The organism is Pedobacter psychrodurus, assembly GCF_004331735.1.
In the GTDB taxonomy this organism is placed as follows: Bacteria; Bacteroidota; Bacteroidia; order Sphingobacteriales; family Sphingobacteriaceae; genus Pedobacter; species Pedobacter psychrodurus.
Genome location: NZ_SJSO01000005.1, coordinates 115,344 through 173,014, shown reverse-complemented (window position 1 = coordinate 173,014; position 57,671 = coordinate 115,344). Strand labels below are relative to the sequence as shown.

At 36.5% G+C, this 57,671-nt stretch carries 49 protein-coding genes, 2 tRNA genes and 1 pseudogene (2 of these 52 cut by a window edge); 15 read left to right on the top strand and 37 right to left on the bottom strand.

Annotated elements, in window-relative coordinates:
* The 4 genes from EZ456_RS25860 to EZ456_RS07545 all read left to right on the top strand — a co-directional run.
* Nucleotides 1-233 carry the 3' portion of a CBU_0592 family membrane protein gene (locus EZ456_RS25860; protein WP_131528833.1) on the top strand. Its footprint begins 22 nt before the window's first position, so 233 of the gene's 255 nt are visible here — the last part of the coding sequence; its start codon lies off the left edge, out of view; its stop codon occupies nt 231-233.
* A 31-nt stretch (nt 234-264) separates the two neighbouring features.
* On the top strand, nt 265-1,182 hold the full coding sequence (locus EZ456_RS07555; protein ID WP_131528831.1) for a choline kinase family protein: 918 nt from the start codon (nt 265-267) through the stop codon (nt 1,180-1,182).
* Between the two features lie 92 nt (nt 1,183-1,274).
* Nucleotides 1,275-2,024 carry an NTP transferase domain-containing protein gene (locus EZ456_RS07550; RefSeq protein ID WP_131528829.1) on the top strand — a complete coding sequence of 250 codons (750 nt, stop codon included), beginning with the start codon at nt 1,275-1,277 and terminating at the stop codon, nt 2,022-2,024.
* A gap of 129 nt (nt 2,025-2,153) precedes the next feature.
* Entirely contained in the window at nt 2,154-3,386 is a 1,233-nt protein-coding gene (locus EZ456_RS07545; protein ID WP_131528827.1) for a LicD family protein, read from the top strand.
* Nucleotides 3,387-3,707: 321 nt separating this feature from the next.
* Here EZ456_RS07545 and EZ456_RS07540 read toward each other — a convergent pair whose 3' ends face one another.
* Nucleotides 3,708-4,928: a TlpA family protein disulfide reductase gene (locus EZ456_RS07540; RefSeq protein WP_131528825.1), complete on the bottom strand. Its 1,221-nt coding sequence runs from the start codon at nt 4,926-4,928 to the stop codon at nt 3,708-3,710.
* A 278-nt stretch (nt 4,929-5,206) separates the two neighbouring features.
* Nucleotides 5,207-5,458, bottom strand: a complete 252-nt coding sequence (locus EZ456_RS07535) for a hypothetical protein (protein ID WP_131528823.1) — start codon at nt 5,456-5,458, stop codon at nt 5,207-5,209.
* Nucleotides 5,459-5,604: 146 nt separating this feature from the next.
* Between EZ456_RS07535 and EZ456_RS07530 the strand changes: the two genes are divergently transcribed.
* Nucleotides 5,605-6,045 (top strand): helix-turn-helix domain-containing protein, encoded by a 441-nt coding sequence (locus tag EZ456_RS07530; protein ID WP_131528821.1) that lies wholly within the window; start codon nt 5,605-5,607, stop codon nt 6,043-6,045.
* 1,100 nt (nt 6,046-7,145) lie between these two features.
* Here EZ456_RS07530 and EZ456_RS07525 read toward each other — a convergent pair.
* From EZ456_RS07525 to EZ456_RS07500, 7 genes are all read right to left on the bottom strand, one after another.
* Entirely contained in the window at nt 7,146-7,406 is a 261-nt protein-coding gene (locus tag EZ456_RS07525) for a helix-turn-helix domain-containing protein (RefSeq protein WP_131528819.1), read from the bottom strand.
* A 501-nt stretch (nt 7,407-7,907) separates the two neighbouring features.
* Entirely contained in the window at nt 7,908-8,078 is a 171-nt protein-coding gene (locus EZ456_RS25300) for a hypothetical protein (RefSeq protein ID WP_205945048.1), read from the bottom strand.
* Between the two features lie 941 nt (nt 8,079-9,019).
* Nucleotides 9,020-10,546: a hypothetical protein gene (locus EZ456_RS07520; protein ID WP_131528817.1), complete on the bottom strand. Its 1,527-nt coding sequence runs from the start codon at nt 10,544-10,546 to the stop codon at nt 9,020-9,022.
* Between the two features lie 4 nt (nt 10,547-10,550).
* Entirely contained in the window at nt 10,551-10,898 is a 348-nt protein-coding gene (locus EZ456_RS07515) for a hypothetical protein (protein ID WP_131528815.1), read from the bottom strand.
* A 6-nt stretch (nt 10,899-10,904) separates the two neighbouring features.
* Nucleotides 10,905-12,350 (bottom strand): O-antigen ligase family protein, encoded by a 1,446-nt coding sequence (locus tag EZ456_RS07510; protein WP_165501273.1) that lies wholly within the window; start codon nt 12,348-12,350, stop codon nt 10,905-10,907.
* A 332-nt stretch (nt 12,351-12,682) separates the two neighbouring features.
* Entirely contained in the window at nt 12,683-13,405 is a 723-nt protein-coding gene (locus EZ456_RS07505) for an AAA family ATPase (protein ID WP_131528811.1), read from the bottom strand.
* 5 nt (nt 13,406-13,410) lie between these two features.
* Nucleotides 13,411-14,682 (bottom strand): hypothetical protein, encoded by a 1,272-nt coding sequence (locus EZ456_RS07500; RefSeq protein ID WP_131528809.1) that lies wholly within the window; start codon nt 14,680-14,682, stop codon nt 13,411-13,413.
* Between the two features lie 401 nt (nt 14,683-15,083).
* Between EZ456_RS07500 and EZ456_RS07495 the strand changes: the two genes are divergently transcribed.
* The 4 genes and pseudogenes from EZ456_RS07495 to EZ456_RS07480 all read left to right on the top strand — a co-directional run bounded on the left by EZ456_RS07495 (nt 15,084) and on the right by EZ456_RS07480 (nt 18,175).
* The gene (locus EZ456_RS07495) at nt 15,084-15,842 is read left to right on the top strand and encodes a hypothetical protein (RefSeq protein ID WP_131528807.1); all 759 of its coding nucleotides are present in this window, start codon (nt 15,084-15,086) and stop codon (nt 15,840-15,842) included.
* 273 nt (nt 15,843-16,115) lie between these two features.
* Nucleotides 16,116-16,376, top strand: coding sequence for a helix-turn-helix domain-containing protein (locus EZ456_RS07490; protein WP_131528805.1), 261 nt, complete (start codon nt 16,116-16,118; stop codon nt 16,374-16,376).
* 25 nt (nt 16,377-16,401) lie between these two features.
* The gene (locus EZ456_RS25295) at nt 16,402-16,557 is read left to right on the top strand and encodes a hypothetical protein (protein WP_205945047.1); all 156 of its coding nucleotides are present in this window, start codon (nt 16,402-16,404) and stop codon (nt 16,555-16,557) included.
* Between the two features lie 1,160 nt (nt 16,558-17,717).
* Nucleotides 17,718-18,175: pseudogene (locus tag EZ456_RS07480) on the top strand (JAB domain-containing protein).
* A 301-nt stretch (nt 18,176-18,476) separates the two neighbouring features.
* Here the strand turns inward: EZ456_RS07480 and EZ456_RS07475 are convergent.
* Both EZ456_RS07475 and EZ456_RS07470 read right to left on the bottom strand, forming a co-directional pair.
* Entirely contained in the window at nt 18,477-19,055 is a 579-nt protein-coding gene (locus EZ456_RS07475) for a hypothetical protein (RefSeq protein WP_131528801.1), read from the bottom strand.
* A gap of 30 nt (nt 19,056-19,085) precedes the next feature.
* A complete protein-coding gene (locus tag EZ456_RS07470; RefSeq protein ID WP_131528799.1) occupies nt 19,086-19,997 on the bottom strand; it encodes a HEPN domain-containing protein in 912 nt (303 codons plus the stop codon).
* 359 nt (nt 19,998-20,356) lie between these two features.
* On the opposite strand from EZ456_RS07470, the gene EZ456_RS07465 reads away from it, so the two are divergent.
* A complete protein-coding gene (locus EZ456_RS07465) occupies nt 20,357-20,602 on the top strand; it encodes a helix-turn-helix domain-containing protein (protein ID WP_131528797.1) in 246 nt (81 codons plus the stop codon).
* 106 nt (nt 20,603-20,708) lie between these two features.
* On the opposite strand, the gene EZ456_RS07460 is transcribed toward EZ456_RS07465, so the two are convergent.
* From EZ456_RS07460 to EZ456_RS07370, 20 genes are all read right to left on the bottom strand, one after another.
* Complete coding sequence (locus EZ456_RS07460; RefSeq protein ID WP_131528795.1) at nt 20,709-21,731, bottom strand: hypothetical protein; 1,023 nt, start codon at nt 21,729-21,731, stop codon at nt 20,709-20,711.
* A gap of 265 nt (nt 21,732-21,996) precedes the next feature.
* Nucleotides 21,997-22,164: a hypothetical protein gene (locus EZ456_RS25055; protein ID WP_165501272.1), complete on the bottom strand. Its 168-nt coding sequence runs from the start codon at nt 22,162-22,164 to the stop codon at nt 21,997-21,999.
* 110 nt (nt 22,165-22,274) lie between these two features.
* On the bottom strand, nt 22,275-22,613 hold the full coding sequence (locus EZ456_RS07455; protein WP_131528793.1) for a hypothetical protein: 339 nt from the start codon (nt 22,611-22,613) through the stop codon (nt 22,275-22,277).
* A gap of 25 nt (nt 22,614-22,638) precedes the next feature.
* Nucleotides 22,639-22,941, bottom strand: a complete 303-nt coding sequence (locus EZ456_RS07450; RefSeq protein WP_131528791.1) for a hypothetical protein — start codon at nt 22,939-22,941, stop codon at nt 22,639-22,641.
* A gap of 74 nt (nt 22,942-23,015) precedes the next feature.
* Nucleotides 23,016-23,126, bottom strand: coding sequence for a helix-turn-helix domain-containing protein (locus EZ456_RS25800; protein WP_225876499.1), 111 nt, complete (start codon nt 23,124-23,126; stop codon nt 23,016-23,018).
* Nucleotides 23,127-23,372: 246 nt separating this feature from the next.
* Complete coding sequence (locus EZ456_RS07440; protein WP_131528789.1) at nt 23,373-24,881, bottom strand: P-loop ATPase, Sll1717 family; 1,509 nt, start codon at nt 24,879-24,881, stop codon at nt 23,373-23,375.
* Nucleotides 24,882-24,960: 79 nt separating this feature from the next.
* Nucleotides 24,961-26,796 (bottom strand): AAA family ATPase, encoded by a 1,836-nt coding sequence (locus EZ456_RS07435; protein ID WP_131528787.1) that lies wholly within the window; start codon nt 26,794-26,796, stop codon nt 24,961-24,963.
* A gap of 833 nt (nt 26,797-27,629) precedes the next feature.
* A complete protein-coding gene (locus tag EZ456_RS07430) occupies nt 27,630-30,047 on the bottom strand; it encodes a hypothetical protein (protein ID WP_131528785.1) in 2,418 nt (805 codons plus the stop codon).
* 285 nt (nt 30,048-30,332) lie between these two features.
* Complete coding sequence (locus EZ456_RS07425) at nt 30,333-32,213, bottom strand: PIN-like domain-containing protein (RefSeq protein WP_131528783.1); 1,881 nt, start codon at nt 32,211-32,213, stop codon at nt 30,333-30,335.
* Between the two features lie 73 nt (nt 32,214-32,286).
* Nucleotides 32,287-33,723 carry an ImmA/IrrE family metallo-endopeptidase gene (locus EZ456_RS07420; RefSeq protein ID WP_131528781.1) on the bottom strand — a complete coding sequence of 479 codons (1,437 nt, stop codon included), beginning with the start codon at nt 33,721-33,723 and terminating at the stop codon, nt 32,287-32,289.
* 507 nt (nt 33,724-34,230) lie between these two features.
* The gene (locus tag EZ456_RS07415) at nt 34,231-34,920 is read right to left on the bottom strand and encodes a hypothetical protein (protein WP_131528779.1); all 690 of its coding nucleotides are present in this window, start codon (nt 34,918-34,920) and stop codon (nt 34,231-34,233) included.
* Between the two features lie 146 nt (nt 34,921-35,066).
* Nucleotides 35,067-35,486 carry a hypothetical protein gene (locus EZ456_RS07410; RefSeq protein ID WP_131528777.1) on the bottom strand — a complete coding sequence of 140 codons (420 nt, stop codon included), beginning with the start codon at nt 35,484-35,486 and terminating at the stop codon, nt 35,067-35,069.
* 95 nt (nt 35,487-35,581) lie between these two features.
* Nucleotides 35,582-36,256 (bottom strand): hypothetical protein, encoded by a 675-nt coding sequence (locus tag EZ456_RS07405; protein ID WP_131528775.1) that lies wholly within the window; start codon nt 36,254-36,256, stop codon nt 35,582-35,584.
* A 58-nt stretch (nt 36,257-36,314) separates the two neighbouring features.
* Entirely contained in the window at nt 36,315-37,076 is a 762-nt protein-coding gene (locus EZ456_RS07400; protein ID WP_131528773.1) for a hypothetical protein, read from the bottom strand.
* A gap of 49 nt (nt 37,077-37,125) precedes the next feature.
* Nucleotides 37,126-37,719: a recombinase family protein gene (locus EZ456_RS07395; RefSeq protein WP_131528771.1), complete on the bottom strand. Its 594-nt coding sequence runs from the start codon at nt 37,717-37,719 to the stop codon at nt 37,126-37,128.
* A 378-nt stretch (nt 37,720-38,097) separates the two neighbouring features.
* Nucleotides 38,098-39,297 carry a site-specific integrase gene (locus tag EZ456_RS07390; protein ID WP_131528769.1) on the bottom strand — a complete coding sequence of 400 codons (1,200 nt, stop codon included), beginning with the start codon at nt 39,295-39,297 and terminating at the stop codon, nt 38,098-38,100.
* A gap of 257 nt (nt 39,298-39,554) precedes the next feature.
* A tRNA-Asp gene (locus EZ456_RS07385) sits at nt 39,555-39,628 on the bottom strand.
* A 194-nt stretch (nt 39,629-39,822) separates the two neighbouring features.
* Nucleotides 39,823-39,896 (bottom strand) — tRNA-Asp (locus tag EZ456_RS07380).
* Between the two features lie 103 nt (nt 39,897-39,999).
* Nucleotides 40,000-41,073 carry a peptide chain release factor 1 gene (prfA, locus tag EZ456_RS07375; RefSeq protein WP_116250528.1) on the bottom strand — a complete coding sequence of 358 codons (1,074 nt, stop codon included), beginning with the start codon at nt 41,071-41,073 and terminating at the stop codon, nt 40,000-40,002.
* A 743-nt stretch (nt 41,074-41,816) separates the two neighbouring features.
* Nucleotides 41,817-42,566, bottom strand: a complete 750-nt coding sequence (locus EZ456_RS07370) for a UDP-2,3-diacylglucosamine diphosphatase (protein ID WP_131528767.1) — start codon at nt 42,564-42,566, stop codon at nt 41,817-41,819.
* A gap of 384 nt (nt 42,567-42,950) precedes the next feature.
* Between EZ456_RS07370 and EZ456_RS07365 the strand changes: the two genes are divergently transcribed.
* The 4 genes from EZ456_RS07365 (at nt 42,951) to EZ456_RS07350 (ending at nt 47,160) form a co-directional block, all read left to right on the top strand.
* Entirely contained in the window at nt 42,951-45,077 is a 2,127-nt protein-coding gene (locus tag EZ456_RS07365; protein WP_131528765.1) for a prolyl oligopeptidase family serine peptidase, read from the top strand.
* A gap of 11 nt (nt 45,078-45,088) precedes the next feature.
* Nucleotides 45,089-45,583 carry a hypothetical protein gene (locus EZ456_RS07360; protein WP_131528763.1) on the top strand — a complete coding sequence of 165 codons (495 nt, stop codon included), beginning with the start codon at nt 45,089-45,091 and terminating at the stop codon, nt 45,581-45,583.
* A 197-nt stretch (nt 45,584-45,780) separates the two neighbouring features.
* The gene (locus EZ456_RS07355) at nt 45,781-46,791 is read left to right on the top strand and encodes an NAD(P)/FAD-dependent oxidoreductase (protein WP_131528761.1); all 1,011 of its coding nucleotides are present in this window, start codon (nt 45,781-45,783) and stop codon (nt 46,789-46,791) included.
* 42 nt (nt 46,792-46,833) lie between these two features.
* Nucleotides 46,834-47,160 carry a 2Fe-2S iron-sulfur cluster-binding protein gene (locus EZ456_RS07350; protein WP_025141835.1) on the top strand — a complete coding sequence of 109 codons (327 nt, stop codon included), beginning with the start codon at nt 46,834-46,836 and terminating at the stop codon, nt 47,158-47,160.
* A gap of 505 nt (nt 47,161-47,665) precedes the next feature.
* Here the strand turns inward: EZ456_RS07350 and EZ456_RS07345 are convergent.
* From EZ456_RS07345 to EZ456_RS07325, 5 genes are all read right to left on the bottom strand, one after another.
* Entirely contained in the window at nt 47,666-50,272 is a 2,607-nt protein-coding gene (locus EZ456_RS07345) for a glycoside hydrolase family 2 protein (protein WP_131528759.1), read from the bottom strand.
* A gap of 96 nt (nt 50,273-50,368) precedes the next feature.
* Nucleotides 50,369-52,627: a GH92 family glycosyl hydrolase gene (locus EZ456_RS07340; protein WP_131528757.1), complete on the bottom strand. Its 2,259-nt coding sequence runs from the start codon at nt 52,625-52,627 to the stop codon at nt 50,369-50,371.
* 277 nt (nt 52,628-52,904) lie between these two features.
* On the bottom strand, nt 52,905-54,230 hold the full coding sequence (locus EZ456_RS07335; protein ID WP_131528755.1) for an alpha-L-fucosidase: 1,326 nt from the start codon (nt 54,228-54,230) through the stop codon (nt 52,905-52,907).
* Between the two features lie 28 nt (nt 54,231-54,258).
* Nucleotides 54,259-55,950: a S41 family peptidase gene (locus EZ456_RS07330; protein ID WP_131528753.1), complete on the bottom strand. Its 1,692-nt coding sequence runs from the start codon at nt 55,948-55,950 to the stop codon at nt 54,259-54,261.
* 183 nt (nt 55,951-56,133) lie between these two features.
* Complete coding sequence (locus EZ456_RS07325) at nt 56,134-56,349, bottom strand: hypothetical protein (protein ID WP_025141830.1); 216 nt, start codon at nt 56,347-56,349, stop codon at nt 56,134-56,136.
* 237 nt (nt 56,350-56,586) lie between these two features.
* Here EZ456_RS07325 and EZ456_RS07320 point away from each other — a divergent pair, with 237 nt between their 5' ends.
* A complete protein-coding gene (locus EZ456_RS07320; protein WP_131528752.1) occupies nt 56,587-57,189 on the top strand; it encodes a porin family protein in 603 nt (200 codons plus the stop codon).
* 66 nt (nt 57,190-57,255) lie between these two features.
* Here the strand turns inward: EZ456_RS07320 and EZ456_RS07315 are convergent, their stop codons facing one another.
* On the bottom strand, nt 57,256-57,671 hold the 3' portion of the coding sequence (locus EZ456_RS07315; RefSeq protein WP_131528751.1) for a hypothetical protein. It continues 28 nt past the right edge of the window; 416 of the gene's 444 nt are visible here — the last part of the coding sequence; its start codon lies beyond the right edge, outside the window; the stop codon is at nt 57,256-57,258.

Genomic DNA, 57,671 nt, shown 5'->3' with positions numbered 1-57,671 from the left:
GATGGCTGGGTGCCATACTGTACATAATAGCATATTTTCTATTGACAATCCATGCCATTTCATCATCGTCTTTTGCATATCATTTTTTGAATGTTCTTGGGGCAATCGGCCTTACAATCAATGCCTGCTACTTAAAAGACTCGCCAAATATTATCGTCAATCTTGTATGGCTCTTAATTGCAATAAGCGCAATTAGTAATCTATATAGGAATAGACCTGAGCAAAAACATTAGGATCTAATACTACTCATTGCAAATTTAGAGTATGATGCTAGTAGCAAAAAAGATCAAGAAAGTATTGTGTAAGGCCAAATTACTAAAAAAGGAAAATAGTGATCCCATAAAGATCAAAAAAACCTCAACTGGAATGACAAATGAGAACTACATATGTGTCCTCTCTAATGGCGAACAGCTTGTAGTAAGATTTCCTGGAAATGGTACCAGCGATATGATCAGCAGAAAAGACGAATGCCAAAACCAGAACTTGATTGCAGGTCTTGGGCTAAATGCTGATGTTCTATTTTTCGATGATGAATCAGGCATAAAAGTCAGTAGATATATTGAGGACATATTCGCTCAGAATCAATCAACCTATAATAAAATCCCAGAAGTATGCAAAGGTTTAAAAAAGCTGCATAATTCAGGTACTCATTTCAAAAATAGGTTTTGTTTTTTTGAAAAAATAGAATCGTATGAAACAATATTATACAACCGTGGCCATTTTTTATGTAGGGACTATCTGGAAATAAAAAACAAAATATTGAAACACCAGCAAAAGCTCTACAGCAATGTAACTTGGAAATCATGCCATAATGATCCTGTGCTAGAAAATTTTTTGATGGACGGGTGTTCTCGCATTTACTTGATTGACTGGGAGTATTCTGGCATGAACGATCCCTTATGGGATATTGCCTCATTTGCGCTAGAGAACGGTTTAAATGAAGAAGAAGAAGCTTACTTATGGAATTGTTATTGGGACGGTCAATATCCAACACCCGCTATGCTTGAGAAAATAAAACTATTTAAGGTCTGTCAGGACCTTCTCTGGCATGTTTGGGCAAAAATAAAAGAATCACAAGGCGAGGATTTGTTTAGTTATGCGGAAATGAGATTAAAGAGGGCGATCCATTCATTGGCCCTCAATCCTAGCCTTGGACTGGGTGACAAATTGTTAAATATTTAGAAACAACTGAGCACTACAGGTTTCTTAATCAGCAAACTAAGGTTTGTTAGAAAAACATGCTCAACATATGATATTATTAAATTGAAGGCACGATGAATGCAATTATACTTGCGGCAGGAACAGGAACAAGGCTTATGCCTTACACGGAAGCCTGCCCAAAGCCGCTTATAAAAATTAATGGGGTTCCAATAATTGAACGACAAATAGATTTTATAAGAGCGATTGGAATCCGAGATATTTATGTTGTTACTGGGCATTTACATCAACAGTTCGAATATCTCAAAGAAAAATATGGTGTACAATTGGTCTACAACCCCGAATATTACAGTTATAATAATATTTACTCTTTTTATTTATGCCGGGAATACTTTGGAGACACCTGGATATTTGAAGGAGATGTATTTTTATATAAAAACTTCCTTCAGCCTGACATCTCAGATTCCACTTATTTTTCTGGAAAAAAGCAGATTCTGCAACCTGAATGGGAACTTATATTCAATGATAGCAATATTTTGGTGGATATACTTATTCATGCAGACCCTTCCCTGGCCAAAAAAGATGAAGTGCCGGTAAACGTAATGTGCGGGGTTTCATTTTGGAATAAAGCTTCTGCAAAGGTCATCCTCAAAGCACTGGATAAAAAAGTTTCGTTGTTTCTACAAGGGCAAAAAAGTAACCTTGGCAGTCAGTATTGGGACCAGCTCGTAGCAGAGAACCTTGACAGGCTAAAAATCAAAATCAAAACTATCAGGTCAGGTGATTGGACAGAAATAGATTGCGAGCATGATTTTCCAAAACAGGAAGAGTTAAGTCAAACTATGAAAATATCGGAGGGCTGTTAAGGAATCTAAACCCCCGATTATTTTTACACGCTTAAATCAGCCAACCGGTTGCCCTCCCAGACTTAATAATTCCTTTTCCAAATTCCCATATTTCGGTATTGGAATCCTTATGATATTTAGACAGCCTTTATGTTAACCTACATCGTTAATTCTGAATTTAAAAAACCAAAACACTTAAAACCAGACACAGCATTACTGGAAAAGTTATGGGTAGACCGTGTACCCCACGATAAAAGTTCATCCCTTTCTTTAGACAGTAATTATATGTTCAAAAAATATGGTTTTTCACTGTCCGATTATGAATGTGATCTTTTCAATACCCATTTTGAAATATGGAAAATATTTAAGGATTCTGATGCTCCATTTTGCTTAATAATCAATGAAAACGTCAATTTTAAATATCCTTCAGATCTTTATATAAGGATTTTGAATGAGCTTTTGATCAACGATAATAAATGGGATGTCTATCTACCCTTTGAAAAGGAGGAAGTAAAGGATGAAGACTTTGAGTTCGGTTACCTGCTTGGTTGCTACTGGGGCATTGATGCATATTTTATCAGCCGTAATGGGATTGATAAACTCTTAAACATAGACACAATACAACAGCCATTAGATGAAGAAATTTTAACAAGATCTATTTCAGGAGAACTGGAGGTATATTATGAAAACAGTAATTGCTTCGATTTTCAAGAAAATATCATTCAGAAAAAAGAAAGGAAATTAGCTATAAAAAAAGCCATTTTTCAATCCAAAGCGTGGTCTTCTGAAAACAAACAAAGGGTTCGGGTTTTAATTAAAACAATTAGTGATCTGGCCATTAAAAACAGTGTTGAACTGATTCTTTGCGATGGCTCGCTGCTAGGGCAGATCAGGCATGGTTCTATTATGCCCTGGGATGACGACGTAGATCTGGCAATCAATAAAATCCAATATCGATTTTTTAGTTCTCTTTTGGAAAACCACCCAACATTGAAGCACTGCATCTGTAATTGGGGCCAGCATAAAATCCCCTACCTTAAAGTTTGGGATGAAAGTGGTAGTTCAATACAAGGATACTCTTATACTTTTCCCTTTGTCGACCTTTGGTTTTTTACTGAAACCAAAGAGAGTGTAATTTTTGATGCTGGTACAATATATGCAAGGGAAATATATTTTCCTTTCTCCGAAATATCTTTTGAAGGATCCATTTTTAAATTGCCTGCACAACCTCAGAAATGCCTAGATGTATTATATCAAGACTGGAGAAATAAGATTCAGGTATATCCCTGGTCCCATCAGCTTGAACAAAACTCGGTGGTTCCTTTAAGTTATGACATAAATGTTGATCTTGATGGGAGGATTGTTAATGAAATCTATGAATAAATCGTGGAGTAAGAGGAATGAATGAAAAATAAGTTTTCTAGGTACTATTTTAACTGATTACTACCTGACTATTCTTACAGATCTGTTTCAAAACGGACTATCATCAGCCAAAGACGATATGTAGAATTCAGTAACACTCAATAACAAAATGTGTTCTGAGCACATCATTAAGTACATGATACCTCAGTATGATCAGCTGATCTATGCTATTAGTTTAGCTTATTGAAAGATATCCAATTTTTACGCAAAGAGGTTATTCTTTGGCATCTGTTCTGGATTTTCCTCTACAGAAAACTCAATTCCAGTTATAACATTATGCTTTCATTTTTCTAGGAAGAACTTTTTGAAAGATCGTTTTTCTTTAGAGACTGACAATCCATAATAATTGAGCGATTTTTTTAGTTCTTCAAAATTGTCTAGTCTTAATGTGATATCATACAATTTATTGCTATCGAAGTCGAGAAGGATATTCAAACCAAGTAAATTTTCTACTTGATTCATTAAGTCCTTTAGATTTGCATTGTGTATGGAAATCAACTTCTTATCGTCAGATACACTTAAGTTACTCTGGCTTTCTTTTTCGCTGGCCTCACTTTTTTTTAATTTAGATGAATCAGCAACTCTTATTATGTATGCCTTACTTAATTGAGTATCTGTTTTTATTTTTAGTTTTAAACGTTCTAAAGATCGATTTAATAATTCTCTCCGCCCATCATCCACTGAGCTAAGACTGTCGCGCTTAAAGCAGTAACTTACATATAGATTTTTAATATCATCCGGCAAACTGATATTAACTAAACTCGTTTCCAACAAGTCGGCGAACAGGTTTTGGATTTTCACACCAATCTGCAATCTGTTGTAAACATTTTTAAATATTTTCTGAGCAGATTTCTTAGACTCAAAAAGATTTAGATCGGTCATTCCGAAGAAATCATTAGTCTTTTCGTCGTAAAAGACAGAAGTGTATTTTATTCTTAATGAATCATTAGGCGTTTTTATTATAGATGAAATAGACTTATCAATAACATTTTCATTTCCAACAACTAATTTATCGGTTATGAAGTCGTTCAGTAGAGATTCAGATAAATCGTTTGGCATTCCTATCCATTTTACAATACCCTTATCATTTATTAGAATGGTAGTGGGAAGGTAGTTTATTTTGAAATTATTCAAAGTTGCTTTGGTTGTATCAGATAAGATTATTGATGAAAAATGAAATCTTCCTGTTATAGAGCTGATTTTTCTTAGGCTTTCATCTGTAATCGAAAGAAACTTGAGATTACTTTGCCCGGCAAAAGAATTTTGCAGCCTGTTTAGGTGGGGAAGAGCCTCGATACAGGGAACACACCAAGTTGCCCAGAATTCTAGCACAATGAATTTATTCTTTAGTTCTAATGGTGATTTATTTTTTGTTAGCCAGCTAGTAACGATAATTTCAGGTGCCTTTGAGTTGATTTTCACTTGGGAAAACAAACTAATGGGTGCTATTAAAATCAAAAAAATGGTTAAACGGCTTGAGATTTTGCGAGGTGAAAGTATCATAATTTACTTTATAAGTTTATGGCTTCAATAGATTTAACAACAAATGTCAACAAAATTAAAAGTATTTATTATTTCGGAACCTTATTTTAATTTAAATCCTCTAAATCTCATTCTTGCTTAGCAAGGTATCGAAATCTTGCCAAAAGGCTTTATAAGACCATACCTCAAATAACGCTTATTTTAGTGAATTCGACTACCCAAATTGCAGTCAGAACAAAAGGCCTATTATAGATCCGAAATCAGTCTATTTCGGGATCTATATTAGGCCTGGTTAACACTTAACAATATGTTTTTGGATCATCATCACACTGTACATAAGCATTTTCTGTTTTTGTGGCTGGTTCGCGCTTACAAATTCCATTGGCAGACGTGCATGAAATTGTTCCACTAGTACCGCAAACAAAAGTAACCGTACATGATCCAGGGGTACCACTTTCACTTCCCAAACCACCCATCACTTTTTTTAATTGTGCTCTCGTCAATACTTCACCTTGGTTGAAGCTACTTGGATTTAAAATTAATTTTTTCATTTTTTTTTAAAATTGAGATTCTTTGAAAATATTATTCCAAATTATAGGATAATAAAAGGAGGAAAGAATCTAACCAGAATGAATTTAATTTGCCTTGGAATAAATTTATTCCTTATTTAAATAAAAAAGCTATTTAACTTGTATCCATGTTTAAAAAAAATAGAACATTAGCCCCCAATAATAATGTTAATACATTAACCCGTTCAGAACTAAAATTGGTTAGCGCAGAAAATATACGCAAGTTTAGAGATGAGAAATGTTATACGCAAAGTTACATTGCTAGCCAATTAGGTATCGGACAAAGTGCTTATCAAAAAATAGAATCTGGAGATGTAAAAATTTCAATGGAGCGTTTAATTCAAATTGCGAATATTTTAGGCAAACCAATTGACGCTTTTATTCCAGAAAACAACAACCAATCCGAGAATGTTAAAACTGTGCAGAAGATTCAGATTGCAAAAACAGAATATGATTTAATTCATAAGATTATTATACAACAAGAAAAACGGATTGAAGAATTGGAAATCAAATTAGCTAAAAGAGATGACGAGATAGAAAAATTAAAAAAACCAATTGAAATAAGCTAGCTGGAGTACAACCTCTTCCTAAAGGAAATTCCGACTGACAAAAAACTTCAATTCAATACCCTCAAAATAAGTCAGCACCACCAAGCAAATGTGCTTAATTATTAGCTCTTTGTTGTAGCTAAGCAAGTTTGTCGATATATTTTAAAAGAAAAGTTATTTTTTTAAATAAGTAAAAGTGAATATTGATTTCAAAATCTAATTCATTTTTGCAATTATTTACACAGAACAATATTCAAGTCCGATCTCCAAATCTTTTATATCCCATCTTTTTGTATTGCCGTTGCTATATTTTATTTGTGATAATTCGTCGAAGTTGTGATGATTCGTTTGTATAATATTTTTTCCATATATAGCCTTATAACCACTGGATTAATCTTTGACGTGGTATGGATCATGCAAAAAAGTCCTTTTTTATTTCCAAAAAAAGGAGCAAGCGGAAGTTGGGCAGCGCCCTACTTTATGCCCTCAAAGCCAGCTTTGAGGGCACTGATAGAATTCTCCGGGAATTCTTTGGCGGATTTTTCATCTAAAGGAATAAGAAAATGGAATTCCCTTGAGGGATCGGAAGAACAGATATAGTATAGATGGCCAGAAAAGATTTTACTGTTGTTTTTGAGAAACGATTGGCCGCTTTAGGTTCAGATAATGAAACTTAACATGAATAATAGTAGGAAGGGAAGAGAAATGCAAGTTGATCAGGTGACAACGCTGTGATTATGAAGTAGCATAGCCATTAGTTACCCAGGGCATGAAATGCGTCAAGGATCTATGGCCGCTTATATTTTCAGCATCTGCAATCATTAAAAATGAGCCGAACCTCACTGCCCAGTTTTGGATGTGTTGAGGGATTGTAACTGATAAAGCCGTACCGGACAAGATCTCTGATATTTTTGTGGTATGTCGCAACAGACTTTATCCGAGAAAACCGCATCAGCTTAATTCTGCTTACATTGAATGCTAGTGTTGGATCATCTATATTACAGTAGCAAATCATTGCCATTAACAGGCTCAGATGTGTGGGATAAAACTGTGGCTGCCGGAAGGCACTTTCGAAGTATCCGGTTAATGTATATGGAATGAAAACATCGTGTTCGGACATATCAGCTGCCTTCTATCATTTTTTCGACCGACTCCCTGCTGTAAAAAATAGTGCCACCTACCTTATGGAACGGCAGAACACCGTTGATGCGCAGGTTTTGCAAGGTTCCTGGCGATATGTTCAGCATTTTGCGTACATCTTTGCTTCTCAGCCATGATCTGTTCTGCGCATTGGTAGAGCCTTGTAGCATACCTCTGATTTCATTGAGCATTTCCAACTTGAACTCCTGCAGGTCGGCCTTGGTTATAATATCCATCTTCATGATAACTCCTTTTTTATGTGTATTGATGCATACCTGATTAACAGGTGTCTTAGGTCCTGAAGTCTACCGGAATGGAAGATCCCGACTACCATCTCTTAATATTGGTGTTAAAATTAGTGATGTTAAAATTGGAAATATCCAATATTGGATAAGTTATTTTAGGCGCCGATGATGGTACAAGGCAAGTGAAGATGCAAGATATACAGCTTTTGCTGTGTAATGGCAGGCGACAAATTAAGGCGATTCCCCTTTTCGGTTCAAGAAAGCGCTACAGCGTCCGCCTGCCGATAGCGATGTCTATCAAGGAACCCGTTTGTTACCACAATATCTGGCCGGAGCCAGGAAAACCGTTTCGTGCACTATGCGGTTTATATAGAATCGGTCTCTGAACTGTCCAATAATCTGATATTTCTGAAAGGGCCTAAAAGTGAAAAGGAAAATTAGTATGGGACAGAAACGAATATCAACAGGTAGGTGTGTTATTATGGGTGGATAGTTTTCCTACCGCACATTGCGGCCTGCAAAAACCCCACCCCTGTGTACCCGGGCTGTTTTTGCTTTTGCATTTACCGAAAAAACCTGTAGGGATACAGCAGTTCCCACACATTGCATGATGTCTGGGCATCTCGGCAGGTACGATCTGTCCCACCCTACGGCTTTGCAAACAGCCATTATATTATTTAAGTAGATTACCATCAAACAATTTGCCCATAGCGGTTATACTATCTTTTCAGATCCGATGGATATTTCTATGATCCCACGCTATGGCTTTAAACGGAGGCTTAATTTATCTGTTTCCAATAATACTTTATTGGCAAACTGCACTTTCGGATTACAATAGAGCGTTGCATCTAATTTCGGATAAGGGGAATACGCATGCGAAAACCAGAGTAGTTGTATCTTAATTTCAAGTGGGGTTGAAATATGGCACATATACCTGTCGGGCGTTTCCCTTAATAAAAATAGTCAGTGAGCAATATATTAATCTCACCCTACGGCTGTACAAGCAGCCTCTTATATTGTAAAACACTTTCGTTCCAAAAGATATTTTACCTTTTTTTAACAAGTAATTCCAGGACGGGACAATTGAGTGGGGGTTCCGCTAAAGGTGGCCACTGGTTTTCATCCATCGTGGCCATCTTTAGCGGCCTATATTGGTCACTAGATTTCGCTTGAAAGTGGCCAATCGGCTCATTCTAAGCGGTTTTAAGCTTCTGAAAAGCAGGATTGGATTCATTGGTTGTTTCGTCTAGAGAAACCGAAATGGAGATGTTCTAATGGCCTTAAAATCAAAAATTATATTTCTTATTCTGATGTGTTTTTAAAATTGGGCTGATTTGCTATAAATCGTGTCCAGGAAGGCCGTTTTTCTTGCAAAACCATCTTCCGTGGAGAATTGACAGATCAAATACAGGAAAGATAGATTGGAAAATGAAGGGGAGGAATCTGGGAAGATTGGATATATTTGGCTCAGTCTTTACGATTCCATCAAGACCGGATGGTAAAAAGCGTGGTGCACATTTTGGAATGAAATCTGATGCACACTTTTAGCGAAATCCCCACAGTATGCATATAATCTTTGACATCTTCACGAATCCCAGGTAAATGAACATTTAATACCAATTTTGATTCCCTTTGGCATACGAAAATGGCCTTGAGACAATTGGAGCAATTGTTTCATCGACTATTCGATATAGATTCTCGCAAGGAATGTTTGAAAAAGTAATAATTGAATCGCGAGTTGCTATTTTACCCTCTACATTTTGCCAAGATCCATATTGATTCATCACAGATAAAAAATATCTGTGTTTCTTTTTTACCCAACCAAAATCACTATTTGTGATTTTCCTCACTACAAACTCTTTAACTATTTTGTGATGATCATTAAAAAATATTATTTTGCCTTTAGAGGACAGAATAAAGGGGGGTTCAATAAGTTCATAGCCAGCTCCGCTTGGAAGAGCGAGATGATAGAGCATATTCAAGCCCATTTTTCGGAATATAATTTTCGAGTTCTTATTTATCTTGCCGTAGAATAAAGGTTTCCATTCCCCGCCATTATAAACACATATGTACGCAATCCTTTTGTCAGTTCTATTTGTTAAGGTATACCTTATGTCTTTCGTTGTGGTATGGATATCAGTGACATCTTCTAAATTATCACCCATGTATAAATGTGATGGCAAAAAACTATCATTTTCACTCAACAATGGTTTAATTGAATCGGTCAAAACATTTGTCTTTTCGAAAGAAATCCTAAAAACCTTGGGTGGATGAATCAATTGTTGCCCATTTGGGGGACCAAAAATTTCTCTGGCTATCGTTCCATTTAGTATCTTTCTGTAGAAGACATCAATTGCATGCCCCCCATTCCTATCTCCCCAAAAAGGCACAATATCAATAGTTGCAGGAATTCCAGCTGATCTCAATTTATATACATTGAAGTACGCAATCCTTAAACAATCTCCACGGCGTATTGCGTTTAGCTCTGTAAATGAAGGGTAGTTGGTCAACGCAGTAAATTGTTCTGAGTATCTAAATGGCAATGAAGTGTTCGCTTGATTGATTAATATCTCATAAACCTCATCGGCAGATTGAATTTTTAGATCACAAATTTTTTGCAATAAGTTTTTTAGCTTTCTTTTAGAGAAAATACGCCATTCATCTGGATATTCACCATAAATCTTATAAGGGAGAAGATTGTTTAGAAAAATTCTTTCCGGCACTTGTTTTGCCCAAGGATATGTCTTCCAATCAGCTATAGCCATATCAATTTCTCTACGAAGCCTTTCTTTTTCCAAAACCCTAATATCATATACAGTTCTAAAAGCTGCATGATATGAATTTTTGGCCAATGCGACATTCAGACCGCTATCCGAAGTAACTGTAGTAAGATCAAAAGTTACTTCTTTCGCATTCTGATCAGTAAAATATATTTTCTGTGAACTGGCGCTTCTTCCATTTTTATCTAAAAAAAGCGCTGCCGATAATCTCAGACTATCAATTGGATGCGTCGAGTATTCCTTTACCAGGGAATCTAAACCCTCATAAGGGCGAGTGGGCTTACAGGCCAATTGAAGATTCCAATACACAAAAAGTATGCAGTATAAGAAAATATTATTCTTTAATGCTTGCCCCATCTATCTATAGGTAATCCTGCAACTCCTCTTTTAACTTATGAAAAGCCGCTAGTTTACGTTCAATAATTACTTCCTCTGAAAGTTGAACGATTCCAATTTGTGGAGACTGGTCATTGCTTTCTGTTACAGAAATAGTTAAGATATCCCCAATTGATAATTCCTCATTAAGCCACTTTAATGGCTCTTGCTTATCAGAATCTAGACCAGACACAACAACATTTAAGGATTCGCTGTTATCCAAAGATCTTTTAACCCAGGTTACCATTGCGGTTAACACACCAAATTCAGCATCAACTCTGCTTGAAGCAATTTTTTCACCATTTAGGGTAATTTCAAAAGTAGGATTTTTCATATGTTATTATTGTTTAATTTTATTTAGCAAAATCATCGCATGTTTTTTTATCTGATACACATCAACAGACTGAACCTTAATTGGTTGTTCTGAAATAGCCTTGGCCGTGCTTATTATATTTTCGGTTCGGCCATGGTTTATATAAAAACAAAGAAGATAATGTTTATAAGTAAATGAACTGGGCACCATATTGACAGCACGAAGGTAGTTAATTTCTGCCTCGCTGTACTTCTTGAGATGTTCGTTGCAAAACGCAGTATACAAAGATAGCTCACTGTCACTAACCTTGAAGCCTGCATATGTTAAGATATTTAAGCTTTGCTTATAATCTCCATCTATAGCAAGTTCCATTCCGTAATTAAGTAGAAATTCTGGATCTTCTTTAAGATTGTCATAGCACGTGGCGTATATTTTTTTGGCAATACTAAAATTCCCATTTAAGGACTGCAATGCTGCCTTTTCCCACATTATCTGGCATCTGTAAATTAAAATACTTTCATAGGTGATTTTTATGAATAAAATGCCTGCCACTAATATCATTACAACGCTTTGGGTGATGTTATTACGTGATGATTGTCCAAAACGCCAGCTGAGGAAGATAATATTTGAAAGAAAGAATAATGAAAGTACTTGAATAGATAGAATATGCAAAGGATAGGAAAATTGACTGCATAAAATTAAGCATAACAATGCGGATGCAGTACCCAAAAGGATTGGATTAGTCGAAATTTTAATTAAATGGGATATTTTCCAAACTCCAAAAAGGAAAAATAAAAATAAAGGTATGAATCTTAATAAACCCATCTCAATAGTGAACTGAAGCACATCATTAAATGCATAGTAGATATTCCGTGCAAGAAGATTTTCAGCTCCAAAAGTCTTTCCATTAAAATAATCTGCCTGATACAAATTATAATATTTCCTAAAGTTGCCCATTCCAACACCTAACAAAGGATTGTCTCCAAGTATTTTTAGACTGATCTTATAGATCAGCAAACGTCCCGACACCGAATTTGTATTTATCCGGTAAATAAAAAAAATACATATAAGAATGGAAACGATAAAGCCAGACACAATTACAACTTTTAACCAAAGCTTCCAGTTTCTTTTTTTTAGCCTGAGATTTGTTCTTATTAAGATAAACATTAAACAGGATAATAGCGTAGATATGATTGCTGTCCTTGACTGACTATCAATTACGAGCCATATAACAATAAATAGGGTTCCAACTGTTAGGCTTTTCCATCTGTACTCCCCAACGTAGCAATAAATTCCTATAAGAAACGGGATCAATGCTGCAAAAAAAATTCCATTCACACCAGTATTAATATCTACATTCCCTCTCGAAAATAATTTTGCATGAAGAAATACAGATTCAAAAAAAATCAAAGAGCTGATGAAGAAAAATGAAACAACTGATATCTTAAGGACATATACATAATCACCCGACATCCGATATATGCTTAAAAAAAAATAAAACACAATTCCAGCGCATACTAATGAAACTATGTATTCAAAGCGCATTGTGAAAAAGCATGCCAAACATATCAAGGTAGAGATTAAACTACCGATAATATTAATATTTAATTTTCTGAAGGAAAAAAACGGGACAAGGATAATTATCAGTGGAACTAACAACGCAACGATGAGATAGTCGAAATCAACAAAGGTATTTCTATAAGATAAAATTGAAGAAAGATGAAGAGATAGCAATATAAACAATACTGCGCCTGAAAAGATTGTCTTTATCTTGTATGAATATAAATTGGCTAGTGGCATTTCAATTATCTCAACAAGCGATCAAGCATCATATTTGGGGCATTAAGAAATGCTTTATAAATCTTAAACACTTCACACTCTTCATATTCAACTTTTCTAAGCCCTTCAACCGACATCTCATATATAATCGCATCTGGATAGGATAATAGGATTGGTGAATGAGTTACAATGATAAACTGGGATTTCTTTTCTACTAGTTTATGAATTTGGGATATCATAGCCATTTGCCTAGTGACAGAAAGTGCAGATTCCGGCTCGTCTAAAATATATAGGCCGTTCCCTCTGAAACGATTCATAAATAAAGACCAAAAAGACTCTCCGTGTGATTGTTGATGAAGTGAAATTCCTCCATACGCATTCAGTAATTGACTGTCGTACCCATCGATTGCAGTAGCTAAGTTGTAGAAACTTTCGCTTCTTAAAAAATATCCGTCAGTCATCTTCTTGGTCCCTTTTGTAACTCTAAGATATTTATGAAGATCAGAGTGGGTTAGAGATGTACTGAAATTAAAGTTTTTACTTCCACCCTCAGCATTAAAACCCAAATTAACTGCTAACGATTCGATTAAAGTTGATTTGCCAACTCCATTCTCCCCAGTAAAAAAGGTTACAGAAGGATGAAAATCCAAGTTAACCAAGTCTTGCAGGCATGGGATGTTAAATGGATAGCTTGAGGGGGCTTCCCCCCCCTCAACTGTCATCGATAAAATATATCCTTTAAAATCCATTGTTACTAGCGTAGAACTGGCCGAACACCTGGACACCTTGCGCTATCCCAATATCCTTGCACCCTACAAAACGACAAACAAGCATCGCAGGCAGCAGACGGTGTCTGCTCTGTACATCCAACATACGCATTTACACAGAAATCTAGGTCACCCTCTCTACCTTGCGTTTGCCTTAAAAAAGTTATTCGATCATATATATAGATACCAAGATAAACAGTTGCTGCTGCTCCCCAGATAACCTCACCAACGAAACTTGGTTCAACAACAGCGACTAATGCAAGGGTTGTCAGAAATTTACCGCCAAATTTGGGACCAACTCTAGGTGGATCAATCATTTCGATAGCCCCATCTACAAGAGCCTGAATATCTGGCAACAACCAAGCATCCCGTTCCTTGTTATAGGTAAAATCTATGGATGTGCCACTTGGATAAACGTAATGCCAAACTTGGCCATCGATTGGATTTGGTGGTGCACCAAACTCCGCAGGAGTAGCAGTACCAGGAGTGATTGGGGTTCCACCACCAACTTGAACAACGTTAGCTGGTGTACTATTTGATGGAGAACAGCTTGTATACAGAAACTGCCAATTCTCACTTCCATCCGGATAATAGGTGACCAAATAAAAATCGGAGCAGTTGGATTCGAAAGAGGTAACTGATGTAGCAAGTCGCGGCGCCCCTTTAAAAGAAGCTTTCCTGCTTAAATCACTTAATTTAGGCTTAGTTGTTAAAGCAGACACATTACCATCGTAGATGCCATTTTTATAACCTCTTCCTCTTAAGAATCTATATTTAAGGTCATAGGATATAATATTTCCTTCAAAGCTTGGAATACGCAAATCATTGAACTGACTGATCAGATCAAATTTATATTTAGCCATGGCTTCTTTTGTTCCTACAACCTCAACTATTCGGCCATACATAACCTCGTCACCTTTCAAAAGGAACACAACATTCCTACGTAGCGCGTAATCTTCATTGTCAACCTTAAAAGACGGTATATCAAGAACTAAGGCTGTTGCGCCATTTGTTAATTTTTTTATTCTGGCAGTTTTCCAATCTGGAGATATGATTCTTCCACCATGGATAGAGAAAGACTCAATATCAGTTTCAAAACCTTGTATGTCTTTCGCAAAGTAAAGTTTGGCAGCATTTATTCTTTCTGGACTGGCAATTTCTTCAATTGCATTTTGAGAAGTGGGGCCTGCTGTTCTCTTGCAGGAAAATACTACAAACATTATTGTACACAATAATGCCAGTGAGAGTGTTTTTTTCATAAAATGGTATCTGATTTTTATAGGGGGCAATGATACGGAATTAGCATCAATTATAAGCTCGTCATTGTAAAAAAAACATGCAGATTGATGCAATTATTTGACAATTAACAGTATAATTTTAATGACATTACTGTTTCTGGGATTTCTCTAAAAGTGGTTCTTCTACACTTTTTGGGTTGAATTAATTTACTGTATCCTTGACATTACGACGATCTCTTCAACACTCATCATTTACTATTTAGCTTAGTTTTGTATAGTTACCTCAAGAAATGCAAAAGTTTAATTCTTAGTATAAATCCACCCATAAAAACCTAGACCAGCTCAGAGTTTTAAGAGCTGATATAATACGTAGAAAAATAAAGCCGTCATCTAAAATATTATATTTGAATAATCGATACATTATGAGCATCATTTATTTCAAGCCCCGTGATCGTTTTGATTTTTCGGTCAATACTTTAGATATTGGAAACCCAATAACCTGGAGCCAGTCACATTTTTTAAAGCACCTTTTCAAAAGAATTTTCGCCATACGATACTCAAGATTTGAGGAATTTTACCAACATCATCTAGATTATTACTTAAAAACGGTTGATAACAGTACTGAGGAGTCTTTCTTTAAAAATTTCTTCGAGACGGTTGATAGACAATTGAAAGTTTTAAACAGCAGAGATGTTTACGCAAAAAATCATGTAAAGACGCAACGAGAACTAATTCACCTTGAAAAATTAAGAAATTTATTAATATCATTTGACAAGTGGAATATTCATAAGTCATTTAATGACGTTGTTGCTAAGCAAGAGTTGGATATTTTTATACTTCGGCAACAAATAGAAATGCTTAAGGCAGACCTTAAGAAGGCAACCGCTTTAGAAACCACACAATTTATCGATATTCCTAAAGGAGGATTTTTAAGTTTTGTAGATTTGATTATTCAAATGCAAGAGATAAAACTGCCCTCTGGCAAAGAGCTGGTTTTCGCAGAGTTTCAGATTGCATGGGTTAAAATGATCTGCAAATACTTCCGAGAAGACCATAAGGCAATTGACTTCGATCGAGTTCGCAGATATTTCCCCAAAGACAGGCGCAATCCAGGCAGTCGCTCTTCATCCGTACCATCAGATCAACATCTTTTTGAGATAAGGGAAATTAAAAGAAAATAGAAATAGTTCGCCATCTCCAAAAGCATCCAAAAGATTGATAAAAATATCATTCGATATTTGTCCTTTCCTTGCCTAATACATTTTGGTTATAACCAATCCATTACCATACAATTCTGTATGGTAGCGAAAAGCACTTGCCCTTATCTTTCTTTGTGCCAGATTAAACACTCTCAAAAGTATTTTGTGGTTCAACGTTCTATTGGATGGCTGAGCTACATGGCATGACGAATGGACAAAATAATTTTATGGTAAACTTAAATCAAGGAAAGAAAGATGAATGTAGAACTAATAACCAAGGAAGACCTAAGGAACCTCAAGACCGAATTGCTGAGTGAGATAAGACAGCTTATAAAACCGGGAGAATCAGAAAACAGACAATGGCTGAAGAGTGCTGATGTGCGAAAGCTGCTCAACATTTCACCCGGCACCTTGCAGAACCTTCGCATAAACGGAACACTGAGGTACACCAAGATCGGCGGAATGATGTATTACAAGATGGAGGATATAACCATGCTGCTGGAGGGAAATCCATGATTGATGAAGAAACCATAACAAAGGAATGTTTCAGCGTTTCGAAGATTGTACGATTGCAATCGGACAGCAGATTACTATCATCCCACATCAGTATCCTAAGCGCGATATTTATATGCTGGCAACACAGCGGTTTTCAGGAGCCATTTTCAATTACAAGAAGAAAACTGATGGCATTCTCTAAGGTAGCCTCAATCGCTACTTATCATAAATGCATGCGAGAACTGATTGCTTTTGGATATGTCAAGTACCAGCCCTCTTATCACCCGCGTAATGGGAGCCTGGTCTGGTGGTCCGAACCGGAATAAAGTTTATAGACTGAATTGTGAGATATGTAGACATCAACCTATTTAAATATCTACATATCTCGGAATAGTCTTGAATCTAAACTCGGAGGGGTTATGCATCATCCAAAAAGTCCTTTTTCATTTCAGAAAAAGGAGCAAGCAGAAGTTGGGCGGGGCCCTACTTTATTTTTTAATGCATTTGGGCTTTATCTTCCTAATCCTTTTTTCCAAGAAAGGATTAGGAAGATTATCCCGAGTGAGCTTGTTATTTCCCTTTTATCTAGAGTAGCCCATTCTCTAAATAGCTAAATAACAAGCTACCTTCTTAATCAGCTATTAAAATTTCTAGCTAACCAGTTTATTTAAAACTTGCTAATGAAATAGCTATTCCTTAAAGTTACTAAACATATAAATAACAGAATGACTGAATATCCCTGTAGCTTTAAACCCAGCTACCAAGATATCTAAATACCTTAAGAACCATTTAGTTTATTGTAAAGATAATCAGATCAATAAAAAGTATACCCTAAAATCACGTTGTTTTTTATGCCCGCAAGATGTCTTTTTGTCCGACAGAAATTCCTCCGGAATCTCTTTTCAGCCAAAAAGTATCTTGCCTTTTCGCCTCCTATCGTCGTACCTCCGATGAGGCAAAAAGGGTTAAGAAAACTCGCAACTCGTTTTCTTTTTTGAGGAAACAAATAATGGCAGAGCTTCCATTCAAAAAAAGAAATAAACTCAGCACCCAGCCATTACCTGAAAGGATCAATTAAAAGAGCAACATTTTTCTGCAGGTACAATAAACATATTTTAAGATAGAACTTAACTGGACTGTTTTCTTTTATAACCTTAGTCCGACGGTATGATCTAGGTCGGAAAGATGGGTATTCATATCTATTAACTATTGCAACAATTTAAGCCTGTGCCCTCGACACATTCAAGAAATTCCGGCATAAACGCTCATTTGGCCTTTTCGCACCGTCCATTTATTCCGTTGCTTCTTGATTTAGTTGAGTGCAAGAATTGCGCCGTGTGCCATATTTAATTAGATACAATTATGGTACAGGAACAGTTATTCAAGGTAGCCGAAGTAGAAGTAAGCTACAGACCAGACTACAGTATGAGTGAACGCCCAAGGATTACTTCCTCTATGCAGGCTTTCCAGATCCTTAAACAACAATGGGATGATGGCAGGATAGGCTTTCTGGAAGAATTTAAGATCATACTGCTCAACAGAAGAAACAGTGTACTTGGGGTTGTTGATATATCAATGGGCGGCCTGAGCGGAACCTTTGTTGAGCCCAAGATAGTTTTTTCTATAGCGCTAAAGGCAAACTGTTCATCAATTATATTATCCCACAATCATCCGAGCGGCAGTGTTCGACCAAGTGAATCAGATATTAAACTGACCGAAAGGCTTGCAGAATGCGGCAGGCTTTGGATATCATAGTCTGGGACCATCTGATTATCAGCGAAAACCATTATTACAGTTTTCTTGATGAAGGACTTATGTGAACGGCATAAACGTTATGTTTAAAATGGGAACAGGCCTGCTATAGGTTTGTTCCCTTTTTTTGTCAAGTGATTTGTTCTGTATCCTGCCCCACACGCATTTGCGGCCTGTGAACTGCCAACTCACTGCCCCGCCCACCCGTTCACCACTCGCTGTTTACGACAACAGCTCTCATTGTTCAGGAAAATTTATGGATGAAACAGGGTCTTGATCTTCTTAAAAATATTGCAATAGAAACTGTAAGGGCTTTATTGCTTCAAAACTTATTACAGAGGATGCTTACTCCTGAAGGAGATTGTTTACCTATATTTTGAACCGTTGGTTGATCAGCCACATGGCTTCAAACAGTTTCACCAGTTGTTCATAAACGGTTATAACCTCATACTTTGAATGGCTTTCTTCCAGAAAATTCATACTCAGCGCATCATAAAGCCACTTGTTCAAGATCTTTCGGTATTCTGTTACGTTATAAGGTTTGAAGATATTTTTCAATACCAATGAGGGTTTTAACGTCTCCCTAAGGTCAAGAGTTTTGGGATAATGGGCAAACTTTTTTTTCTCTGCTCTGATATACCATTTCGCAACCTTATTATTTTCCTTATCAATACTTAGTTTTCCTATTTTCTGACCTTTTAAAAGCCATGCTGCCTCGATGAGTCTAACCGTCAGTTCATAGTCGTAAAGGAGGTTGTCCGGACTTCTTTGTCTTGTGTGACTGGTTCCAAAAGCAACGTCATCACGCCATTCTCTCAGCGTATCGAGATGCTCAGGTAGCGAGCACGCGTCAAAAAAAAGGTTTATGACTTTGCAGGGTTCAGCAATCTCATCATTGTCGAGATAAACGATCCTGTTTTTTGTGTGGTTTTCGGTTAGGTTTTCCATCGCACTAAATATTGAATAAGGTTTTGTGGTTTAATTTTCTGTAGCCAGGATTTCAGGACTCAACTGCGCTGTTTGCTCCGAAACAGCAAAAGAGGTGGCCTGCTCTTCAAGCATTTCTATTTTTTTTTCGCACATCGATTTTGCAACTGCAACGAAAGATTCTATCAGTGTAAACAGGCTTTCCGCATCTTTCCGTGAAACCGAGAAATCATCTTTATACCTTGCGGCAGAATAACTTCTGGAAAGGACTTCAAATAATCTTCGTGATTCGGCTGATTCGAAAAACATTTTATGTGGTAATTCGGAGAAGGATTGGCAAAGACGGAGCAGTCTGTTCAGGTTATGGAATTCAGACCGATAGGCAATGTGCACCCTGATCAAAAGGATACATATCTGTTCAACTGTCTGGTGCAGCATAAAAACTGAGATATTATAGCTTTCTACTGCCAGGCATTGCGCAGCACCTGTTAAAAACCCCTCTGCTAAAGGCATCCTATGGTTATAATGCTTTAGTGCTTTTGTCCCACCGTTTACAGGATCGTAAGGCTGGACATAAGGCCTCATAAGCAGGCCGTCATGGCTGTACAACAATTCGCCACAGGTAAAAACCGCTTTAAAGAAACGGCTGTTGGCATCAATTGCTTCCCATACAGATTGATTGCCATGACAGATGACTGTTATCGTGCCTTCAGCAAAATGTGAATTGGCATAATCCTGCACCTCGTAGTCAATGCGGGTTGCTGTAGGGGTAACAAGTAGGAGGCCGTATTCTTGGCTGGAGTTGGCACGTTCATTAACAAAACAGCTCAGTCTTTTTTCTTGGGAGCTTCTTTTGTAAAAACAAAAAATCTGGAGAGGCTGAAATTTTTCCGACAGTTCGCTTATTAATTTACAGAACGCCGTCCCATGTCGAAATTCAATTGATAAGGTTGGTGTTTTCATATTGATCTCATTTAAAAACAGTATTTAAACGAGTCCTGGAAATGCAGAAATAGGCACGGAACTGCATCCCGTGGTTGCATAAAAGTTTCTGAAGCCTTACGTAACACGAGTGTACAGCAGTCCCGTACCTATTTTAAGAATATGCAAATATAGCATATTAACAAATAGGCTGGGTGTTCTGCTGTCTTGCGTTACGGCTTCAGAATTGCAACCGCAAGACCCTTAATATTTTAAAAATTGGTTATTTACATCTATAATTATTTAACAACACTAATATAATCAGATTATTTCTATACTCCAAATAAAAATACTCTTTTTATGGAGTGTGTAAATAAAGAGCATTTTCTTTACTTTATTATATGGCAAGCAATAGTCTATTAAATAATGAGGAAGAGTTTAAAAAAATAGGCTTGAGACTCAAATATCTCCGTAAATCTAAAGGCTTTACAAGTCCCGATAAGTTCGCTTATGAAAATAACCTAAACCGTTCTCAATACGGTAAATATGAAGCTGGCAAGGCCAATATAACGATTGGTACATTGATCAACATTTTAAATTGCCTCAACATGAGCCTGACTGAGTTTTTTAATGAAGAATATGTATAGTATTACTAATTATATATCACCAGATAGCGACCTGAAAAATGTTCGTTTTTTGAGATTTTATTGTGCCTTCATTTTTTAAGTATATGAATTCTAATTTTTAAAGAATTTATTCCCAGGGCAATTTTCGAAAATACCCGTCTTCGATACCTTCCCCAATCGTTAAATCCCTAGTGGCTCTTAAACTCATAAAGGATTTTAATCCTGGATAGGGATATTCTGTTCTTTCTTCTCCTCGATATTCGACCCGATATGTCTTATATCCAAAAAAATCGCCCCTACTTATTAATATTGCTCCCTCTTCAAGTCTAAATCCTTCAAAAATATACTCCCTGATTTGATCGCATATATAATTAGCTGCCCGGGTTAATTCAATTATCAAATCCTCTAAAAGTGCCAGATGATATTGATATCTCTCCAGTGCTTTTTGTTCTTCTTCCCTACTATAATCTTCATCATCAGGAAAATTTTCACGATAATAATTTTTATAGAATTTTTCTACTGTATAGCCATTAGCGCCTTCTTTAGGATAAACGTAATAAACTTTCATTAAGTCGTTTACTATGTTCTTAAAATTCAAAAGGGAGGATTCTAGTAAAACATGTCTCTTAGGCCATATACGGGAGACAATATAATTTGGGATTTCCTTCAGAGCATCAAATTGTTCTTTAGGGAAAGCTTCGGTTGCACCTAGCATCCATGAAGTCCAATTCTGCCAATTATTCAAATCAGTTAATTGAATAAATCTCTCAATATATGTTGCATAAACTTCATCATCTTTAATTTTTCTATTATCTGTGATAAGATTTTCTTTCACCCAGCCTTCATGCTTTTTTTTGAATTCATGTAGTTTTTCAACCGTATATTCATGCTCCTGATCATCAATATTTTTATGATGAATGCTGCACAGTAAAATTAGATTATCATATTTATCTCGCTGTTCAATGGATAAAGAGCTTTTTCCTCGCGGACCGTCTTCTTTTTGAGCCACGATATGGGCTTCCTCACCTATAACAGATGGATCATCAGTTGCTGTTTCGTCAATCACGAGTACTTTTTTACAATCAGGGAAAGAACACATATTGCCTGAACGACCCCAAATCATTTTGTGAGTTTTAAGACTTATACCCATTTAGTTTTTTGTTTATTAAATAATATTTCGGTTAGAATTTAATAAATCGTTTTTTGAGATTTATGAATCAGTTCGAGTTCGTTTAAATTCTTTCCATCTGAGATTTACTCTTCAGTAATATTTTGAGCCATCGACGTTGATAAATATTTATAGGCAAATTAATAATTTTGCTACCTTTTGAATTGATCGGAGTTGAATGTATTTTTAAAACAGTTTCTTCGAACTCTGATAAATATTTATGATTTAATTTTACATAACTTAGTACCTAGCGCTTATAAAATGCAATAATTTCTCTATCAAAATCTTTGATCAAATTTGTGAAAGATTCGTCTTCAGGAAGAACATGGATAAAATCAATTAGGCCTTCAAATTGCTTTTTTTGTTTTTGCGAGATGTCTGAATTATCTTTTTTATTTGAAATAAAATCTAACATTCGATGTCTATCAAAATGATGAGTAACAATCAATCTCCTTTCTTCCCCAACAATTTTAGCGCTTCGTTTTGATATTAATGGAAAAGAGGTTTGATGGATAATATAATTTCTTAATTCTCTAAAAAGATAAAAAAAAATTTGTCTGATGGTGGTGGACAAAGCTTTTCACATTTTATTTTCAAATGTTCTTTTAAAGCCTGTGCAGATGCTATCATATTGAAGATACTTTTCAATATCGCTCTTTGTCTTTTTCGAGTATCTTTTTCATTTGTAGATAATGATGAAAAATATTCTTCAAAATATAGCAGTTCTTTATTCAACAAAATTTTGTTATCAAGATATATTAGATATGAATTTCTCAACCTAAGTAATTCCCAAAACATCCCATAACCTTCCATGGTCTTAGTTGCCATAGCATTGGAAATCACTTGTCCTGAATGTTCAACCATAATATATTATATTCGTTTTTTGAGACTATTTCTTTAAAATATTAGTCATAAATTCATGTAATTGATTAGGAAACCCTGTTGTAGGATCTGTATTAAAATGAATAGAATCTCCAATAACAATTATTTCATCCCCAGGATAAGCACGAAAATTTTTAGTAAAACCAAATGACGTTGGATCTTTTGTGTCCAAAAAACTCCAGTAAAAAATTCCTCCGTTTTCAGAATGGTATTTTACATAAGAAGATCCACTGGTATTTACCACTGTCTGGGTAAAACCATCAATTGAAAATTTTCCAATTGGAGTCATTATTGTATAAACTCGTCCCATAATTGTGCGTTTATTTAGATTTGTTTTTTTTGAGAGATTAATTTTCAGTACAAATTAAAAATTTAATTCCTTTATTACTTTTTTCTTTCAGACAATTTATCGTAAGCCTTTAAATATCTATAAAAAGTTGCCCTACTAATACCCAAACTATCTGCAATCTCCTGTACTGAAGAACCATCCTTTATTGAGATTTTAAATTTACTCCGGACTTACTTCTTAACCTGGTTCCTTACGGATCTGATCAGTAGCAGCTGGCAACCGGCTCTAGGTTAATGTTCGTTTATTAAGATATTGAATTTTGGCTAAGTAACTTCCAAATATACAAAATAGCCAAAACTAGACTACGTCACCTCAAATTCACAGCTAAAAAGAAAATTGATTATAGGAAGACATATCTTCGTTTGTTAAAAAACTCGAAGAGAGTACTTTAATTAAAAATGAGTAAAATAGATTAGTAAGGTCCGATGTAGAACAAATGCCTTATCGTAATCAATATGATAATGGGCTTCTTCACTTTCACGATGTTTAAAATAAACCATACCTGTGCGAGTATTTTTGTTTCCGATAAGAGAATATTCAAATAGCAGTTCACAACATTTTAAGGGAGAAATTTCCATTTTATCATTTTCACATAGTGTTTTGAAAGTCGAATACGAAAAATCTGATTTTTTTGCCAATTGTCTTAAAACCATAAAAATCTTCTCGATTTCTGATATGCTAAAGTGGATAGAAAGTGCATTTTCTGTTTCACTTTTTGATTTAGTAGAGAAATTACCTATAAGATCGTTAATTTGAGATATCCCTAATGGTAGCGTAAAATTGAACTTACTTAAATCTTGAAAAAATAAAATTAAGTCTCTTGGTGTATGAAACGTGTGATCTACGACATACTTGAAACTACTATCGTTATATGCTATAGTTTTATCGAATAAGAAATCCCAAGGGTTCCCGGTGAAGGCAATATTTTCCTTTTCAAGTGAGTGTTTAATTCTATTATCAATAAATTGTTTAAGCATTGTTAAATTTTCATCCCTTTTAAAAAGTTTATGGTCGAACCAAACTAAAGAAATACCATAACTTGAAAAAACTTTAGCCATATCCGCACTCTTTTTTATTAAAACGTCAGAAATGTCATCCCTTAACAGAATTATGACCTTTGCGTCTATACCATTATCAGAAAATAGGTTATTATTATATGTCTTTGCGATTCTGATTAAATTTAATATAGATTCCACACTTTCCTTATTTTCCGCCTTAAATTCAATATCTAAATCGTCAAAAATAATCTGGTAGCTATTACCATTATAACTTTCAGGGTAACTTGCTAATATACTAGTAATAACTTCCTCTAAGTGTGGGATAAGCTTGTAAAATGGGGCCTTTGATCCTTTTAACGATATTTCTTTAGTGTTTTTAAAGGTGAATAAACGCATTATTTTCTCAATGTATACTTCAAAGCCCGTCTTTTGAAGTATTTCCTTTATCTCGTACCTATCTATCCTAACAAAACCAGTATTTTTTGCTAGGAAATGTTTAATCACTTTTATTTCCTCTAAATGTTGAACTGCTTCATTTTCTGTTATCAATTTCAGTAGCCTTGTCAATATGATCCATTTAAATAGGAGTTCCTTCTGGATGCCATCACCAACCTCTTTGGAAAATTGCACCACCTCTTCTAAATCGATATCACTTTTTTGAATATATTCGCAAAATTTATTCGAACTATTTTTGGCAGCTCGATGTAGCATTTGACCAATGGCAGATTTACCGCTACCCTTTCTCCCAGTAATTATAAATTTTTCTGTTTCAATTTCTGGTAAAACCTTCAGATAATCAACGAAAACATCTTCTAGTTTTACCCTAGATCTATTATTGTTTTCACTTTCCGCTTCTGGAGTGCCAATGTATAAATTAGCTGTCGTTATTTTTTTGTTAAACATATTTGCTTTGAATTTTCCATGGTAATTAAATTTACTGGTTCGTTTTTGAGACAGTTTTTTCTCTTTGCCCGCAACTGACTCAAAGTAACTGTTGAGGAAATACTTTCTTTATGATATCCTTTGCTTTTTGGTTTGAAGCCAAATGTTTTAAACTATAATCGGTGAGACTCTGAATTTTCATATGGCGACTGGTCAATTTTTTTAACCCCTTGTTGTTATAAATACTGATGGCCCTGGAATAATCTTTGCTATTTATAATTTGCTCAATCAAAGATAGTCTTTCGCTAAACCACGCTTCTATCTCAATTTTGTCCTTGAACTCCTCATAATTCGCATGAACCTCTTGCATATTCTGCCCTTCGTGGATATGTGAATCTTTAAAATAATCATTTATCCTACTTGAAATATATTTTGATGCTTGCATGACTTTATCTTTTTCAAGTTCATTCAACACACTCTCTTTTAATCGTTCCAATGCTACGTCATCAACGTAAAGTTTTTCAGAAATATCTTTGAGAAAATCCTCTTGCAGAAATATATTTTCAATTTCTGCCATTTGAAAATTATACACATCGCATTTGGCGTATCTATTAAGTACATCGGGATCGTGATAATCGGAATCGATAATGCCGAATGCACGAGTATTGACAATGGGTATTTTATTATATGCTTTGGTGAAATTTATCACATTACGACAGCTCTCTACTGGTACAATTGTGTACTGCGGAAACAAAATTTTGAATACTTTTTCATCTATCTGACCTTTCTCGCTTTCACAAAAAAGAATGTTCTTTCTGCTCCCTAAAAGCTCAAAAAAAAGGCTTTCCGGAATTTCGTTATTAGGTATTTCTTGTATATCCCATTTCAATGGATAAATAAAAGATTTAAGCCACACTTTTTTTGCATCTGTCCGGCTCGTTGCAAAGTCAAGGTCATGGGTCAAATAAATAAAAATGCAGTCCTTTCTGCACGCTTCCAGTTGGTCCCAAAGTTTTGTTATAATAGTTTTGTGAAGATACATTTCAGGTTCATCAATAATCACAAAGCCGTCCTTTGGGGCCTGAATGACCTGACAAATTAGATATAGAGAAGATTTTTCACCCTCACTCATTTTGATTGGTTCGTAAGTCTGATCATTTTTCACATGTACCCTCAGATTAAGATCCTCACTCAGTTCCAATGAACGGTAATCAAATATCGTGTTCCAAATTCTAAGTGCTGTTTCTAGCTCAGATTGAAATGAATTTGTAACGCTTTGACCGCCAATCGAATTTTGATAATAATTCAGCGCATTTTTATAATGTTTTGCAATCAAGTTCCCTAAGACGTATCCAAACTCTTCTTTGATTTCAAGAAAATCTTCAAAATCCTTGAAGGTCCTGGATTTTTTGTTCATAGCAAGCCACTTCTCTTCGGCAATCTTATGGGATGGCAAACTGTCAAGCTCGGGAATAAACAAAACTCTTTGTGCTGAAATAACTAGGCCATTGTGGTTTAGATTTTCTCTCAGGCTGTTTGCAAGCGAAGTTTTACCGCTGCCATTGGCACCGATTGCCACGATGTTATCGCTGAAATAATTTAGTTGTCTAAAAAAATTCAGGTTGAATTCAAGTTTTTCAAATGCACTTTTGGTTTCGCTGAGGCTTGCGTTTAAAAGGCTATCTATAAATGTCTGACTGCCCAATTGACTTTCTGTCACTTGTGGTACTAATTCAATAAATTCATGAAAACTAGCCTGAATAGTCTTCATGTAGTTGTAGTTATTGCCCTGCTTGTTGAGAACAATAAAATAATCAACGCATTGATTATTCCAGTTCTGTATATCTTCTAAATCTGCATGTTGTGGGTTGGCGTGGTATAATAGATCGTAATATTGCATTATTCTATTACGTGCGGTGGTTAGGTCAATTGTCATAGTGAGAGGTTATTGGGACTAACATACCAATTTTTGATCAATAAATCAAAGTCTTAACCGGAGGCAAAAATTTTGATTTTGTCTCATTTGTATGTCGGTTGATAAGATATGCCTTATTACTAAGGTTACAGGAGTTATATAATGTAATACCCTCTTTATTATATCAAGATAATTCATATCATTATGCTGTTTCCTTCGTTTTGTGAGACATTTATTCTCTTTCCCGTAATTGATGCAAGTAAACTTACAGCTGAAAAAAAGATATACAGTAGGGGATGAAGACTTTCCTTTTTTGAGACGCTTTTCTTTGCCGTAATTGGGTGCAGATAAACTTACAGCTGAAAGAAAGATATACAGTAGGCGATGAATACTTTTGTTTTTTGAGAAAAATCAAACGTGTTTATTTATAAACTTAAAGAAAATAGTCAAATCCAACTTGCTGGATACTGTGAAATATTACTGGTCTGTGCTATAAGGTACACTGTTCAATATCTGGATGGGTTTTCAAGAGTAGATTGTAAGGAAGCTCAGGGGTTTGGGATACGGTGAAAAATTGCTCTTTCTTCACTCAAAATGTAATAATTCTGAGTTACTATTCTACCAGGTAAATTCCCTTATTTGAAATCTGCATAATAGCTGTTCAATTCATTTCAGTTAAGCGACTGTAACTTACAACCTTGGAATGCTTCAAGCTAATCATGGACCGGTTGCTGAGTGAAAAAACTATAAACAGAGATCATCATATCACCTTTACCCATAAACCAGCTCGTGCATTGTTTTCCGCTCTCATCAATAAAATATGCGCGCAAAAATCCATAACGTATAAACTAAAGTTATCCGATAATCACACTTGACTTTTTTTGCACTTTTCTTCTTGCACTTTCCTTCTTCTTAATCAGTAGCAAAGGCATGTCCACTAATAGTCCCCCCGAAATCCGGATAGCATCGTTTCCTGAACCGCCATCAAAGCTTCTTAATCTTGGTGTCAATTGCCCTCCGAAACTGAGTGTCAATGGGCTATTCCCTAATCCAAATCTAATATTTGCCCCTGGAGAAAAAAGTTGGTCCCAGCGTGCCTCTTTGGGAAGTCCGCCTTCTTCACGCTTAATTCGGTAAGATACGACAGCTCCAAGATCGAACATTAGAAGACTTGCGGTTACATAAGATCTCCTGTTTTTTCCACTTCTCCAGTTGAAATCTAAAGTTATCGGGGCACTAAAACCAACAACCGCACCCTCGTGTTTGCCCTTTATGAATTCCGCTCCTGCATAAGGTCCAAAATAAGCCCCTAAAGATACTGTGAAAAATGATGTTTGTTTCAAACGGTAAGATGCTGGTGGCAATGCAAAACTTTCAATGACCTTCGCCATCTGTGTGGCATCTTTCGATTGGAGGATGCCCGAAATGAATGAGATCATATGGGTAGCTTCCTTCATAGCCTCGCTACCTGGTTCTAAATAAGTACTCAATAGTGCCATGCAACTAGCTGAGGCTGCTCCAAAGTTTTTATCCTGAATGAGTTGATAAACTTCAAAAACCTGGCCCACTTTTTTTATGCCATTTTCTAAAAAATCCGTCGTCTTGATGATTCTTTTATTTTCATTCATACTCAGCGTTACTTCCATTACCTCAGATAATGCAGTCCAATAACTATTAATATTGTACATCACTTTATCATCCTTTTTCACCAATGCTTGGCGTTCTTGAAAATGCTGTAAGGTCATCAGTACATTACCAAGCCAGCCTTTAAGCTCGGAGACATTAGTAGCTGAAAGCGCATACAGGTTCATTTGGTTGAAACATGATGATAATTTCGGATATTTGTTCACCAACAAAGCCATGAAAATTCGCATGAGATCGTCGTTATTTCGCATGTTGGTCATAAACTCAGTAGAACTTAACCAAAAATTAATCTGTGCTTTATCATTTGATGAATCTTTGGATTTATACATCTCCTGATTAATAATATGAATGAGCGTCATAAACGTTTGTACTTCTGAACTCCGAAGCCTGGGAGTCTGACCATCACCACCAAAATATTCTGCCATCTGTACGAAATTGTAGTGCTTGATAATTCTATCTGAAATCAAGCAGGCGTCGCTGAGATAAGGTAGTAACGGCTTCATTTTACTATTCACAACTTGCGGGGTTGTTTCCAGATAATCAATGCCATTACCAGGAAGAGAGATTAGGTCTTTCGAAAATGAATATTTCCAGGAATTATCGAAATTAGGTGGACTTGCTCTATCCCAATCCAAGAGTTTAGAGGAAGTCTCAGGTAATAAAGTCTTTAGCGCCCTTACCATGCCTGCATCCGCTCTATCCGTATCAAACTTGTTTCGCATACTCTCCATAAAAAAGACCATGGCCTCCTGCTTTACTCGCTTCGCTAAGTATATTGAGAAAGCATCAATCAGCTCTGATTGACTTGGCATCCCTTTATTAGTGAGTTGCGCCGAATTGTTTGTAATGTTAATATTATACTCCTTAATTTCTTCCTGTAGTTGTTGTTCGCTTTTCGTTCTATAGTCATTTAATACTTCGTTCACAACAGCAGGGTCTACAGTAACTTTTGCTAACCCAATTTCCTGTATGGCAGAAGCATCAATTCCGATTAATTGAATGGCATTTTTGAAGGCTTTGTCACTTCTAGATATTTTAGTTTTTAGCTCAACTATCTTATTTGAAATCTTATCTTTTTCTGCATTGACCAAAATAGAAGCTTGTACTTTTAGACAAGAATCGGGTGAGGAAACGCTATCCTGACATTTTAACTTTGCTTCATCATTGATTTTTATATAAACCGGGTCGGTTCCATTTAAAGAGTACCCAGAAATGACGTTTAGCTCTTTATTCAAGCGATAAAGCTGATTGTTAAGGTTTTCAAGTGCATTTTTTTTCTCTCGGACATCATTAAGAGTGACAGAGTTAACATCCTTTCTCTCTTCGACATACCGCATGATCTTATCATAAACTTTCTCTCTATTATTCTTTAATTGTTGCGCATAGGAACGGATCAGGAAAATATTGTTAAGAGAATCAATTATACCGTTATGAACAGTAGGATCTCCACTTTTCATGATGAATTTCTTTAGAATAATTCCAATGTTATCAGTATTTGTACTGCTTGGATTGGTTTTCCATTTGTAAAGGGTGATAGCATCCTGATATAGATTTCCCCCAGTCTGAGCCGATGCTACAGATAAAAAAAACAGCATAATGATAGCTGTCAATGATAGTTTTGTTTTCATTTTTCGAGCGTTAAGTTGAAGTAGATTACTTAGAAGTTACCCTAGTAGATCTCAAGTTTGGTTTGCCTGAAATTACTCTATAAAGTTTTGATAGTCAATACTTAATCTTAAGTATTTTTTTGCTAATATTAAGCATCTTCTCCAACCATATCTCTCTGCGATATATTACTTATGTCGAATTTTTTTTTGATATGTTCTGCTGTGAAAAAAAAAGATAGGTTTTAGGTTCGTTTTTTGAGACAGGTTCAATTATTTTCACTTATGGATCTAGAAATCTATAATGGATTAGAAGGGAAGGTCATCGTCATATATCTCATCAACCTCCAATTGAACTTCTTTCAAAGGGCCTTTCCATAAATATGTATTAGCTCGAAATCCAAAAGTTTCTAACTTCCCCAATTCAGGCTTAAAGTTTAATTTTAGTTGTTCAGATGGAACCGCAAACTTATTAGCAATTAAATCACGTAAACTATCAATACTAGGAAAATATTGTTCATGTACATCTTTAGCTTTATTCTGAATCAATAATTCCTCGTCCATTACTTTCACAGACTCTATCACTTGAATGTCTCCTAAAATCAAGTTTTCATCAAGATAGTGTTCAATGCTAAACTCAAGTATCTGAGGATCAATGTCAGGCAACAATAATAGGTATTCTTGATACTCCGCCAATTTCGCTCTTATAAACTCAATTACTTCTTTAAATTCCTGTTTTGACTGCATATCATATACAGCCTCTATGAAGCCAGTTTTATAGTCACCTACTCTAAATTTTCCATTTCCATTAAAGAAAATCTCGTAAAACATACCTGCAGCCAAGCATTGTTCGGTGAAAGGTGGAAAAAAAATTGCTTCTTTTAAATTTAAAATGAAATCCATAGCTTCCCAAGAACCGCCACAAGCTGATTGGTAGATATTTCTACCTAATACAAACCAATCATCACGATTAAACTCATCATTAAATATATTACGCGGTAGATTATATATTGATTGGATGGCAGGATTTTGCGTGTACCAGTCATAAGTCCGTAATTCTTCAATTATTTTTCCTATTTCTGTGCTGTTGTATTCGAAATATTCGGAATCTGAATAAGCTTCTTCACTAAAATCTTCGATTTGAATTTGTTGGCTCTCGACATCGCTATTATTTTTAATTTCAAGCTTATTCAGTATTTCATTTTTGCCATCCTCTCCTCTTTTCTCAACGACATCAATATCATATTCATCTGCTTTGTCTTCGGAATGAACAATTTGGAGTGCTTTTGCTAGCTCAAAAATATTTTTTGATCCCTTACTAAGCAAGACCTGAGTCAATGTTTCAGTATTAATGATATAAAAATCATTTGAACCACTATATAATTTGAATTCATAGACCAGCCTAGTGTCGGCAATAGAAAGGGTTTGATTTGATATGGGTTTAGGTAATCCTGAATGAATAATCTGACTTGGCATGTACATCCAATCAACTTTATTATCGTTACTCAAAAAAATAACCTTCCTAATATTATTTATTCTAATATAGTCTAATACCTCCTGCCAAATAATAAGGTCTCCGGTAGCATTAAAATCTTTATAATTATCTTTAAAACCTGGCGGCAGTTGGGCGGCAAATCTATTAGGTCCATTAATAGAAGTAAGATTTACAAGGTCGTATATATTACTCTGTAGCACAGTGCTTGAGAATCGTGAACTAATTTCATTGTGTATATCATTTATATAAGCTTCTTTATTGCTATTTGAAGCATTACTAAAGTTTGCAAGTTTCTTATATATACTGTCAAGATCTTTATGATAGTCATCAATGTTATTATATCCAATGCCCTTAACATTATTTTCAGAGACATGCATTTTCAGATAACGCATTGCTTCTTTGAAATCTTTACTAATAGAATTTAATTTTGTTCCTGCACTCAGATATTCTTTTGTTTGACCCTTAACATATTTTTTTGAATATTCGTTAAGAGCCCATGCTGGAGTTTTAACGCGTTCTTTTTTTATTAGTGGGTCTATCCATTCAAAAAACTCGTTACGAGCAGATTCATATAATCTGAAGAATTGTGCTAGAATGTTGGTGTCGATAAAAATTATACATTCTTCATCTTCAATAAGTTTAGCAATCTGTTCGAAATATTTGTCTTTATCTAGAATACTGAGAGGAAATTCCATGGCACCGATAAAATAGGTTAAAGTTGTTAATTATATTCGTTTTGTGAGACAACTTGATTTTATTATCCTTTTATTAAAATGGCGGATCATCTTCAAATTCCTTTTTGGGCTGAATCGGTTGCAGGTAGTTGATTTCCATCTGGTTCAAAGCCCTGAGCATGATTTGCCCGATTGGCTTGGCATGTACGCTGACTTCATTGGAAATCCGGTTAGGTCTCCTGAAACTTGGACCATAGGTTAATAAACCCATATCAGCAAGGCGGTATTCCATGACCCTATGGCTTACTCCGAAATATTTACTTAAATGGTCAATAGTCAAAAGAAAATTAGTCCAGTTCTCCGCATCATTGTTGACGTGTACATGGTTTGGTCTACGCCTTTCTCTTTTACTTTGGCAATCGATCAACCGCACGACAGTGTTTAATTGCGGCATCATCAAGCATGCAGCAAATTTGTTTGCCTGCCACTCTATCCAGTTACGGTCATTGACCAATACATGTTTCCCCATAATTGGGTCATAGATGGAATCCGATTGGCTGTCATAAACAAATTGTTCCATGGAAAGATGACCGTGGAGAAAGTAATGAGCGACTTCATGCGCCAGTACAAAGGCAAAACGGTCTGTGCCTTGAAGGCTGGAATCAATAATGATTTTCTTTTCCTTAGCCATGCACATGCCCAGTATCTCACGGTTCTTAGGCTGTTCGATGGCTTCAATGGATATGTCAAGCTGATGTTTTGCTTTAAGGTAGTCTATAAAGCTTTCCGCATTCACACCAAGGTGGTGGTTGCGTATGTTTGGATTGAAGTCGTCCAGCAGATTTTCGGCCATTCTTTCAAGTAACTCCCCAGATAAACGTTCTACGCCTGTAATTTCGGAGCTTTCCGTGGCTTTACCGGAAAGATTACCCATTAATGCGTGACGGATAAACCTTTCAATTAATTCCGGCCAGTCGATGTCTTCCATATGTTGATGGATGCCTAGACTGCTTAATTCGTTCAGGAAGCTCAGCTTTTCCAATTGGGCTGCAATCTGGGCAAAATCAGTATCGATCAGTGAATTTTTGCGCTTTCTTGAACTATAGATTTTGGTATTGTGGCTGTCTTCGTCAACTTTGATCCAGACAATCTTATGTGCTTTAACCAATTTTTCAGCTTTTGGCTGAAGATTGGTCGTGCTAATGAATATGGGATGAAGATTCCATCCGCCAATGGACTGCATATTCTGAATAAATTCACCGACATCATTTCCAGGTATGGTGGTCTGATAATCCTTCAGTTCCACCAAAAAAATCATAATTGGTTTTTCTTTGGGGTTTAGCCGCACTTCAACGCTCATGTCAAATTCGATCCATCCGCCCAATATTTTAGATTTATAATGGGGTTTCAACCTGAACTTGCAGCACTTTGGCAGTACACCAAAACGTCCATCTTCAAATGCTGATTTTAGTAACTGAAATCCTTTCTTTTCAAATGCATTTCCCCTGCCGACTGTATTGTTTTTATTCATGCGGTTAACCTATTGATTACAAGGGCTAAGATAGGGAAGAGTTTTCAGGAATGTTTTAACAGTTGCTAGTTGTTTGTTAACAAATTGAGGTATAATTCGACATAGAGTAAGCCTTTTATTTTGAAACGTAACCAACCATCCCATGCTTGATTATATTAAAATCCAGCATTCAATATTTAGATGCGAGGTAGATGTGAAGATTTCTTCTGGGTATTCAATATATTTCCATGTGCCGTCATTCATAAAGGGTATAGGTTAGTTTTATGTGCTTAATTATAGGTAAAAAATATGGCCATATTTTGGCGATTGCTTCATTTGTTTCTGCAATAACAGCTGATTGGATATTCCGATAGAAAAAATGAAATTTTTCACATTAATAGTGCTGTATCATTTATTGAGATTTTATTTTAGCTATTTTTTACAAATAGATACAATCTATCGTTCATTTTTTGAGGCACTTCTTTTCTTTTTATCGTATCATTTCGTTACCATAATGATTCTGCTCTATTAAAGCATTATTTTTTTGTTAGACACCAATCTTAAGAGTAATAATAGTAAGAAGATAGGTAAATTAAATACAAGCATTTTCATGAGATTTTCAATGACATAAATTGGCCCTACGGTAAATGCAATTTCGATGAAAGTAGTAAAGGAATAAAACTTTGATAGAGGAACGTTAGTGTTCGGTAGATACCCTTCTGCAAGTGCCGTTTGCCAAAACATAAAACCTTCATCTTCCTTCAAACAATGTCCATCAACAAGAATTTCACGTTTAACCTGATCAATTTCTACTAATTTATAGGCTATTCCTGAATGTCCCACATATTGTATATCTCCATCGCCAGAATTACACCCGTATACAATTTGCGTTCCTATGTAGTTGTCGAACATACGTGTTTTGCTTAGAAATATTTCTGGAATAAAAGAAATGAAGAAAGCAGCAACTACATAAGGTAGGAGACGGTTAATAGCTTTGAAATCATACAGTCTGTTGACACCTTTATAAAGAATATAGACAGGCAAGAAAACCCATAAAATTACAGTTAACAAGATTAACAAATCTTTATAGTTTTCGGGACTGTTTTGGTTGAGATTAATTATAATATTGCTAAGGAACTTTCCTAAGATTAAAATTAGTAAGCTAGAATATATATATTTTGGAGAGAAAATCTTGGTTTTATTTTGTTGAGAGAGCATAGAAATAATTGTGCTTAATATTATTAATTAGCTAAAATGGTAAAATTCGCCAACTTATTTTAATTGCATTCACTTTATCGAACATTAAGTTTCGTTTTATGAGACAGTTATTTTACTAAAAGATTAACTATCGGGAGCCCAAATTCTTATAAATTAAAAAAGTTGTTTATATTGTTTTGTATCATTTCAATAAATGATTTTGACAAGAAAAAGCTGACTATTTCCCAAATCAATAGTAATCCTCCAACTACGGCAGCCCAAATTGTGGCTCTCCTAACCCTAGTTTCATTCTTTTCAACTCGTTCCGCTAGTGATTCTTTTGATTTCTCTTTTGAAACATAACCACCAGATTCCAGTAGTAAAGAACCATCTAGGGTGATAAAATATCTTTGGTTAGCGTGTTGCGATATATAACCATCTTTAATCAATTTATCTAAGAAAGGATCTAATGGAAAATCAACATTCAAACCTACCCAATAGACAGTTATTTCTTTTATAGATAAGTTACCTGCATTAAAATGGGTTAGTATATCATCTAATATTTTAAAATATTTATACTCACGCATTACATTTTTGTTTAAAGGCTCTTGTATTGATAAACTTATTGTTTCTAAGTTAACAATTAAATATCGCACTGCTTAGAATTTATAAAATCATTCGTTTAATGAGATAATCTATTTAATCTTTGGTCTAGCTTTATTAGAATTTCAAATACGGTTCGAAAATAATCTAATGCTAAATCTTTTGAGAAGTTTTCTTGGTAAAGCTGCGAAAACGTCGATGAAAGAGTTGTAATTTCTGTTTTTATTCCAGCATTTATTGGTTTCCCTTGCATTAGCTGCTCTTTGACATCGTTGATGTTGAACATATACCCTTTAAACTTAGGCGGAGCATCAGCAATAATTTTTTTTGTTTCAGCGTGGGAATACGGGTTTCTTACCTTATCTCTAAGTTCATTAAGTATCTTGTATTCTTGTTCTGTTATTAACTTTTCATTCTTCGCAAATAATAAAGTATTAAAAAGCTTTTCTGCATCATATTTTTTTATTGCTTCTTCTGTCTTTTGGTTATAAAGTTCGGGCTGTGAATAGTTAATACCTATGGTATATTTCTTTATTAATACCAATTTCATAACTCTTTCCAGAAGATGATTTGTAGAAAATATGCTTGCCTGGTGAAGATCTAAAATTAAACATTTTAGGTTTTCATTTATCAATGAAGTAAGCTCTATGAAATGGGAGTGTTTTGTTTCAAAATACTTGCTAAGTACTTTATAATTTTTATCAATAGAATTATTAAATTCCGTTGTTAAGAATTCATTTATAGAGGCTTGCATAAAGGGTAATCATTTATTTAGTTTTTCTTTTTGAGAGATTTTATCAGAATATTTTCTCTTAATTAATTGAAGTTAAATAGTCTTTGGCTTTTTGGGCAAAACTATGCGCTTGTTCCCGGCACTTATGAAATTCTTTCACTTTTCCCATCTTATAACTTATCCTATTGGAATTAAGCCTCTCCATCAATCCAGTTTCTTCTTCAGAAACCAGTTTTGCCTCTTCCCTGTTTTTATCAAGATTTTTAATCAACTGAGAAAATTTTTCCGTAATCGTATTCCACCTTTCCATATCAAACTGTAAATTCAATAATTTAGCATCTGTCCAGCCTTTAAAGTTAATAAGTTCTACAATCATAGTAGTATGCAGATCCATCAAATCTGTATTCTTTACTAAAAGAATAAATTTGGCAGATGCTTTATTTACAAGTAAAAAATATTCATCTAGTTCCTTTTTCTTCTCCGCTAAAATATGCAAATTAGATTGATTGTAATAATCAATAGGGATTTCAAGAATGGTATACATCCAGTGTACATAGCTCTCATAAAATTCAATAATCGCGGTCCTCTCCTCAATTCTGTGCGTATTTTGGAATGAATACATTTGTGAAATTTTTTGTTCAAGAGCATTATTCTGTTGAACATAAATCGAAATAATTTTTTGCACTTTATCTGTAAGTTCTTCAATATCTTCCTTCTGCGCTAAGTTCTTCGCTTTTTCGCCAGAGTATGCGAAAAGGTATTCTTTCAAAAGTGCAGCTGCACCTAAAACAATAGCACTTGTAGTCAATGAGGTTGTAATTATTTTATATATCTCGTTCATCTATTAAATTAAATTTTCCGTAGACCTTCTTTTCAATTTTTTCGGCTGTTTATTTATTTTTTTGTTTTTCTGTTAGCCCATCATAAGCTTTAAGGTATCTGTAACAGGTTGCCCTGCTGATTTTCAAGCTATTCGCAATTTCTTGGACTGACGTTCCATCATTTGCTTCATATAGAACCTTAACTGCTTTAATTTTGCTTATTGTTTCTTTTGTATATCCCTCAGGGCGGCCTCCCTTACGCCCTCTTGCTCTTGCTGAAACAATACCCGCCTTTGTTCGCTCACTTATTATTTCTCTCTCAAATTCTGCTAACGACGCAAAAATATTGAAGGTAAAACGACCAGTGGCCGTATTTGTATTGATGCTATCTTGAACGCTTAAAAAGCTTACATCTAGCGTTTGCATTTTTATGACTAAATCAATTAAATCCTTTAATGATCTGCCTAGTCTATCCAATTTCCAAACAACAACAGTATCACCCTTCCTTAGCTTTTCAAATAATTTAATTAACTCCGGGCGCTCTTTAGACTTACCCGAAATTTTTTCCTTGAAAATAATTTCACAACCAGCTTTATTCAAGGCATCAATTTGTAAATCTAAATTTTGATCCTGTGTGCTAACACGTGCGTAACCTATGTACATAAAAACGTTTGTCTGATAAATATACGAAACATAGATTAATGATACGATTTATTGAGACAACTATTTTGGCCTTTTCCTTACTATTTGGTGTAGCGAATAAATTCTCAATTAATGACCCTATTTATGATTTATTAATCGGCGAAAGTGTACGTAAATTAAATGCCTGATAGCTTCAAAAAACAATTAGAGAGTAATATTGCAATTTTAAATTAATATCCACATATTGCGAAGGCAGGGGGTGAGAGCCTTGCATCAATCATAGATTGAGAGCGTTAATTTAGATAAAAAGGATGTGACAGCGAGTGTCGCATCCTTTTTTTGCTAATAATTCAAAATATTATTCTCGTATTAATATCCCTTATAGTTTAAAGTTTCGACTTACTCTACTTTTTCTAGAATTTTCTGCATATCAGAACCAATCTTATGATCCAATACCTTTGCATAAATCTGTGTTGTTTTGATACTGGTGTGTCCCATCATCTTAGATACACTTTCTATCGGTACGCCGTTGTTAAGCGTTATAGTGGTGGCAAAGGTATGCCTTGCAATATGAAAAGTCAGCAACTTGTTGATATCGCATAGGTCTGCAATCTCTTTTAAATACGCGTTCATTTTCTGGTTGCTCATCATTGGAAGCAAAGTATCTTTGACAATACATTGGGGATGGTTTTCATAAGCCTTAATTATGGACAGAGCTGCTGGCAACACGGGAATCCTTGAAAGCGTATCGGTTTTCTTTCTGCTTGTATATATCCATAGATTGCCATCAGTGCCGTTAACCAACTCAGAGCGCTTCAGTTTACATACATCTACATAAGCAAGCCCTGTGTAACAACTGAAAACAAACATATCCCTAACTGTACCAACCCTCTCCATAGTGAACTTCTTTTCTTTGATGCGGCTTAGCTCTTCTTTAGTGAGTACCTCACGATGTACGGTATTCTGTTTCGGTTTGTAGTTGAGATATGGGTCAACGGTTATCCATCCGTTACCTAGGCATATCCGTACAATCTTGCCGAGGTTTTTGATGTATTTGATTGCAGAGTTATTGCCGCAGTTGCGGACGCTTCGAAGATAATATTCAAAATCGATCAGGAAAGCGAAGTTGATCTTTGCAACAGGAATATCTGAAACATTATAGTTCAGCAGCATAAATTCTTTAACATGCATCAGACAGGTCTCATAGCGTTGAAGGGTACTCTTTTCAAATTCTTTGCCGATGAGGCTCTTCATCTTTGCGTTGTGATCTTCAAATATGACAACCAGGGTCCTTGATTGAAACGCTTTGCCAATGAAACGGTTTTTAACCGTTTCTGCCGTAACGGTTTCGTTCGCTATCGTCATTACTTGGTGAAGCTCTTGAGCCTTTGACTGCAACTTATCCAGATAAGCATTTAAAACCCTGGTATCTTCTTTGGTACCAGCGGCCCGCCCAGCCTGTGCGTTCCAGCGATTGGGATCGCAAGATTTTCCCGTTGAGGTTTCTGCCCGTCGTCCGTCAACTGTAAACCGCAAGTAAATGGTTATTGGACCGTTTCTGTAAGTAGAGCGCTTTTTTAAATAGAAAAGCAGATTCATGTTTGTTCTCATGACAAATGATTAAAGTGAAACAAAATTGTTAATTCTGTCACTTACAGTCAAGATGTTTAATGATTGAACTAGCTTATAAACAACTGTTTAAGCTAGAATTGGTGAGCATTTATACCGTTTAATGTGCTCACCGAATTGCTCACCTTTTTCTTGCGAAAAAATGAATAATTTGGTGGTTCTAGAAAACGAAAAAGCCTGTAAACATTTAATTTACAGGCTTTTAGTTAAATTTAAAACTATTTTCGCGGAATGGACGGGACTCGAACCCGCGACCTCCTGCGTGACAGGCAGGCATTCTAACCAGCTGAACTACCACTCCTTTTGTTCTCTTTAAAGTTTGAACATCTTCCCCTTTCGGGAATGCAAATATAGACACTATATTCAGTTTATCACTATGCTAATCGACTTTTTAATCAATAATTACGTAACACCCTGAACCTCATTCTAAATATTTTAATCAAAACGATTATTAAACAAAAAAGCCTCAACTTTTTCAAGTTAAGGCTTTTGTTGCGGAATGGACGGGACTCGAACCCGCGACCTCCTGCGTGACAGGCAGGCATTCTAACCAGCTGAACTACCACTCCTTTTGTTCTTCTTTAAAGTTCGAACCTCTTGTCTCTTTCGAGGTTGCAAATATAGAGACTATATCTTAATTCGCAAACTTTTTTTTTAAAAATATTTAACTCCCTAACCTACAGCACCTTCTTGCATCTTTTCTGCATTTTCTGCAAACTGAAGTGCACTAATAATCTCCTGGATGTCGCCATCCATGATCGATGGAAGGTTATACATCGTTAAGCCGATACGGTGTTCGGTAACGCGGCCCTGAGGGTAATTGTAGGTTCTAATCTTAGCAGAACGGTCTCCTGTTGATACCATTGTTTTACGCTTAGCGGCAATATCGCCATTCTTTTTCTGCAATTCGATATCATAAAGCTTGCTACGCAACATCTCCATTGCAATAACACGGTTACCTAATTGCGAACGCTCTTGCTGACACACCACCACCAAACCAGATGGCTTGTGCGTTAACTGCACTTTCGTTTCTACTTTATTTACGTTCTGTCCACCTGCACCACCTGAGCGCGAGGTTTGCAACTCAATATCGGCAGGATTAATGTATAGATCAATTTCTTCAGCTTCTGGCAAAACAGCTACAGAAGCAGCTGATGTATGCACACGGCCCTGTGTTTCGGTATCTGGCACACGTTGCACGCGATGTACGCCGCTTTCGTACTTTAACTGACCATAAACATCATCGCCATTTACTTTCAGAATTACCTCTTTATAACCGCCCGCAGTACCTTCGGTTACATCAACCGTTTCTACTTTCCAGCCTTTGGTTTCGAAATAACGGGTATACATGCGGTATAAATCGCCTGCAAATAAAGCAGCCTCATCGCCACCAGTACCGCCACGGATCTCAAATACGGCATTCTTAGCATCTTCCGGATCTTTAGGAATCAACATTAAACGGATATTGCTTTCCATTTCTTCCTGTTGCTTTAAAAGCATATCCAGCTCTTCCTTTGCCATCTCACGCATTTCAGCGTCTTTCTCTGTTGCTAAAATTTCTTTGTTGGCATCAATGTTACTCATCACATTTTTGTAGATTTTATATTCGTCTACAATTTTGCCTAAGTCTTTATATTCTTTGTTTAAAGCTGCAAATCGTTTCATATCCTGAATTACATCCGGATTGCTCAACGATTCTTCTACATCTTCCCAACGCAGCTTTATAGCTTCTAATTTATCTAACATATTTATTCTTGTTGAAATTTCCTGACTGCTAGCGTATCGCCAAAAATTAGGAAATGCAAAAATAAGGAAAAAAGCTGAATTAGTTTGGAAAGGAAAAACTAGAGTTTATCAAAGATTTTGGAAATGAGCATTTCTGTGTACATGGCGGCCGGTAGCCCCGCTAACATTCCAAGTCCTCACTCGTACCTCGCTCCGAGCTTTACACTTATATCGGGTTTAGGAACAAAGAACGGTGCATTTTAGGCATAATGCAACCCTAAATAGCAGCAGAAACCTGTATAACTAAACGGGATCCGATAGCTATCGGATGCAGTGGCAGCTCGCGATTTTAAAAAAATCGGGACTATAACGAAAAGCCCGACGAACATTAAACCGAGCTACAGGCTCTGCTTTCCAAAAACAAGGTATTCATCAACGGTGCAGGCATGAAAAGGAAGGTACAGTATTATCGAAAGGGATTTGGAAATGAACAGTTCTGTGCCTGTGGCAGTCGGCAGCCCCGCTAACGTTCCAAGTCCTCGCTTCGCTACGGGCTTTACACTTATATCGGGTTTAGGAACAAAGAACGGTGCATTTTAGGCATAACGCAACCCTAAATAGCAGCAGAAACCTGTATAACTAAACGGGATCCGATAGCTATCGGATGAAATGGCAGCTCCCGATTTTTTTTATCGGGGCTATAACGGAAAGCCCGGCTAACATTAAACAAACGCTACAGACTTTGCTTTCCAAAAAATAAAATATTACGGCTTTGGATTATAATATTCCAACTTTAGATCTTGCCCATCAAATACCGCATAAGAGTTATAATTAAGCCACTCCCCAGTATTAACATATCGGCTTCCATTACCTAAATCGATATCGAGCGGCAAGTGCCTATGTCCGAAAATGAAATAATCGAAATGTGTCTTTTGCAACTGCTCTTTGGCATAAATGGCCAGCCATTCTTTATCCTCTCCTAAAAAAACTTCTTTCTCGGTTTGTGCTGCCCTACTGCCCTGGCTCCATCCATTTGCCATAGCAATCCCTAGGTTTGGATGCAAACGGGCAAATAGCCATTGGCAAACCTTACTTCTAAAAATCTTTCTTAAGAATTTATATTTGCTATCCCCTGGCCCTAAGCCGTCGCCGTGGTGTAGATAGAACTTCTTGCTACCCCTTTCAATGATCAATTCATCGCTAATGATTTCCATGCCGATTTCCTGAGTGAAATAATCGCGCACCCACATGTCATGGTTACCTTTAAAAAAATAGATTTTTATGCCGGTATCGGCCATAGTAACCAACTTACCCTGTAAACGGATAAATCCCTTCGGAATCACTTTAGCGTACTCAAACCAGAAATCGAAAATATCGCCCATCAAAAACAGTTCGCCACAATTTGGTTCTATAAAATTTAACCAATTTACAATACGCGCTTCACGGGCACGGCTTTCGGCATAATTTGGTGTGCCTAAATGAAAATCGGAAGCGAAGTAAATATTTTTTGCCATGGATTTTCAAAGGTAAAGGAAAAAAAGCTGAAAGACTAAAGCTGAAAGACCAAAGCTCCGTAATCTGTGAAATCCTAAATCGGTGTAATCAATCCGAAGGTAAAAACCTAAAGACTAAGGGGACAGACCAAAGACTAAAATAAGGAGCCAAACTTCGTGTAAATCTGTGTTTCCGTGGCAAAAAACTTAATGTCCTTAATTTCTCAATTGTGAAAACCCCGAAGGCGAAAAGCTTAAAGTCTAAAGTAGAAAGACCAGAGGAAAAAAAATCACAATCTGTGTAATCTTTGCAATCAATCTGCAAGGAAAAATCTGTGAAATCTCAAAATCAGTGCAATCATCCCGAAGGTAAAAACATATATTAGTAAATAAATCTCATGAGGCATGAAAAAACAAATTGTATTGAGCTTATTTGCATTAAGTCTGTTTGCCTGTAACCAGGGCAAAAAACCTGCAGAAAAAATAACATTGATGAAATACCCTGAAACGAAAAAAGATAGCACAAAAGATAATTATTTCGGAACAACCATTGCCGATCCTTATAGATGGCTAGAGAATGATACCTCGGCAGAGACAAAAGCCTGGGTTGTAGCCGAAAATAAGGTTACCCAAAACTATCTGGAGCAAATTCCCTACCGCGCCGACATTAAAAAGCGTTTAACAGCATTATGGAATTACCCTAAAGAAAGCGCACCATTTAAGGTTGGTGAATATTATTTTTTCACTAAAAATGATGGCCTTCAGAACCAAAGTATCTGGTTTATTAAAAAAGGCTTAGAAGGTAAGGAAGAGGTTTTTCTAGATCCAAATAAACTCACAAAAGACGGAACAGCAGCCGTTTCGCTGCTCGGTTTTTCGCACGACAAAAAATACCTGGCCTACTCGGTTGCGCAAGCAGGATCAGACTGGAGCAATATTTACGTAATGGAAATAGCCAGCAAAACCAAATTAGCGGATGAGCTGAAATGGACCAAATTCTCTGGCGCAGCCTGGAAAGGCGATGGTTTTTACTACAGTAAATTTGATGAGCCTGTTAAAGGAACTGATCTTTCTGCAGCCAATAAATATCAAAAAGTGTATTACCATAAATTGGGCGATGAGCAGCAAAATGATCAATTAACTTTTGAAGACAAAACCAATCCAAATCTATATTTCGGCGCCAATGTTACCGAAGATGAACGCTTTTTGGTGGTTTACGCCAGTGCAGGTACTTCAGGCAATGCATTGTATTATCAAGATCTGAGCGCACCAAATAGTAAAATCGCCTTATTGGTTAAGGGGTTTGAAAACAACCACAGTGTTATTGATAATATTGGCGATAAACTATTGGTAAATACCGATCTGGGCGCCGAGAACAAACAGGTGGTTTTGGTTGATTCAAAAAATGCAGATCCTAAAAACTGGCAGAAAATTATCCCCGAATCGAAATTGGCTTTAGAAGGTATTGGAACTGGTGGCGGATTTCTTTGGGCATCCTATTTAAAAGACGCAAGCACCAATATTGTTCAGTTTGATTTAACCGGAAAGAAAATTGGCGACGTAAAACTACCAGCCATTGGAACCGTTGGAGGCTTTGGCGGCTACAAAGAAGACAAAGAATTCTTTTACACCTTTTCTAATTTCACCACTCCCGGTACTATTTACCGGTACGACATTAACAAAAGCGAATCGATATTATATAAAAATTCAGACCTCCAATTTAATACCGATAACTATGAAACCAAACAGGTATTTTACCCATCAAAAGATGGCACAAAAGTACCCATGTTTATTGTACACAAAAAAGGGATCAAACTGGATGGCAAAAATCCGGTCTATCTTTATGCATACGGCGGCTTCCAAGTCAGTTTAACACCTGGATTTAGCTTATCGCGAATGTTATTTTTAGAGCGGGGAGGAATTTACGTTCAACCGAGTTTACGTGGTGGAAGTGAATACGGCGAGGCTTGGCATAAAGGTGGTATGTTAGCAAAAAAACAGAACGTTTTCGACGATTTTATTGCCGCAGCCGAATATCTGGTTAAAGAGAAGTATACCAATCCATCTAAAATTGCTATTTCCGGCGGTTCGAACGGCGGCCTGTTGGTAAGTGCCTGTATGACTCAAAGACCCGATCTGTTTAAAGTGGCTTTACCAGCAGTTGGCGTTTTAGACATGTTGCGGTATCATAAATTTACTGTAGGCTGGGGTTGGGTAGTTGAATACGGAAGTAGCGATAAAAAGGAAGATTTCGATTACCTGATTAAATATTCGCCACTCCATAACCTAAAAAGCGGTGTTAATTATCCGGCAACACTGATCACAACAGCCGATCACGATGACCGCGTAGTACCTGCACACTCATTTAAATTTGCCGCAACCTTACAGGAGAAATACAAAGGCGAAAACCCGGTTTTAATCAGGATCGAAACCAAAGCAGGCCATGGTGCAGGCAAGCCAACTACAAAATTGATTGACGAAGCTGCTGATGTATGGAGCTTTGTGTTTCAGAATTTAGGGATGAATTGGTAGAATTGTCAGTTATGATGATGAAAATTCATAAAGAAATTAAAAATAATCAGCTTTATTTATATCAAAATGGAGCGCTTATTTACAAAAAATGGCTAGCAACAAGTGAATCAAAAATTTTTGATTTAATGGCATATGATAAATACACGTTAGTAAGTTTTAATGAAATCGAGTATGAAAACTCGAACCCACTCGTTTTAGTAAAGGCGGAACTGGAACTAAAACCAACAAATGAAGGTGGAAAGAAGACTGGGATTATATCAGGCTTCAGACCTAATCATGTATTCGAATATAAACAGGGCCAAATATTGCAAACTTACATTGGTGATCTTAATTTTAGCGAATGGCCTACGATCGAGCCCGGCGAGAAAAAGATCGTAAAAGTTAGATTCCTTGATTTCCCATCGCTCCATCAATATTTATATGTTGGGCTGGTATGGCATATTCATGAAGGAGAACGGGTTATTGGTAAAGCTAAAATATTATCTTTTTATGACTCGGCAGAGTAATTAAATTAAATTTCCCACTAAATCCATAGACCAATTATAATTTGCTTTAAACTGCTAAAAACCCTTAACTTTTGTTTTACACCAACGCAAAGCATATAAAATATTGAATACAACAAGATTACAAAATTATCTAGAATATTTCTAAATAACAGGATTGATAATACTTTATTTTGTAACTTTGCGTCAAATTTTTTTTAATGATCACTACTGATATAGCCGTAATAGGCGCTGGTCCGGTTGGCTTATTCGCCATTTTTGAAGCCGGTTTATTAAAAATGCGTTGCCATTTAATTGACTACCTGCCTCAGGTTGGTGGTCAGCTGTCTGAAATTTACCCTAAAAAACCGATATACGATATCCCTGGTTATCCTTCTGTGTTGGCTCAGGAACTTGTCGATAACTTAATGGAGCAGGCAAAACCTTTCCATCCAACGTTTACTTTAGGCGAGCGTATTGAAGGTTTAGAAAAGCGTGGCGAGGCCGATTTCGTTTTAACTACCAATATGGGTACCGTTATCGAAGCTAAAGTTGTGGTAATTGCCGGTGGTTTAGGCTGTTTTGAACCGCGTAAACCGGCCGTAGAAAACTTAGAGAACTTTGAGAACGGTAAAGGTGTAAACTACATGATCCTTGACCCGGAGAAATACCGCGATCAGAAAATGGTAATTGCCGGTGGTGGCGACTCTGCCTTAGACTGGACCATTTATTTAGCAGAAGTTTGCTCTGAATTAACTTTAGTGCACAGAAGCGAAAGTTTCCGTGGTGCTCCAGATTCGGTTGCTAAAGTAATGGCATTGGCAGAAAGTGGAAAAATCAATTTGATTTTAAACAGCAATCTTCAAGCGGTGCAAGGAACTGATAAATTAGAGCAAGTTGAAATTGTGCAGAATCGTACCATGGAAAAAACTGTGATAGAGGCTGATCACTTAATTCCTTTGTTTGGTTTAAGTCCTAAATTAGGTCCGATCGAAGACTGGAACTTAAATATCAACAAAAGTGCAATCGAGGTTAATGTTGATGATTATTCGACAAATATCCCTGGAATTTATGCTATTGGCGATATCAACACTTACACCAATAAACTAAAATTGATTCTTTGTGGTTTCCACGAGGCTGCATTAATGAGCCACAGCGCTTATTCTTACATGAATCCTGGTGTTAAATATACCATGAAATATACAACTGTAAACGGAGTTTCAGAATTTTAAGCTTTCTACTATATTTGTGAATCAACATAAGTAAGCTAAAAAATGGAAAACAATATTAATATATACATGCAAGAGCCGGATGGCTCGGTTACAGAACACGTTGCACCAACCGACATGGGTTTAAGCCTGATGGAGTTTTTAAAAGCATCAGAGTACGACATTCTGGCTACCTGTGGCGGAATGGCCTTATGTGCTACCTGCTGTGTTGATGTGTTAGAAGGCGAAGAGAAACTTAACGAAATGACAGACGATGAGTATGCCATGTTAGATACTTTGCCTGATCTGTTACCAAATTCGCGCTTAGCCTGCCAGTTGCAGTTAAACAACAATATGGACGGACTAAAAGTAAAATTACACGGCGTAAGCTAGATTGTAAAACATATTATAGAGAAAAGGCGATACGTAAAGTGTCGCCTTTTTTTGTTTTTAATAAACCTGAATTGCAAACGGCCAACCGAAAATTGCAAACTAATCTGGGCGTTACCCAAGCTACGCAAGGGTCGGGCTTTTTCAGGGCTACGCTTCGCTCCGGTACCAATGAAGACCTGTGAAACAAGCAAGCATGCCGTAATTAAATAAAAACAGATGCTTAATCGGTACTGAACCCTTACAATCCCTAACGCGGATCCATCGCGATTTCAGCAGCGCCCCTTGTTATTAAACCTGATAAAGCGAAAAGCCCGGAGCGAGGCACGAGTGAGGACTTGAAGCGATAGCAGGACTACAATCAGCCACAACAATAGAACCCAACATTTCCAAAAACCTCTAACAATAAAGATCTACTTATAGACCTATCAGGTTTTAAATGACGTAACCTTCAATTAGGCCATTTAAAACAATATAAATACGAATTAAACCTGATAGGTCTTGTAAACTATTGAATATTTATTTTCTGTTTTTCTACATTCCAGCCATACACCTCTACAGCCAGATTACTTTGTTTTCCTGTATATTCTACAGTTACCGTTTTACTTTCGCCCGGTAAAATACTCACATAATTATCATCATAAAAAGCAGGAAGTACACGCTCACCTGTATTGCCATTTATTAAAGCAACACGGTTAAAAAATGCCAACGGATTTCCATTTGCATTGCTCAAAGTAACGGCGACCTTACCATTTTTCTGATCAACTGCTGCAACTTTTAATGGTGTTTGTTTGATGCTTTTTAAACCCGAGTATTCACCATCCTTACCAGGAAGCCAATAAATATTCTCGCTTAAAATACTTTGCTTTTGATCTAAAATCCTTAAAGAAACAAATACACCTTCTTTTTTATCCAGTTTGGCTAAGAATTCGTTCATAGGAAAAAGTCTTCTCACCGAAGATGGACCAACCGAATTAAAAGCCTGAGAGTAGAAATAATCTTTGCCATCCATATCGTAAGCTTTGGCCTGCACCATCAGGTTGTTTTTAGTGCTAAACCCATTGTTTACGATGGTAACCATGCTATCCAAAGGATTCATCATCACATGTAAGGGTTCACTTCCTTTCCTTAGGCCATATAAACAGGCATTAGGATCGAGGTAATAATCGTACATCTGTCCGCGCAGGGCTGTCCAGGGGTTTTGAGTTTTCCAAATGATAGAACCGGTGTACCAATCCCACATTTTATTAGAAAAACCTTCCATTAATGCCCTGTATTGGTCGTAATTGGCTAATTGGGCTTTCATGGCAAAATCTTCTGCACTTTTTGGCTTACCATAAGGGTTTAGGTATTGCTCGTAAGAGATATACTTATGATAATCCCATACCGAATCAGGCTTAGCTTTGTATTGAGGGGCGATCAGGTTCTCTTTTGGAATAAAACGGAGTAAAGAAACATAATCACCTACCCCTACCGAGCCCACTTCCGAATTGTAAGGAAAGGTTTTCGTACCCCAAAAAGTTTTGATATCCTGAATGCCGTAAGGACCATCGCCGTTTCCACCGATAGCATTAAACGACATTTCGTCGCTGTTAGAGAAATCGAAAAGTTTTCTTGTGCCATCCAACCTTGGTAGGATATCGTTTTTTAGCGGTTCTAAAATGTCTTCCGGTGGTGTAATTTCGTTTCCTCCACACCAAAAAGCCAGCGAAGCGTGGTTTCTGATCATTTTGATCTGATCTTCAATAGCTGTTAAGGTTAAATTATGATCATCGGGATAATTTCTTCTCGTCCATTGATCTTCCTTTTTCATTGGATCTACCCAACGGCCGTTGCAATCGCCACTGAACCAGAAATCCTGAAAAACCAGCAAACCATATTTATCGCAGGCGTTGTAAAACTCAGGTCTTTCTAAAATAGCCCCTCCCCAGATTCTGATCAGATTGAGGTTCATATCTTTGTGGTAACGTATTTCTGCGTCGTAGCGGGCATCACTAAAGCGGAGCATCGCATCAGAAATAATCCAGTTGCCACCTTTAATAAAAATCTTTTGCCCGTTTACATAAGCGCCCATACTTTTGGTCTGCTCGTTCCAGATGTTATCAATCTGGCGAACACCTACTTTAAGCTGCTCTTGATCTAACACTTGATTAGCAGCTACAAATTCGATCTTCACATCGTACAGGTTTTGTGGTCCATATCCACTTGGCCACCATAACTTCGGGTTTTCGAGCTGTAAATCAGGAAGTTTAACTATAGTGGTTTTATTTGCGGCAATGGTAGTTGTCTGTTTAATCAGCTTCCCAGCGATTTGATATTGTAAAGTACCCGAAACCACCTGACCCGTAGGGTTTTCTACTTCAACAGAAACTTTAACTGTAGCCGGATTTTGTTTCCCTTCGGGTAAACGCTTGCCCAGAACCAAGGTAATTACCTGTGGATTCAGGATATTAATGCTTTTGGTTTTCTCAATGGTAACTTTGTCCCAAATGCCTGTGTTACGGTCGCGGGTGGGCTGAATCCAGTCCCAACCAGCAGTATATTGCGTAGTTAAACCTTTGGCAATAGTGCCATCGCCACCCTGGCCACCATTGGGGTTACCCGGAAAATCTGGTGGATAAACAATTACAGCCAGCCTGTTTTTTCCATTCGAAGATAAAAGCTTAGTGATGTTGTACTGTGCCCTAAGGTGCATACCCACCTGGGTTTTTGGATTAACTTTTTTTCCGTTTAAATAAATTTCAGCTTTATAATTTATACCTCTGAACTGCAACCAAACCTGTTCGTTACCCACAACACGCTCCTCAAAATCTTTTACAAACCAATAGGTATAATAGTCGTTACCTGTTTTATACACATCAGGAATTTTTTCATTATTCATTCCATAAAATGGATCAGGAACTTTTTTATTGTTTAGCAAAGTAGTTAATACCGTTCCTGGAACTGTCGCTTGCATCCAGTTGCTGACCGGAAAACCAGCTTTCGAGATTTCTAAGCCCGAAGCATTGGCATCTTTGATATTGGTACATACCCAACCAGAATTTAATTCGTAACGCTGTTGTGCATTTACAATTAAAGCCGAACAGATTAAGAGAAGTAGAAATAGTTTTCTCATTTATTTAGGATATTATAGTTGATATTATTCTTGTAGTTAATTTTTAATGCAAAAACCAGGAAAACTTGCCCCGACTTTTACATTTTTGTTTAGAATTTATTTTCCAGAAACCGGTCCGTCTTCCTGTTTTACACCCCAGGTAGCTGATGGTTTATTGCCCATATAAATTTGCATATTTCCGCCAGTTGTTATGGTTTTGTGCTGAATAAATGATTTAGTATAAGGTTTGCCATTGAGCACAATTTTCTGAATGTATTTGTTCTCAGCACTATTACCCTCAACCTTAATATTGAATTTCTTATTTCCCGGCAGTGAAATGACCGCATGATTAACCAACGGTGTTCCAAAAACGTAAGCCCCGTTTGCAGGATTTACGGGATAAAAACCCATTGCAGAGAAAACATACCAAGCGCTCATTTGCCCTACATCTTCGTTGCCGCACAATCCATCTGGCTTAGATGAATAAAAATCTTTGTCGATTTTACGGATCAGATCGGCAGTTTTCCATGGCTGACCTGCGTAAGTATATAAATAGGGAATGTGGTGGTTGGGTTCATTTCCCTGCGCATAATTACCGATCAATCCACTAATATCAGGCGAACCATTGGTTCCCAAATCTAAAGGTAAGGTAAATAGCGAATCAAGTTTATTGATAAAAGCTTTATCCCCTCCAAAAAGATTAATCAATCCTTCGACATCTTGCGGCACCAACCAGGTATATTGCCAGGCATTTCCTTCTACATAGTCATCTTCACGGTGTTTAGACGAAAAAGGATCGAAAGGGCTTCTCCAGTTTCCGTTGGTAAGTTTACCCCGCATAAACTGAACACTCGGATCGAAATATAAACTATACAGTTTTGATCTTTTGCTAAAGTAAGTGTAATCTGCTGTTTTATTCAGTGCCTTCGCCATTTGTGCAATGCAATAATCGTCAATAGCATACTCTAAAGCCTTACCCACTGATTCGTTTATTTTATCGGCTGGAATGTGTTTAAGCGCCTGAACGTATTCAATGCCATCTGTTTTCTGCATGGCCGATTGTTTTATAGCTTCATATGCCAGATTTACATCGAAACCGCGGTATCCTTTTAAATAAGCATCAACAATAACCGGAACGGCATGGTAGCCCACCATGGTATTGGTTTCACTGCCCATTAAATGCCAAACAGGGAGTTTACCCTGTTGTTTATAGATGGCTAACATGGTATTTACCACATCGTTTACCTTATCCGGATGCAGGATGGTGAAAAGCGGATTTGCCGCACGGTAAGTATCCCAAAGAGAGAAAGTAGTTAAATTATTAAAGCTGGCCTTTTTGTACACCTTTTTATCTGTACCGAGGTAATCTTTATTTACATCGTTAAAAAGTGATGGGGCCACCATGGTGTGATACAAAGCGGTATAAAACACCTTCTTGGTCGTATTTGATGCTTCAATATTCACCTTGGCCAGTTCTTTTTCCCACTTCGCATCGCTGTTTTTGGCTGTTGTGGCAAAATCCCAGCCTGGCAATTCTGTTTTTAGGTTTAAAATAGCATTTTCGATGCTTACCGGAGATAAAGCAACTTTAATCTGTAGTTTATCATGATTAATGGCATTAAAACTTACCGCTGCTTTTAGTTTTTTACCAGATAATGCCACACCACTTTTAACTGCTGTGCTGTCATATAACGCAAGACTTTTAATCGGTTGTGAAAGTTTAATTACAAAATATAAACGTTGATCGTCGGCCCAGCCTTTCGAATTACGATGCCCTACAATAGTGGTGGCATCGAGCTGTTTAAATGATGCCGATACTGGTGCATCCCAGCCTATACCCTCTATCAAATCGATAATAATATGTGGGTTTTCAGCACCTTTTTTAAAAGTATATTGATGAAAACCTACCCTTTCAGTTGCTGTTAATTCGGCTTTAATACTATACTTATCTAACAGCACACTGTAATAACCAGCTTTGGCTATTTCATTCTGATGAGAAAATGTAGATAAATAGCCCGCTGGATCATTGGCCGTTTTGCCTTTTTCTAAAAGGATTTTCCCAGTAGCAGGCATAATCGAAATATCACCTAAATCACCGATTCCGGTACCGCTTAAATGAGTATGTGCAAAACCGGTAATCGTATTACTAGCATAATTATACCCACTGCACCAGTCCCAACCTTCAAAAATATTGTTTGGCCCGAGCTGTACTGCTCCAAATGGAACATTTGCGCCTACAAAAACATGTCCATGCTTTGCTGATCCGATTAATGGATCGATATATTGGGTTAAATTTGTGTTTTGTTGTGCAAAGGTATTATTGGTAAAAAGAGAAGCCGTTAAAAATAGAATGGAAGAGATTTTCTTGAACTGCATGATGCTTATTATTTCCTACAATAGATTTAAAAATCTAAAAGTAAAACGTTTTACGTTTGTTTTCTCATAAAGGGGTGAAGAATTATGTTGAAATTAAGTAAAAGCATTGAATTTAGCCAATTATAGGAAGATAATAGGTTGTAAAAAACGAGAAATAAATTACTAATAATAGGTTCCGTGAGAGTAGTCGTCATTCTCGCACAGGCGGGAATCTTAAAGCTTATTGCATTAAGATTCCCAATCGAGTTGGGAATGACGATTGCTCCCGCTAGTTCCATTATCCAATCTCCAAAACAATTACCTGATCGGGTTCTGCGCTATTTAATGTGGTGGTAATTGACAATTTTGATTTTTTAAAGGTATAGTTTACAATGCTTTTATCTTTCAGTAAATACGCCTTTTTGATTTTCTTTACTGGAACATTTTCTAAATCAATTGTCGTAGTTTTTCCATCAACAATATGGATATAAATTTTGTTGCTATTCTGTGTAATGCTTCCCCAAGCTTGCGGTTTAATAAATCCTGCTTTTGTACCATATATGCTCTCGCCGTAAATTTTAAGCCAATCGCCCAGGCCTGCTAAACGATCTTGAAACTCGGGCTGGATTTTACCACTCGGCATCGGGCCGATGTTCAGTAAAAGGTTGGAGCCCAAACTTGCTGCTTTAACCAACATATGAACCAGTTCTTTATTCGATTTATAATAGGTATCGCTCAAATTATATCCCCAGGAATTTGAAATGGTTTCGCAGGTTTCGAGCGGCAATTTATCTGATGCCTTTTGAAAACTTAAGCCCGATTTATTCTCACCAGGAAGATCGCGTTCGAACATCTGAAAATCTTCTCCCGCAAAAGGTGTAAGGTGATGGTTATTACCAATCATACATTGCGGTTGAAGTTTGTGGATTAGACCATAAATTTCATTGTATTTCCAATCAATCCGCGATGTCCTGTCTTTTGATCCTTCTGGTTCGGTCTGATCCCAATGCCCGTCGAACCAGATCCCGCCTATTTCACCATAATTGGTCAACAACTCGGTTAATTGGTTTTTCATAAACTGCAAATAACTTGCGTAATCACCTTTGCCAGTTCTACCTGAGTTCTGCCCAGTACGCCCGGTTTTGTGCGGATAATCTTCCCTGCGCCAATCTAACAGCGAATAATACAGGTATAGTTTTATGCCCTGCTTATGGCATTCATAGGCCATCATTTTTACAATATCTTTTTTATAGGGCGTATTCATGATGTTGAAATCGGAATATTTGGTATCCCACATGCTAAAACCATCATGGTGCCGGGTAATTAGCGTAATGTATTTCATTCCGGCATTCTTAGCCATGCTCACCCATTGTTCGGCATTAAACTCAACAGGGTTGAAAAAATCTTTAAGGTTGGTATAATTATGAACATTCAACTTTCGTTCGTTCATTACCCATTCGCCGCTTCCTGGTATACTAAAAGGTCCCCAATGGATAAATAAACCAAACCGGGCATCGTTAAACCAAACTCTTTGTTTTAAATTAGAGGCCGTAGGTGTATAATCCTGCGCTTTTAATTGTAAGGCGATTAATAGCACTAGGCATATTAGGGCTAATTTCTTCATAAGGATAGCGGTATAGTTTGGTTAGGTTTTAGTCTATTGATGCGGTTGCTTTGGTAGGTTTTCCAATCACCTTATAATTTCCATCTCCTTTTAAAATGGCCAGTATCTGCGATTGGTTAGTAAAAAGGTTTTTTGCCGCAGCCAATTCTTTATCGTATTGGAAGCTCTGCTCAATTCTTCCTTTTTCGTAAAAATAACGGCTTACGATCTGTGTTTCTAAAACTCTTTTTATTTCTGCTTTATGGCTAACCAGATCAGTTTTTTTAGAAGAGGTAAGTTTATATTTAAGATTCTCCAGGTCGGTTTTTACTTCAGCAGATTTATTTTCCTTTTCAGCCTCTAACCTTAAATCGGAAAGCAATCTTTCAGTACGGCTTAGGTAAGTTAAATCTTTATCGGCCAAACTGCCAGAAAATGTAGCATAATCTGCATCAGATAACTGGAAAGTTTTGGCTGATGCCAAACTTGGTTTTTCTTTCCTGTATTGATTTGCGTAGTTAAAGAAAAGATTTTTATTGAGCATTGAAATCGTAATCGGGCTGAGCTTTATGGCATCAACCACGATATCGGGATAAACACCATTACCGCTGTACACGTTTCTTCCTGCTTTGGTTTGGTACATTACCATGGTCGAATCGGCAAAACGCTCAGCAACACCATCAGCGTTTTTATGTGCATAATCTAATTTTTGGATACACCTGCCTGATGGTGTATAATATTTAGCAACCGTTACTTTAACCAAGCTGTTGTAAGGCAGGTTGAAGGTTTGCTGAACCAAGCCTTTGCCGTAACTACGTTGACCAATTACAATTGCACGATCTAAATCCTGTAAAGAACCCGCAACAATTTCTGAGGCTGAGGCCGAATTTCCATTTACAAGCACTACTAACGGAACCGAAGTAGAAACCGGGATTAAAAGTGTTTTATAAGCAATGGTTTTCTCTACATTTTTGCCCTTTTGGGTTACAATAAGCTGATCTTTATTCACAAAGAGGTTCACAATTTTAACCGCTTCCTGCAAAATACCACCACCATTGTTTCTCAAATCTAGAACTACGCCTTTAGGGTTTTCTTTTTGAATAGCCAACAGGGCATCTTTAACTTCCTGGCCAGAATTTTCCAGAAATTTATCGAGCTTGATATAACCTATTCCATCGCCAACCATTCCGGCGTAAGAAACGTTAGGCTGTTTTATTTCATCACGGACAAGTTTTTTAGTAATTTCCTTTCCATCTCTAACCACCAACAAATCTACCGGTGTTCCTTTAGGGCCACGCAACAACTGACTAATTTCCTGACGGTCTTTACCTTTTATAGCAATTCCGTTTATGCTCACTACCTGATCTCCGGCTTTAATTTCACTTTTATTTGCCGGATAACCTTCACTAACATCGTTAATAAACAGTTTACCATCGATAAAAACAGTGCTGGCACCAATGCCTCCGTACTGTGTGCTTACATATTTCAACTTGTAATCTTCAATTTCCGATTCGGGAACATACTCGGTATAAGGATCTAAACTATCCAACATGGCATCAATACCGGTTTTCATCAATTGAGGAGCATTGGTATCATCTACATAGTTGATATTGATTTCTTTATAGAGAGAGGCAAAAATATCCAGGTTTTTAGAAACCAGAAACAAATCTTCTTTAAATGAAAAAGATAAAACGGCTACCCCGAAACCAGCTGCTAAAAGACCATATTTTAGTTTTTTCATCCCTTTATATTTTAATTCCAATAGGGCAAGTAAATGGATTACCCCCTGTTTGAAAGATTATTTAGTAATTGTGTACAAACGTAAATGTACAAAAAGCGATAAATATTAAAAACAGCTTATTTGGTCGATGCGTAAATTAAGCGTTACGCTAAAATTGAGGTGAATGAAAGCAGAAAAATCAGACTAAAGTCTGTTACCTTTGGTATCGGCAAGTGCTTTTTGAATCGTAAATTCGATATAGGTACGGTCGCGTTTTACCAAACGCATTAAATCTTCAATCAGTTGATCTTCTTTGCCTGGCGTAAATTCTAAAGGCTCGTTTGCTAGATCGCGGTATTTCCTTAAAAACTTAGTTTTTACTTTAAATGCAGTTTCTGAAGTAAGTTGAAAATTAGCCATGGCATATTTTATTTGATGCAAAAGTAAAAAATATTTACTCAGGTTAATACCTTTTTATGTGATGTGACAAAAAAAGTGGAGATTCGCGAATTATTTTTGCACGACAATTGTGTTAAAAGCGCGTTATAAAACCTAATCGGGTATTAAAAACCGTTAACACAAATTTTAAAAATGAAACCATACCATGCATCACTGATGGTTTATGGTTTTATAATCCTTAAAAACAAATTAAACAACATGAAAAAGATCATCTTCTCTATTGTTTTCCTAACCATAGGTTGGGCAACATCAAAGGCACAAACATTTAACCTCGGGGTTAAAGCAGGTGTAAACTTAGCCAAGTTAAATGCAGATTTCGCGAGTGAAGAAAACCGCTTAGGCTACCAGGTTGGTGCTTGGGCACGTATTGGCGGCGCTAGCTTTTATGTACAGCCCGAAGCCTACATTGGTAGTAAAGGCAACAAATTTATCAGCATTACGCAGGATAACGGAAATGAAGTTGCTGCTGAAGGAAAAGTAAAATTTACCACTTTAGATGTTCCTGTGTTATTGGGAACAAAATTTGGTGCTAAAAATTTAAACTTCCGCTTAATGGCTGGTCCGGTTATTTCATTTATTCTGGATGAAAATTCGTCATTTAGTTCAGCTTACCAGCAAGCTACCGATTTCGACAACTACAAAAACCAGGCATTGGGCCTACAGGCTGGTGCTGGTGTAGATGTGGGTAGTATTTCTGTTGATTTGCGTTACGAAGCTGGTTTATCAAACATCAGTAAAAGCGAAAAATACAGCCAAAAACCTAACTTGTTTCAATTGAGTTTGGGATTTAAAATTTTGTAAAGAAATCATTTGTATACTGAAAAAGCAGCCGAAGGGCTGCTTTTTCAGTATACTGGATTAATTAAGTTATTTTATCTTATAGCTAAACGTCCGATCTTTAAATAATCCATTCTGATTTAAAACCCTGGCACGTACAACAATTGCAGCACCAATAGCTGGAGCTGAAGGTACAGTATAATTATAAATAAGCGTATCACAATTCTTACTTTTCGAAAAAGCCGAAGCATAAGGAACTGTAGAAATAATTGTTGAGTCGGCTAAATCTACTTTCTGATAAAACTGAATTTCTTTTACCGGATCTGTTGGTAAAAAATTTAGTTCAACTTTAATTACACTCCCCTTTGCCAAACCTGTTGCAGGAATGGATGGAGAAACAAAAGTTGTATTGGAGAATATTACCGGGTATCTATTATCATTTATTTTTTGATAAATAGGGTCTTTGCTACGATCGCAGGCATATAAAACCATTAAAGAAGCAAATA

Coding starts and splice junctions, on each gene's coding strand:
- EZ456_RS07555 (WP_131528831.1), top strand. CDS start 265: ATGATGCTAGTAGCAAAAAAGATCAAGAAAGTATTGTGTAAGGCCAAA.
- EZ456_RS07550 (WP_131528829.1), top strand. CDS start 1,275: ATGAATGCAATTATACTTGCGGCAGGAACAGGAACAAGGCTTATGCCT.
- EZ456_RS07545 (WP_131528827.1), top strand. CDS start 2,154: ATGTTAACCTACATCGTTAATTCTGAATTTAAAAAACCAAAACACTTA.
- EZ456_RS07540 (WP_131528825.1), bottom strand. CDS start 4,928: ATGATACTTTCACCTCGCAAAATCTCAAGCCGTTTAACCATTTTTTTG.
- EZ456_RS07535 (WP_131528823.1), bottom strand. CDS start 5,458: ATGAAAAAATTAATTTTAAATCCAAGTAGCTTCAACCAAGGTGAAGTA.
- EZ456_RS07530 (WP_131528821.1), top strand. CDS start 5,605: ATGTTTAAAAAAAATAGAACATTAGCCCCCAATAATAATGTTAATACA.
- EZ456_RS07525 (WP_131528819.1), bottom strand. CDS start 7,406: ATGAAGATGGATATTATAACCAAGGCCGACCTGCAGGAGTTCAAGTTG.
- EZ456_RS25300 (WP_205945048.1), bottom strand. CDS start 8,078: ATGGCTGTTTGCAAAGCCGTAGGGTGGGACAGATCGTACCTGCCGAGA.
- EZ456_RS07520 (WP_131528817.1), bottom strand. CDS start 10,546: ATGGGGCAAGCATTAAAGAATAATATTTTCTTATACTGCATACTTTTT.
- EZ456_RS07515 (WP_131528815.1), bottom strand. CDS start 10,898: ATGAAAAATCCTACTTTTGAAATTACCCTAAATGGTGAAAAAATTGCT.
- EZ456_RS07510 (WP_165501273.1), bottom strand. CDS start 12,350: ATGTCGGGTGATTATGTATATGTCCTTAAGATATCAGTTGTTTCATTT.
- EZ456_RS07505 (WP_131528811.1), bottom strand. CDS start 13,405: ATGGATTTTAAAGGATATATTTTATCGATGACAGTTGAGGGGGGGGAA.
- EZ456_RS07500 (WP_131528809.1), bottom strand. CDS start 14,682: ATGAAAAAAACACTCTCACTGGCATTATTGTGTACAATAATGTTTGTA.
- EZ456_RS07495 (WP_131528807.1), top strand. CDS start 15,084: ATGAGCATCATTTATTTCAAGCCCCGTGATCGTTTTGATTTTTCGGTC.
- EZ456_RS07490 (WP_131528805.1), top strand. CDS start 16,116: ATGAATGTAGAACTAATAACCAAGGAAGACCTAAGGAACCTCAAGACC.
- EZ456_RS25295 (WP_205945047.1), top strand. CDS start 16,402: ATGTTTCAGCGTTTCGAAGATTGTACGATTGCAATCGGACAGCAGATT.
- EZ456_RS07475 (WP_131528801.1), bottom strand. CDS start 19,055: ATGGAAAACCTAACCGAAAACCACACAAAAAACAGGATCGTTTATCTC.
- EZ456_RS07470 (WP_131528799.1), bottom strand. CDS start 19,997: ATGAAAACACCAACCTTATCAATTGAATTTCGACATGGGACGGCGTTC.
- EZ456_RS07465 (WP_131528797.1), top strand. CDS start 20,357: ATGGCAAGCAATAGTCTATTAAATAATGAGGAAGAGTTTAAAAAAATA.
- EZ456_RS07460 (WP_131528795.1), bottom strand. CDS start 21,731: ATGGGTATAAGTCTTAAAACTCACAAAATGATTTGGGGTCGTTCAGGC.
- EZ456_RS25055 (WP_165501272.1), bottom strand. CDS start 22,164: ATGTTAGATTTTATTTCAAATAAAAAAGATAATTCAGACATCTCGCAA.
- EZ456_RS07455 (WP_131528793.1), bottom strand. CDS start 22,613: ATGGTTGAACATTCAGGACAAGTGATTTCCAATGCTATGGCAACTAAG.
- EZ456_RS07450 (WP_131528791.1), bottom strand. CDS start 22,941: ATGGGACGAGTTTATACAATAATGACTCCAATTGGAAAATTTTCAATT.
- EZ456_RS07440 (WP_131528789.1), bottom strand. CDS start 24,881: ATGTTTAACAAAAAAATAACGACAGCTAATTTATACATTGGCACTCCA.
- EZ456_RS07435 (WP_131528787.1), bottom strand. CDS start 26,796: ATGACAATTGACCTAACCACCGCACGTAATAGAATAATGCAATATTAC.
- EZ456_RS07430 (WP_131528785.1), bottom strand. CDS start 30,047: ATGAAAACAAAACTATCATTGACAGCTATCATTATGCTGTTTTTTTTA.
- EZ456_RS07425 (WP_131528783.1), bottom strand. CDS start 32,213: ATGGAATTTCCTCTCAGTATTCTAGATAAAGACAAATATTTCGAACAG.
- EZ456_RS07420 (WP_131528781.1), bottom strand. CDS start 33,723: ATGAATAAAAACAATACAGTCGGCAGGGGAAATGCATTTGAAAAGAAA.
- EZ456_RS07415 (WP_131528779.1), bottom strand. CDS start 34,920: ATGCTCTCTCAACAAAATAAAACCAAGATTTTCTCTCCAAAATATATA.
- EZ456_RS07410 (WP_131528777.1), bottom strand. CDS start 35,486: ATGCGTGAGTATAAATATTTTAAAATATTAGATGATATACTAACCCAT.
- EZ456_RS07405 (WP_131528775.1), bottom strand. CDS start 36,256: ATGCAAGCCTCTATAAATGAATTCTTAACAACGGAATTTAATAATTCT.
- EZ456_RS07400 (WP_131528773.1), bottom strand. CDS start 37,076: ATGAACGAGATATATAAAATAATTACAACCTCATTGACTACAAGTGCT.
- EZ456_RS07395 (WP_131528771.1), bottom strand. CDS start 37,719: ATGTACATAGGTTACGCACGTGTTAGCACACAGGATCAAAATTTAGAT.
- EZ456_RS07390 (WP_131528769.1), bottom strand. CDS start 39,297: ATGAATCTGCTTTTCTATTTAAAAAAGCGCTCTACTTACAGAAACGGT.
- prfA (WP_116250528.1), bottom strand. CDS start 41,073: ATGTTAGATAAATTAGAAGCTATAAAGCTGCGTTGGGAAGATGTAGAA.
- EZ456_RS07370 (WP_131528767.1), bottom strand. CDS start 42,566: ATGGCAAAAAATATTTACTTCGCTTCCGATTTTCATTTAGGCACACCA.
- EZ456_RS07365 (WP_131528765.1), top strand. CDS start 42,951: ATGAAAAAACAAATTGTATTGAGCTTATTTGCATTAAGTCTGTTTGCC.
- EZ456_RS07360 (WP_131528763.1), top strand. CDS start 45,089: ATGATGATGAAAATTCATAAAGAAATTAAAAATAATCAGCTTTATTTA.
- EZ456_RS07355 (WP_131528761.1), top strand. CDS start 45,781: ATGATCACTACTGATATAGCCGTAATAGGCGCTGGTCCGGTTGGCTTA.
- EZ456_RS07350 (WP_025141835.1), top strand. CDS start 46,834: ATGGAAAACAATATTAATATATACATGCAAGAGCCGGATGGCTCGGTT.
- EZ456_RS07345 (WP_131528759.1), bottom strand. CDS start 50,272: ATGAGAAAACTATTTCTACTTCTCTTAATCTGTTCGGCTTTAATTGTA.
- EZ456_RS07340 (WP_131528757.1), bottom strand. CDS start 52,627: ATGCAGTTCAAGAAAATCTCTTCCATTCTATTTTTAACGGCTTCTCTT.
- EZ456_RS07335 (WP_131528755.1), bottom strand. CDS start 54,230: ATGAAGAAATTAGCCCTAATATGCCTAGTGCTATTAATCGCCTTACAA.
- EZ456_RS07330 (WP_131528753.1), bottom strand. CDS start 55,950: ATGAAAAAACTAAAATATGGTCTTTTAGCAGCTGGTTTCGGGGTAGCC.
- EZ456_RS07325 (WP_025141830.1), bottom strand. CDS start 56,349: ATGGCTAATTTTCAACTTACTTCAGAAACTGCATTTAAAGTAAAAACT.
- EZ456_RS07320 (WP_131528752.1), top strand. CDS start 56,587: ATGAAAAAGATCATCTTCTCTATTGTTTTCCTAACCATAGGTTGGGCA.